At 67.3% G+C, this 57,671-nt stretch carries 49 protein-coding genes and 1 pseudogene (2 of these 50 only partly in view); 23 read left to right on the top strand and 27 right to left on the bottom strand.

Annotated elements, in window-relative coordinates; translation table 11 throughout:
* The 8 genes from A5727_RS20755 to A5727_RS20720 form a co-directional block, all read left to right on the top strand.
* Window positions 1-288, top strand: partial view of a 2-oxo acid dehydrogenase subunit E2 gene (locus A5727_RS20755; RefSeq protein ID WP_082949930.1) — the final stretch only. It extends 504 nt beyond the left edge of the window; 288 of the gene's 792 nt are visible here — the last part of the coding sequence; its start codon lies off the left edge, out of view; the stop codon is at window positions 286-288.
* Window positions 285-1,214, top strand: coding sequence for a lipoyl synthase (gene lipA / locus A5727_RS20750; protein ID WP_068254187.1), 930 nt, complete (start codon window positions 285-287; stop codon window positions 1,212-1,214). Before A5727_RS20755 ends, lipA begins: the two co-directional genes overlap by 4 nt.
* A gap of 165 nt (window positions 1,215-1,379) precedes the next feature.
* Window positions 1,380-2,117 carry a gamma-glutamyl-gamma-aminobutyrate hydrolase family protein gene (locus A5727_RS20745; protein ID WP_068254414.1) on the top strand — a complete coding sequence of 246 codons (738 nt, stop codon included), beginning with the start codon at window positions 1,380-1,382 and terminating at the stop codon, window positions 2,115-2,117.
* Window positions 2,114-3,472, top strand: a complete 1,359-nt coding sequence (locus tag A5727_RS20740) for an aldehyde dehydrogenase family protein (RefSeq protein WP_068254185.1) — start codon at window positions 2,114-2,116, stop codon at window positions 3,470-3,472. The genes A5727_RS20745 and A5727_RS20740 overlap by 4 nt, the downstream gene beginning before the upstream one ends.
* 612 nt (window positions 3,473-4,084) lie before the next feature.
* Window positions 4,085-5,563, top strand: coding sequence for an APC family permease (locus tag A5727_RS20735; RefSeq protein ID WP_082949929.1), 1,479 nt, complete (start codon window positions 4,085-4,087; stop codon window positions 5,561-5,563).
* 491 nt (window positions 5,564-6,054) lie between these two features.
* Window positions 6,055-6,747, top strand: coding sequence for a FadR/GntR family transcriptional regulator (locus A5727_RS20730; RefSeq protein WP_197507714.1), 693 nt, complete (start codon window positions 6,055-6,057; stop codon window positions 6,745-6,747).
* The gene (locus A5727_RS20725) at window positions 6,748-7,575 is read left to right on the top strand and encodes a PucR family transcriptional regulator (RefSeq protein ID WP_157521481.1); all 828 of its coding nucleotides are present in this window, start codon (window positions 6,748-6,750) and stop codon (window positions 7,573-7,575) included.
* Between the two features lie 89 nt (window positions 7,576-7,664).
* Window positions 7,665-8,981: a LuxR C-terminal-related transcriptional regulator gene (locus A5727_RS20720; protein ID WP_157521480.1), complete on the top strand. Its 1,317-nt coding sequence runs from the start codon at window positions 7,665-7,667 to the stop codon at window positions 8,979-8,981.
* Window positions 8,982-8,993: 12 nt separating this feature from the next.
* Here the strand turns inward: A5727_RS20720 and A5727_RS28535 are convergent, their stop codons facing one another.
* The gene (locus tag A5727_RS28535; RefSeq protein WP_068254175.1) at window positions 8,994-9,203 is read right to left on the bottom strand and encodes a hypothetical protein; all 210 of its coding nucleotides are present in this window, start codon (window positions 9,201-9,203) and stop codon (window positions 8,994-8,996) included.
* A gap of 175 nt (window positions 9,204-9,378) precedes the next feature.
* On the opposite strand from A5727_RS28535, the gene thiD reads away from it, so the two are divergent.
* Entirely contained in the window at window positions 9,379-10,185 is an 807-nt protein-coding gene (thiD, locus tag A5727_RS20710; protein ID WP_068254172.1) for a bifunctional hydroxymethylpyrimidine kinase/phosphomethylpyrimidine kinase, read from the top strand.
* 37 nt (window positions 10,186-10,222) lie between these two features.
* Here thiD and A5727_RS20705 read toward each other — a convergent pair whose 3' ends face one another.
* Window positions 10,223-11,323: a ferritin-like domain-containing protein gene (locus A5727_RS20705; protein ID WP_068254168.1), complete on the bottom strand. Its 1,101-nt coding sequence runs from the start codon at window positions 11,321-11,323 to the stop codon at window positions 10,223-10,225.
* A 301-nt stretch (window positions 11,324-11,624) separates the two neighbouring features.
* Here A5727_RS20705 and A5727_RS20700 point away from each other — a divergent pair, with 301 nt between their 5' ends.
* Both A5727_RS20700 and A5727_RS20695 read left to right on the top strand, forming a co-directional pair.
* Window positions 11,625-12,722, top strand: coding sequence for a coiled-coil domain-containing protein (locus A5727_RS20700; RefSeq protein ID WP_068254165.1), 1,098 nt, complete (start codon window positions 11,625-11,627; stop codon window positions 12,720-12,722).
* A 270-nt stretch (window positions 12,723-12,992) separates the two neighbouring features.
* Window positions 12,993-14,216 (top strand): oxygenase MpaB family protein, encoded by a 1,224-nt coding sequence (locus A5727_RS20695; protein WP_068254162.1) that lies wholly within the window; start codon window positions 12,993-12,995, stop codon window positions 14,214-14,216.
* 21 nt (window positions 14,217-14,237) lie between these two features.
* Here the strand turns inward: A5727_RS20695 and A5727_RS20690 are convergent, their stop codons facing one another.
* Window positions 14,238-15,092 (bottom strand): SDR family NAD(P)-dependent oxidoreductase, encoded by an 855-nt coding sequence (locus A5727_RS20690; RefSeq protein ID WP_068254159.1) that lies wholly within the window; start codon window positions 15,090-15,092, stop codon window positions 14,238-14,240.
* 124 nt (window positions 15,093-15,216) lie between these two features.
* Between A5727_RS20690 and A5727_RS20685 the strand changes: the two genes are divergently transcribed.
* Entirely contained in the window at window positions 15,217-15,837 is a 621-nt protein-coding gene (locus A5727_RS20685) for a TetR/AcrR family transcriptional regulator (RefSeq protein WP_068254154.1), read from the top strand.
* Here A5727_RS20685 and A5727_RS20680 read toward each other — a convergent pair.
* Window positions 15,834-16,748 (bottom strand): serine hydrolase, encoded by a 915-nt coding sequence (locus tag A5727_RS20680; RefSeq protein WP_068254144.1) that lies wholly within the window; start codon window positions 16,746-16,748, stop codon window positions 15,834-15,836. The two genes, A5727_RS20685 and A5727_RS20680, sit on opposite strands and share 4 nt — an antisense overlap.
* Before the next feature lie 204 nt (window positions 16,749-16,952).
* Window positions 16,953-17,753 carry a DUF1906 domain-containing protein gene (locus tag A5727_RS20675; RefSeq protein ID WP_068254142.1) on the bottom strand — a complete coding sequence of 267 codons (801 nt, stop codon included), beginning with the start codon at window positions 17,751-17,753 and terminating at the stop codon, window positions 16,953-16,955.
* A gap of 135 nt (window positions 17,754-17,888) precedes the next feature.
* Between A5727_RS20675 and A5727_RS20670 the strand changes: the two genes are divergently transcribed.
* Entirely contained in the window at window positions 17,889-19,313 is a 1,425-nt protein-coding gene (locus A5727_RS20670) for an aldehyde dehydrogenase family protein (RefSeq protein ID WP_068254136.1), read from the top strand.
* Between the two features lie 10 nt (window positions 19,314-19,323).
* Here A5727_RS20670 and A5727_RS20665 read toward each other — a convergent pair whose 3' ends face one another.
* The 15 genes from A5727_RS20665 to A5727_RS20595 form a co-directional block, all read right to left on the bottom strand.
* A complete protein-coding gene (locus A5727_RS20665) occupies window positions 19,324-20,415 on the bottom strand; it encodes an MSMEG_0565 family glycosyltransferase (RefSeq protein WP_068254408.1) in 1,092 nt (363 codons plus the stop codon).
* A gap of 2 nt (window positions 20,416-20,417) precedes the next feature.
* Window positions 20,418-21,263 carry a carbon-nitrogen hydrolase family protein gene (locus A5727_RS20660; protein ID WP_068254131.1) on the bottom strand — a complete coding sequence of 282 codons (846 nt, stop codon included), beginning with the start codon at window positions 21,261-21,263 and terminating at the stop codon, window positions 20,418-20,420.
* Between the two features lie 6 nt (window positions 21,264-21,269).
* Complete coding sequence (locus tag A5727_RS20655) at window positions 21,270-22,691, bottom strand: MSMEG_0567/sll0787 family protein (RefSeq protein ID WP_068254129.1); 1,422 nt, start codon at window positions 22,689-22,691, stop codon at window positions 21,270-21,272.
* A complete protein-coding gene (locus tag A5727_RS20650) occupies window positions 22,691-23,746 on the bottom strand; it encodes an MSMEG_0568 family radical SAM protein (protein WP_068254124.1) in 1,056 nt (351 codons plus the stop codon). The genes A5727_RS20655 and A5727_RS20650 overlap by 1 nt, the downstream gene beginning before the upstream one ends.
* A gap of 14 nt (window positions 23,747-23,760) precedes the next feature.
* Complete coding sequence (locus A5727_RS20645; protein WP_068254122.1) at window positions 23,761-25,038, bottom strand: MSMEG_0569 family flavin-dependent oxidoreductase; 1,278 nt, start codon at window positions 25,036-25,038, stop codon at window positions 23,761-23,763.
* On the bottom strand, window positions 25,035-25,331 hold the full coding sequence (locus A5727_RS20640; RefSeq protein ID WP_068254120.1) for an MSMEG_0570 family nitrogen starvation response protein: 297 nt from the start codon (window positions 25,329-25,331) through the stop codon (window positions 25,035-25,037). The genes A5727_RS20645 and A5727_RS20640 overlap by 4 nt, the downstream gene beginning before the upstream one ends.
* Window positions 25,324-26,214 carry a carbon-nitrogen hydrolase family protein gene (locus tag A5727_RS20635; protein ID WP_068254118.1) on the bottom strand — a complete coding sequence of 297 codons (891 nt, stop codon included), beginning with the start codon at window positions 26,212-26,214 and terminating at the stop codon, window positions 25,324-25,326. Before A5727_RS20635 ends, A5727_RS20640 begins: the two co-directional genes overlap by 8 nt.
* Window positions 26,215-26,247: 33 nt before the next feature.
* Window positions 26,248-26,769 (bottom strand): MSMEG_0572/Sll0783 family nitrogen starvation response protein, encoded by a 522-nt coding sequence (locus tag A5727_RS20630; RefSeq protein ID WP_068254117.1) that lies wholly within the window; start codon window positions 26,767-26,769, stop codon window positions 26,248-26,250.
* Window positions 26,770-26,954: 185 nt separating this feature from the next.
* Entirely contained in the window at window positions 26,955-28,322 is a 1,368-nt protein-coding gene (locus tag A5727_RS20625) for an MFS transporter (RefSeq protein WP_068254116.1), read from the bottom strand.
* Between the two features lie 66 nt (window positions 28,323-28,388).
* The gene (locus A5727_RS20620) at window positions 28,389-30,539 is read right to left on the bottom strand and encodes a DNA gyrase subunit A (RefSeq protein WP_068254115.1); all 2,151 of its coding nucleotides are present in this window, start codon (window positions 30,537-30,539) and stop codon (window positions 28,389-28,391) included.
* Window positions 30,540-30,559: 20 nt separating this feature from the next.
* Window positions 30,560-32,593, bottom strand: coding sequence for a toprim domain-containing protein (locus tag A5727_RS20615; RefSeq protein ID WP_068254114.1), 2,034 nt, complete (start codon window positions 32,591-32,593; stop codon window positions 30,560-30,562).
* Window positions 32,594-32,954: 361 nt separating this feature from the next.
* Window positions 32,955-34,445, bottom strand: a complete 1,491-nt coding sequence (locus A5727_RS20610) for a serine hydrolase domain-containing protein (RefSeq protein ID WP_157521478.1) — start codon at window positions 34,443-34,445, stop codon at window positions 32,955-32,957.
* Entirely contained in the window at window positions 34,442-35,788 is a 1,347-nt protein-coding gene (locus tag A5727_RS20605; RefSeq protein WP_068254113.1) for an adenylate/guanylate cyclase domain-containing protein, read from the bottom strand. Before A5727_RS20605 ends, A5727_RS20610 begins: the two co-directional genes overlap by 4 nt.
* Window positions 35,789-35,798: 10 nt before the next feature.
* Window positions 35,799-37,199 carry a cytochrome P450 gene (locus tag A5727_RS20600; RefSeq protein ID WP_068254112.1) on the bottom strand — a complete coding sequence of 467 codons (1,401 nt, stop codon included), beginning with the start codon at window positions 37,197-37,199 and terminating at the stop codon, window positions 35,799-35,801.
* Window positions 37,200-37,270: 71 nt separating this feature from the next.
* Window positions 37,271-38,176: a cation diffusion facilitator family transporter gene (locus A5727_RS20595; protein WP_068254402.1), complete on the bottom strand. Its 906-nt coding sequence runs from the start codon at window positions 38,174-38,176 to the stop codon at window positions 37,271-37,273.
* Between the two features lie 208 nt (window positions 38,177-38,384).
* Between A5727_RS20595 and A5727_RS20590 the strand changes: the two genes are divergently transcribed.
* From A5727_RS20590 to A5727_RS20580, 3 genes are all read left to right on the top strand, one after another.
* Window positions 38,385-38,825 (top strand): hemophore-related protein, encoded by a 441-nt coding sequence (locus A5727_RS20590; RefSeq protein ID WP_068254106.1) that lies wholly within the window; start codon window positions 38,385-38,387, stop codon window positions 38,823-38,825.
* Between the two features lie 128 nt (window positions 38,826-38,953).
* Entirely contained in the window at window positions 38,954-40,558 is a 1,605-nt protein-coding gene (locus tag A5727_RS20585; RefSeq protein WP_068254399.1) for an FMN-binding glutamate synthase family protein, read from the top strand.
* A gap of 380 nt (window positions 40,559-40,938) precedes the next feature.
* Window positions 40,939-42,639 (top strand): hypothetical protein, encoded by a 1,701-nt coding sequence (locus tag A5727_RS20580; RefSeq protein WP_502687698.1) that lies wholly within the window; start codon window positions 40,939-40,941, stop codon window positions 42,637-42,639.
* Window positions 42,640-42,667: 28 nt separating this feature from the next.
* On the opposite strand, the gene A5727_RS20575 is transcribed toward A5727_RS20580, so the two are convergent.
* The gene (locus tag A5727_RS20575) at window positions 42,668-43,414 is read right to left on the bottom strand and encodes an SDR family oxidoreductase (protein ID WP_068254101.1); all 747 of its coding nucleotides are present in this window, start codon (window positions 43,412-43,414) and stop codon (window positions 42,668-42,670) included.
* Window positions 43,415-43,527: 113 nt separating this feature from the next.
* Here A5727_RS20575 and A5727_RS20570 point away from each other — a divergent pair, with 113 nt between their 5' ends.
* From A5727_RS20570 to A5727_RS20560, 3 genes are all read left to right on the top strand, one after another.
* Window positions 43,528-44,088: a TetR/AcrR family transcriptional regulator gene (locus A5727_RS20570; RefSeq protein ID WP_068254097.1), complete on the top strand. Its 561-nt coding sequence runs from the start codon at window positions 43,528-43,530 to the stop codon at window positions 44,086-44,088.
* A 150-nt stretch (window positions 44,089-44,238) separates the two neighbouring features.
* On the top strand, window positions 44,239-44,952 hold the full coding sequence (locus tag A5727_RS20565) for a hypothetical protein (protein WP_157521477.1): 714 nt from the start codon (window positions 44,239-44,241) through the stop codon (window positions 44,950-44,952).
* Complete coding sequence (locus A5727_RS20560) at window positions 44,949-45,929, top strand: hypothetical protein (protein WP_068254090.1); 981 nt, start codon at window positions 44,949-44,951, stop codon at window positions 45,927-45,929. Before A5727_RS20565 ends, A5727_RS20560 begins: the two co-directional genes overlap by 4 nt.
* Window positions 45,930-45,936: 7 nt before the next feature.
* Here A5727_RS20560 and A5727_RS20555 read toward each other — a convergent pair whose 3' ends face one another.
* From A5727_RS20555 to A5727_RS20535, 5 genes and pseudogenes are all read right to left on the bottom strand, one after another.
* A complete protein-coding gene (locus tag A5727_RS20555) occupies window positions 45,937-46,668 on the bottom strand; it encodes a DsbA family protein (protein ID WP_068254088.1) in 732 nt (243 codons plus the stop codon).
* A gap of 226 nt (window positions 46,669-46,894) precedes the next feature.
* The gene (locus tag A5727_RS20550; protein ID WP_068254086.1) at window positions 46,895-47,674 is read right to left on the bottom strand and encodes an IclR family transcriptional regulator; all 780 of its coding nucleotides are present in this window, start codon (window positions 47,672-47,674) and stop codon (window positions 46,895-46,897) included.
* Window positions 47,675-47,683: 9 nt separating this feature from the next.
* Complete coding sequence (locus A5727_RS20545) at window positions 47,684-48,487, bottom strand: IclR family transcriptional regulator (RefSeq protein WP_068254083.1); 804 nt, start codon at window positions 48,485-48,487, stop codon at window positions 47,684-47,686.
* Window positions 48,488-48,623: 136 nt separating this feature from the next.
* Window positions 48,624-48,725 (bottom strand): annotated as a pseudogene (locus tag A5727_RS27615) (pyridoxal 5'-phosphate synthase lyase subunit PdxS); the annotation flags it as partial.
* A gap of 69 nt (window positions 48,726-48,794) precedes the next feature.
* On the bottom strand, window positions 48,795-49,562 hold the full coding sequence (locus A5727_RS20535; RefSeq protein ID WP_068254076.1) for an SDR family NAD(P)-dependent oxidoreductase: 768 nt from the start codon (window positions 49,560-49,562) through the stop codon (window positions 48,795-48,797).
* Window positions 49,563-50,140: 578 nt separating this feature from the next.
* Here A5727_RS20535 and A5727_RS20530 point away from each other — a divergent pair.
* The 4 genes from A5727_RS20530 to A5727_RS20515 all read left to right on the top strand — a co-directional run bounded on the left by A5727_RS20530 (window position 50,141) and on the right by A5727_RS20515 (window position 54,785).
* Window positions 50,141-51,451, top strand: coding sequence for an aspartate aminotransferase family protein (locus A5727_RS20530; protein WP_068254073.1), 1,311 nt, complete (start codon window positions 50,141-50,143; stop codon window positions 51,449-51,451).
* A gap of 61 nt (window positions 51,452-51,512) precedes the next feature.
* Complete coding sequence (locus A5727_RS20525) at window positions 51,513-52,967, top strand: aldehyde dehydrogenase family protein (RefSeq protein WP_068254071.1); 1,455 nt, start codon at window positions 51,513-51,515, stop codon at window positions 52,965-52,967.
* A gap of 52 nt (window positions 52,968-53,019) precedes the next feature.
* A complete protein-coding gene (locus tag A5727_RS20520) occupies window positions 53,020-54,234 on the top strand; it encodes an NAD(P)/FAD-dependent oxidoreductase (protein ID WP_068254068.1) in 1,215 nt (404 codons plus the stop codon).
* A 17-nt stretch (window positions 54,235-54,251) separates the two neighbouring features.
* Window positions 54,252-54,785: a VOC family protein gene (locus A5727_RS20515; RefSeq protein WP_197507713.1), complete on the top strand. Its 534-nt coding sequence runs from the start codon at window positions 54,252-54,254 to the stop codon at window positions 54,783-54,785.
* A gap of 113 nt (window positions 54,786-54,898) precedes the next feature.
* Here A5727_RS20515 and A5727_RS20510 read toward each other — a convergent pair whose 3' ends face one another.
* Window positions 54,899-57,671 carry the 3' portion of an FAD-binding and (Fe-S)-binding domain-containing protein gene (locus A5727_RS20510; RefSeq protein WP_068254067.1) on the bottom strand. The gene runs 128 nt beyond the window's last position, so 2,773 of the gene's 2,901 nt are visible here — the last part of the coding sequence; the start codon falls outside the window, past its right edge; the stop codon is at window positions 54,899-54,901.

Below are 57,671 nucleotides of genomic sequence, written 5' to 3'. Positions count from 1 at the left end.
GGGACATTCACGATCACGAACACTGGAAGTCGCGGCTCGCTTTTCGATACTCCCATCGTCAACAGTCCGCAGTCGGCCATCCTCGGCACCGGCGCAGTCGTCGAGCGTGCCGCGGTGGTCAGGTGTGCTGATGGCAGTCGAGAGATCGCGATCAGGTCGACGGTGTATCTGGCGCTCAGCTATGACCACAGAGTCATCGACGGTGCTGACGCAGCCCGGTACCTGGGATGGGTGAAGGATCGACTTGAACGCGCCGACTTCGAATCGCACCTGGAGTATCTGACATGACCGCCCTTCCCGAGGGGCGTCGGTTACTCCGAATCGAGGCTACAAACGCTGAGACGCCGATCGAGAAGAAGCCGAAGTGGATCAGGACGACAGCGCGGATGGGCCCCGAGTACAACGGGTTGATCGGTCTGGTGAAACGGGAGGGTCTCCACACCGTCTGTCAAGAGGCGGCGTGTCCAAACATCTTTGAGTGCTGGGAAGATCGGGAGGCGACGTTTCTCATCGGGGGCGAACGGTGCACCCGACGATGCGACTTCTGCCAGATCGACACGGGCAAACCAGCTCCCATCGATCTGGATGAGCCGCGCCGGGTGGCCGAGAGCATCAGAACGATGGGACTGCGCTACGCAACCATCACCGGTGTTGCCCGCGATGACCTTCCGGACGGTGGGGCATGGCTGTACGCGGAGACGGTCCGCCAGATTCATGCGCTCAACCCGGGTATCGGTGTGGAGAACCTCATTCCGGACTTCAATGGGACGGCGGACCTGCTTGAGCAGGTCTTCGAATCACGCCCGGAAGTCCTCGCACACAATGTCGAGACAGTGCCCCGAATCTTCAGACGCATCCGCCCGGCGTTTCGCTACGACCGATCGCTCGAGGTGCTGGCGCGGGCGCGAAATCATGGACTCGTCACCAAATCCAATCTGATCCTGGGCATGGGTGAGACTCGTGATGAAGTGTCGAGTGCGATGCGTGATCTTCACGAAGCCGGCTGCGATCTTCTGACCATCACCCAGTACCTTCGCCCCACCGCACGGCATCACCCCGTCGAGCGGTGGGTGAAACCAGAGGAGTTCGGCGAACTCAAGGATGAGGCCTATGCGATCGGCTTCCTGGGCGTGATGTCCGGGCCCCTCGTGCGTTCGTCTTATAGAGCGGGGGCCTTGTACAGACAGGCGATCTCCACCCGAACCACCGCGTGATACGGCCGTGACTCGAGCACGCTGTGCGGGTCGCGGGTGCGCACCGGGGCACCGCAGGACGCCGTTCCATGGTTGGCAGATGAGCTGGCTCGGTACTGATTTCGGCTGCGAGGCGCTGGATTCACCAATCCAGGCACTGTGGCGACAGCGAAGGGAAGCGAGACGATGACACCCATCATCGGAATCTGTGCAGCGTTCGAGCGTGCGCGTTGGGGCTTTTGGGACCAACCGGCGGCGATTGTCTCGTCGACGTATCTGAACAAGATCGAACGGGCTGGGGGCGTGGCAATCGGGCTCATCCCCGGCGCGCTTTCGGCGGAGGCGCCCGAGCTCATCCTCAGCCGAATCGACGGCCTGCTCCTCATCGGGGGAGTCGACCTCGATCCTGCTTCGTACGGCGCACTTCGGACTGACCGCACCGAGACCACCGTCCCGCAACGCGACGCCTTCGAGCTGTCGTTGGCGAAAGCGGCGCTGGAGGCCGATATCCCAGTGCTGGGCATCTGTCGCGGCATGCAGATCCTGAACGTTGCGACCGGAGGCACCCTCCACCAGCACCTGCTCGATGCTGGATTCGACGAGCACAGACCGAGTCCGGGACGCTTGGATGACGCCACGTTCCACGACATCGAGGTACAGAGCGGCACTCATGCGGCGAAGCTGGCCGGTGGCGGACGTCAGACCATCAACTCTCATCACCATCAGGGGGTCGACAAGCTCGGCGAGGGCGCGGTCGTGTCCGCCCGATCCGTTCCTGACGGGCTGCCCGAGGCACTCGAATGGCCCTCGCGGCAGTACGCGCTTGGCGTGCAGTGGCATCCCGAGGCCTCTGAGCTGGAGCACGCGTTCACCGACTTCGTCGACGCGGCGTCACACATCACTAGAAGGAGGCAAACAGCATGACATTCGACCTGATCGAGCCGGCGACCGGGACGGTCTTTCAGACTCTGGAAGGCACGACCGGTGATGAGCTCGAGGCCACGATCGTTCGGGCGGCCGCGGCTCAGCGTCGGTGGGCAGATGAGTCGCCGGCCTACCGCGCCAAGGTGCTTCTTGCGATTGCGTCAGGTCTCGAGGCCAACCTCGAGGACCTGGCGCAACTTGAGAGCCGCAATGTCGGTATGCCGATCGTGGATGCGCGAGGCGCCGTCGCCGGTGCCGCAGCGACCTTCCGCTATTATTCGGCAGGTCCCGAACGTCTTCTCGGACAGACAATTCCGGTGGCCGGCGGCGTCGATATGACCTTCCGCGAGCCTATCGGTGTAGTCGGGCTGATCACTCCGTGGAATTTCCCGTTGTCGATCGCGAGCTGGAAAGTCGCGCCCGCCCTAGCCGCTGGTAACGCTGTTGTCCTGAAACCGTCTGAGCTGACGCCGCTTACGGCGCTCGAACTCGGTCGCATTGCTGCCGAGGCCGGACTGCCCGACGATCTGCTCAATGTGGTGATCGGAACTGGAAACACCATCGGTCGCCAACTCGTCGACCACCCCGACGTGGGAAAGATTGCCTTCACCGGATCGACCGCGGTCGGCAAGGACATCGCCAGACGCGCTGCCGAGAACATCAAACGTGTCACGCTGGAATTGGGCGGTAAGTCCGCGGCCATCGTGTTCGAGGACGCGGACCTCGAGGCCGCCGCGCGCGGGCTTTCCGGGGGGGTGTTCGGCAACTCCGGACAGGACTGTTGTGCGCGGTCTCGGGTCTTCGTCGAGCGAAGCGTCCTGGATCGCTTTCTCGGCGCACTCGAATCGGTTGTGGATGAGATCGTGGTGGGCAACCCACTCGATGAGCAAACTCAAATGGGTCCCTTGGTTTCGGCGGTTCAGTTGGAGCGAGTTGAGGGTTACGTCGATGGGGCCGAGGTGCTCTTTCGCGGTAACGCCCCGTCAGGCCCAGGGTTCTGGTTCCCCCCGACGGTGTTGCATCCGATTGATGACGACGATCGCGCCGCTCGCGAGGAGATCTTCGGTCCCGTCGTCTCTGTATTCGCATTCGACAGCGAAGAAGAGGCGCTCGAGCGTGCGAATCGGACGATCTATGGTCTTGCAGGATCAGTCTGGACCTCCGATGCGAAGCGGTCTCTGCGGGTCGCCCGAGGAATGCAGGCAGGTGCCCTCGCGGTCAACTCCTACAGTTCGGTGAGAATCACTACTCCCTTTGGTGGTTTCAAGCAGTCGGGAATCGGACGCGAGCTGGGCCCCGATGCGCTTGAGGCGTATTCGGAGGTCAAGAACGTCTTCTTCAATACGGGCTGCTGACTGGTCAGGGTTGGACGGATGTGCCCTGCGTGACAACGGGTCTCGATTCGACGAGTCCGCCGCGGTCGAAGCCTTCAGTGGGTTCTACGCGCCAACCTGATCAGCCACAGCGATCTCCACACCCTTGCCCAGGGAAGAAGCATGAACTCCCACAACGGAACCCGATCCAATACCGTGCTTGCCAACGTGTGCGGGCAGGTGTCGGTCGCGGTGCTGTGAGATGGCTTGGAGCCTGCGAACCGCACATGGTCAGGAGACGTCGGCGTCGCCAGACCGACGTCGACGCGGTTGAGCGTTCGCTGTGCGCCCGTGGATTGACCACCGAGGAGAGCAGCGCCCGTTTCACCGACATGTGCAACACCCAGGTCTCCAACCCGCTGGAGCGGGAGTCGACGCCGCGGTCGTGGGGGCATGGCCATGGCGGAGTGGGACATCTGCTGCCGCCGGGGCGGGACATGTTGTGCCGCATGGCCGGAGAGTCGGTGCACGCGCCGCGGTCTGTGACCGAGACCGGCCAACTTCCTGTGATGTGGCCATTGACACAGCGCGGGTTTAAATGGAGTATTGACAAACCATAATCCAATAAAGCTACTCATAGAGGAGGGGCTCAACATGACCCAAACGGGCATGGGTAGGCCACATCTCGGTCGCAATCAGTTGCGCACCGTCGACATCGTGTTTCTCATCATCGCCGCCGCGGCGCCCTTGGGCGCGATCGTGGGTGCACTGCCTTACGCCGTGTCCCTGGGCAACGGCAACGGGGCGCCGGGAACGTACCTCTACGCCGTGCTGGCGCTGTTCTGCTTTGCAGCCGGATACGCCGCGATGAGCCGCAAGGTCACCAACGCAGGTGCCTTCTACGCCTACATTGCGAAAGGGATCGGGCGGCCGTTGGGCGTTGGCTCCGGATACGTCGCGCTGGTTTCCTACACGGCCGTCACGGTCGGTGTGGCGGCCCTGTTGGGCGTGTTGGCCGAAAGCATTATCGAGAACCAGTTCGGCATCGATTGGCCCTGGTACGTGTGGAGTGGACTGGCGCTCGGAATCACCGCGTTCCTCGGATATCGGGAGATTTCGATAAACGCGAGGCTGTTGGGCGCGGTGCTGATTCTCGAGGTGCTGGTGCTGCTGGCGATGAATATCGGCGTCATTGCCAGCAAGGGCTTGTCGATGTTCTCGTTCGAGCCGTTCACGCCTGCGGCGATATTCAGCGGGGCGCCCGGAATCGCGTTCCTGTTCGCGTTCAACTCGTTCATTGGATACGAAGCGTCGGCCATCTTCGGCGAAGAGAGCCGCGATCCGAAGAGGACCGTCGCGCGGGCGACCTACTGGGCGATTGGGTCGGCCGGCAGTTTCTTCGTTCTCACCGCCTGGTGCATCATCACTTACTACAGCGGAGCGGATGTGCAAGCGGTAGCCGCCGAGGACCCCGCTGCGTTCATCTTCGACATCGTGGCCAACACTGTTTCGGCACCTGCAGCAAGCCTGATGCAGGTCCTGCTGGTCATGAGCCTGCTCGCTTCGCTTCTCGGGATCCACAACGCGGCTTCACGTTACTTCTTCGCGCTCGGGCGCGAAGGTCTGCTTCCCCGGGCATTCGCTTCGTCGCACCCCAAGCACGAATCACCATGGGTCGGCAGCCTGACTGTCACGGCGCTGACTGTGGGCGCGGTCGCGGTCGCGGCGGTGTCCGGCAGCGACCCCTACCTCGGACTCGCCGGTTGCATGCTCGCTGTCGGCACCCTCGGCATCGTCGGACTGCAGGCCGCGACATCGGTGTCAGCATTCGTGTACTTCCGCCGCTCCGGTGAACCGACCAAACTGTGGTCAACGGTGATTGGCCCTGTCGTCGGCGCCATCGGCCTCTCCGCCGCTGTTTACCTCGGACTCAACAACTTCCCGCTTCTGACGGGCACCGAGACCGGTTGGCAAAACTATCTGCCCTGGGCGCTCGGTGCAGCGCTGGTCATAGGTATCGGATTCGGCTATTGGCTCAAAAAGGCCCAGCCAGACCTCTATGCGGGGATCGGCGGAGACGAAGTACCCAAGGATGAGGTCCAGGTCGGGCGACAGCCAGCCGAATCGGAGTGAATCCCCTGACGGGACAGTGTTTCCCAAGGCTGGTGCTGCGTCTGGAAGCCGGTGACTGCGGTGATACGGAGATCGCCGGTGCGAAGGGCAGAGGTTGATCAACGCGCGCACCGACGGGCACACACCTCGGCCTGCAATCCAGCGGGATTCACAAGCTCCCCCCACTGACCGCGGACGTTAGGTACGGCGTGGCCCAGGGACATGAAGGCCTCCGAGTGAAGTGCGAACTGTCGAGGAACAGCTCCCCGAACTCGGAGGTCTTTCGTGTCTCACCGTCATGGCCCGTTGTCAGAAATCAGTCGCCCGAGACAAGGCGCATCCTGCCCCCGCGGCGCACTTACCACATCCGACATCTATTGGAGTATTATTCCTCCATAGACCAATTGAATGACGCCGGGTTCCTTCGGGGAGGGGCGGGCCGCATGCCGAGAGCCGCTGACAGAAGTGCAGTAGATACGTTCGATAGTGCTCAGCCGGTTGCTTCACTGTTGTTGAGCCCCATCGCCAGCGCCAACGTGTTTGAGGAAACCTTCAGTCGCCTCGTCAATGTGATCAAGCTCGGCGTGTTGCCGCCTGGATCGCGGTTTCCCTCCGAGCGTGAACTCGCGGAAGGTCTTCAGGTCAGCCGCACCACGCTGCGTGAAGCCCTCAGGACGCTGGAGCACGTAGGTTACGTCGAGACGCGTCGCGGCCGCTCCGGGGGCACTTTCGTCACTGACAAGTTCGCCCGGGGCGAGATCTCGACCGACATCAAGAAGCTCGCCGCCGCGATGGGTGAAGACCTCAATGATGCACTCGACCTCCGTTGGGCGTTGGAGTCATCCGCTGCGGCATTGGCCGCCCGCCGACGAACCGATGACGACATCATCGAACTGCGGGATCGTTGGGAACGCTGCCGGCAAGTGGAGCCGGATCAGTTTCGCGTCGCTGACCTGAACTTCCACCTGTCAATCGCGAAGATGACACACACAGAGTCCATCGCCCGCGTCGTAGGTGATGTCCGAATGCGTTTGGCTGAGATTCTCGCAGCGATCCCCGTTGTTCCAGCCTCGGTTGAGCATTCTCATGAGCAGCACCGCGAGATCATGGAGGCGATCATCGCGCAGGACGAGACCGCGGCACGGACCGCGATGGAACAGCACGTGGCCGCCACTGCCGAAATTCTGCTTGCACTGTCGAAATAGGTGGCTGCAGTGAAGCGTGAGCGCGAACTGTGGGTTCGCGGCGCGGACTCTGTGCGCGCCGAGCTGGTCCTGGCAGTCTTGTCCGGCCGTCCAATTGACCTGCACGCCACCAGCGCTGCTTTGGGCTACAACCTCGACCGGCCCCACGTGGCCATGCTGGTGTGGAGTGACCCGCACAACTCGGATCATCCGCCGTTGCAGGCGTTGAAGAGTGCGGCCGGTCAGTTGGCTCATCAACTCAAAGGAATGGAGCTGTTGGTCGTGCCGGCCGGTGCTTCGATGGTATGGGCCTGGACAAGCGGCCCCACCCTGAACGACCGGCCGGATGTGGCGTTGTCGATCGACGGCTCGTTGTCAGCGTCGGTCGGTGGGCTCAGCCAGGGGGTCGACGGGTTCGCCACATCACACCGGCAAGCCAAAGATGCACGCCGAATGGCCTCGGTCTTCTCCCGTCCGGCGGGAACGGTGATCCACCACCGAGAAGTGGCTCTGGTCGCACTCCTGACCCAAGAGTTGTCGGCCGCCGGCCAGTTCGTCAGGGATGAGCTGGGTGAACTCAGCTCGGACACCGAACGCAGCCGCAGACTGCGCTCCACGTTGGTGGCCTATTTCGAAGAGAACATGAGTTGGAGCAGGACGGCCGAACGGCTCGGTGTCCATCAGAACACCGTGATGTACCGCGTCCAACAGGCAAAAGACCTGTTGGCGCACCCGCTGGCGGAGCGCAGGCTTGAGCTCGAGGTCGCGCTGAGGCTTGCTGAGGTCAGCGCGAAGCTCAGCCCGGGCGGTCTGGCCGGCGCCGGGCGGTCTGATCTGGATATCTGCTAGCCGTCTGGAAGCAGCTTCCAGTTCACTCGGAGAGATTTGGAACCGGCTTCCATAGGCGCGCGGAACCCATCTCTATAGCGTCCGTTGATGTGACTACCGCCACTCTTGAGGCCGCCGGGTTCGCCGGCTCCTGGACTCCGGGAGGTCCGCGCTCCAGTCGGCAGGCGCAGGTTGAACCCGCTCCCACGCCGAACGCGGATGATTGGTCGATCGTGGGAGACCCGCTGCGCGATCCCGTCCTGCGGGCGGAGATCGCCGCGGCACTGCACGAGGTGGCGCGCCTGCCCGGGGTCGATGGCATCGACATCGACCCCGGCGAGCGCGACTTCACCACGATCGAAACCGCTTTGGATGCGGCCCGTGAACAACTCAGCGCGCTGTCCGGGTCGAGTCATATCGCTGTGCTCGCATCGGCGGTGACTCGCCAGATCGCGATGCTGACCGAACGCGCCCAGTTGCGTATCGAACTGGCGCAAGTGCGCGCCGCGCAGCGAAACGACCGCTATGCGGCGACGCGAAATGCGTTATCCCGGTTGCATGGTGTGGATTCGGTTGAGCAGATGCTGGAGCAGGCACCGGCGGAACTGGTCAAGTGTGGCTTTGACCGGGTGATCGTGTCCCGCGTCGAGGAGTCCATCTGGTGGGTCGAGAACGTGCACGTGCGAGCCGATCCAGAATGGGCGGAGGAGATCGCGAAGGCTGGCCGGGAAAACCCGACGCACATCGACCACCCCCTTGTCGAGAGCGAGATCATGCGCCGCCGCGCACCGGTGTTGGTGCGTGATGTGCAGCATGACCCGCGCGTGAACGTCGCCATCGGGCGGGCGTCGCTGTCGCGGTCCTATGTCGCCGCGCCAATCATGCCCGATGGCCGCATCATCGGGATGCTCCATGCCGACTGTTACAGCAGTCGCAGGCATGTTGATGAGGACGATCTCGCCGTACTGTGGATGTTCGCCGAAGGGTTCGGCTACGCCTTTCAGCGGACCGCGCTGAGCGAACGGCTTCGCGGGGCGCGTGACGAGATCCAGCGGATGGCAAGGGATATCGCCTCTGCCGCTGATGATCTGTGTTCGGCTCGTACGACATTGGGCAGCCCGCGTGGAACTTCCGAGGTGCGGCAGTCCCCGGCGGTGGCGGCCTCGTTGGCAGCGAATTCGAGCATCGAGACCGTGTTGTCGCGTCGTGAGATCGAGGTTGTCTCGCTGATGGCCGAAGGGATGAGCAACGGCGCCATCGCGACCCATCTCGTGATTTCTGAGGGCACTGTGAAGACGCACGTCAAGCACATCCTGCGGAAGTTGAAGGCGTCGAACCGAGCTGAGGCGGTGTTCCGATACATGCGGATGGCCGCGGTGCACGGGTCTGCGCAGATGCCGCGCGTCGCGTCGCCGCAGTTGTCTTAGCATCTCACGCGTTCAATCCGGTGGTGAGGAGCCCGCCGAGTCGCGATAGGCGCTGGCGTCGTCGAGTCCGGTGCTGGCTCGGACGGTGCGCTGTTGGATTCGCACCATCGTGGTAGCGGCCGGGTCGGCAGCGAACGAGGCGTGGACGTCGGGGAATTCACCGTCGGCGACACCGGCCGCGATGATCTGTGCGTACGCCCTGCACGTCGGCCACCTGAGCATCGACGTCGGTGGTCGCGCGGAGGGAAAGATGGACCGCCGCCGTCTGAACGAGCTGCTCCTTGCCGCCGGCGAGGGTGTACGGCGTCGATGTGGAGCGACGCAATAGTACGGCGATGTCGTCGAGCATCAGGTGGGCGAATTCCTCGAGGCCCGAACAGCACCGTAGCCTCATAGCGTGGTAGATCTCGCCTATGTCATCGCCGGATCCGAGGCAACCGGCGGTGCCGGACTGCAAGCGGACCTGCGCACCTTTCAACAGCTCGGCACTTTCGGCGTCGGCACCATCACGTGCATCGTGTCCTTCGACCCGAAGGCGAACTGGACGCACCGATTCGTCCCCGTCGAACCACAGGTGATCGCCGACCAGATCGAGGCGGCCACGTCGGCCTACGACCTCGATGTCGTCAAGATCGGCATGCTGGGCACCCCGGCGACCATCGACGTGGTGGCCGAGGCGCTGGCCGCCCAGAGCTGGCGACACATCGTCGTCGACCCCGTCCTGATCTGCAAGGGGCAGGAGCCGGGAGCTGCGCTCGACACCGACACCGCGCTGCGCCGACAGATCCTGCCGTTGGCCACGGTGGTCACCCCCAACCTGTTCGAAGCCCGCACGCTCGCCGGGATGGCCGACATCTCCTCGGTCGAGGATCTCATCGAGGCCGCTCGGCGGATCGCTGACCTGGGACCGCGGTATGTCGTGGTGAAGGGCGGTGTCGAGTTCCCCGGGGACGACGCGGTTGATGTCCTGTTCGACGGTGACACCGCCAGCGTGCTGCGGGTGCCGAAGGTCGGGAATGCTCGTGTCGCGGGTGCGGGATGCACTCTCGCCGCGGCGATCACCGCCGAACTCGCGAAGGGCGCCGACGTCCCGTCCGCGGTGCAGCGGGCCAAGGAGTTCACCACGGCCGGAATCGTCGGACGGATCCACGGAAAGGCACCGTTCGACGCGGTGTGGCAGGGTCAGGCTGGCGCACCGAGCTGACTGGGTTGATCACCCGCCAACGGGCTGGGCGAGGTGGTCAGTTCGCGCCGGCCGCGATCACCTCATCCACCTCGGCGACCCGGCTGGCCATCTCGGCGTGCGACTTGTCCAGTGCCTCGGCCTGATCCTCATCGGCCTTCATGAGTGTCTCGATGTCGAAGCCCGCCATGTCGAGAACGCCCATGTCCCTGAAGGCCTTCTGGACCTTGTCGCCCCACAACCCGATGTCCTTGACGATCGGCACGATGCGGCTGAACAGATGCGATCGGAACTGCACCATCATCGGTGCCGTGTCCACCCACTCGGCGCAGGCTTTCACGTCGAGGCCGAGGGTCTCGAAGACCTCCTCGCCGCGGAACCGATCGCGCATCAGGTAGCAGGCCTCCACGACGAACTCTTCGCGCTCGTTGCGCTCGGTCTCGGTCAGCGCGGAGTAGTAGTCCTTCAACGAGATTCGACCGAAGGCGACGTGCCGGGCCTCATCCTGCATGACATAGGCCAGCAACTGCTTGGCCAGTGAGTCGGGCTGCGCCAGGTCGCGCTGCACGCCGAAGGCGGCCAGCGCGAGGCCCTCGATGAGAACCTGCATGCCGAGATAGGGCATGTCCCAGCGCGAGTCGCGCAGGGTGTCCTCCAGCAGTGCGGTCAGATTCCCGTTGATCGGGTAGACCAGGCCCACCTTCTCGTGCAGGAACCGTGAGAAGGCCTCGACGTGGCGGGCCTCGTCCATGGCCTGCGTTGCCGCGTAGAACTTCGCGTCCAGGTCGGGAACGACCTCGACGATCTTGGCGGCGCACACCATCGCACCCTGTTCGCCGTGCAGGAACTGCGAGAACTGCCACGCCTGCGAGTGCTGGCGCATCTCCGCTCGACGAGCCTCATCGGCGGCCTCCCACATCGGACTGCCGAACAGTGGATGGAACTCGTCGGGCAGCCCGATCGGGTTCATCGGGTCGACGTCGCGACTCCAGTCGATGCGTGACTGGGCGTCCCACTGCTTGTCCTTACCCTTCTGATACAGGGACAGCAGCCGGTCGCGCCCGTCGTCGTACTCCCAGTTGAACCGCGCGTCCCCGGCGCTGGGGATCGCCCACGAACTCGGCGTGGGAACGTTCGTGTACTTGTCCTTGGTGGTCATAAGCTGTCGCTCCCTGCCGGGTCCGCCCAGACGGGCTATGACACAGGTCACAATGCTCCAACGTGGGTGCAACTCCGTCAACCCTGCTGGGGTGCAGGCCTCGCGGACCCGGCCTCAACGGTGCTGCGGTCCCGGTGCAGGGCGATCCCGGGGCCGTCGCCGGCTTCATGTTCCCGCGCCCGACCTGACCGGGGCAGACCTGGGCCGGGTGGACATCACCGTGACCAGTTCGTAACCTGTCCCGGGGGCTAGAGGCGGGCCGGGGGTCAGGTCCGTGCATTGAGGGACAGTGACTGATCGAGTGACCGGGATTCGCCATACCCTTCGTCGAGCGGCGTGCGGTGCTGCCGCCGCGTGCCTGGTGCTGGGCCTGTCGATGGGCGATGTGAAGGCTGACCCCGCTGACGACGCGCTGACCAAGCTCAAGGAGTTGTCCCAGCAGGCGGTGCAGACCCGCGAGGCCGTCACCAATGCCCAGCACGACGCTGACGCCAAACTGGCCGAACAGACCGCGGCCGAGGACCGGCACCGGGCCGACCTGGAGGCGCTGGCGGCCGCGAACGTCCAGCTTGAGCCGCTCCAGGCGGCCTACGACCGGATCGCGGCGATGACCTACATGAGTGGTCGCACCGGACAGATGGCGGCGGTGCTCACCGCGACCTCCCCGCAGCAGCTGATCGATGGGCTGTCGGTGCAGCGGACAGTGGCCATTGAGGCCGCCAATCAGATGAAGGCCTTCCACGCGGCGCGTGACCTCGCGGTCGCGGCTGCTGCGGCCTCCGAGAAGTCGGCGGCCGATGCCCGGACCACGGCGGAGCAGGCCGCCGCGACGCGCGCGGACCTGCAGGCCAAGTGGAAGGAACTGCTCAAACAGATCGCCGCTGCTGAGGCCCAGTACGCGGCGCTGACCCCGCAGCAGCAGGCCGTCGTCGACAGCACGCCGCCACCCCCAATCGCACCCGCACCCGACGACCCGGCGATCGCCGCGATGCCCGGCGATGTCGCGCCACCGCCCGCCGCCCCGGAGCCGCTGCTCGCCGACATCCCCGAGGCGTTGCCGGTCGGCGTCGCCTCCGAGGTCGGGCTGCAGCGCAACACCATCCTCGCGGCCAGGGCCGTCAGCGCACAGTTCCCCCAGATCGCCGAGATCGGCGGTGTCCGGCCGGACTCGAAGCCGTGGCATCCCAGCGGTCTGGCGATCGACATCATGATCCCCAACCCCACCAGCCCCGAGGGCATCGCACTCGGTGACGCGATCCTCGCGTACGTGCTGAGCAATGCCGGCCGGTTCAAGCTGCAGGACGCCATCTGGCGCGGCACCTACTACACGCCGGCCGGTCCTCAGGCCACCGGCTACGGCCACTACGACCACGTCCACGTCACGACGACGCGCGGCTAGGCGTCGCCCCGCCCGTCATTCTGCAACCGTGACGAAGAAGCGGGACACATCACCTACGCGGCCATCCCGACGAGATCGCCGCCGCTTCATGACCGGGGCGGAGCTGGTCGTCGACGGTGGGCAGGTGCAGATCTGACACCGGAGCCACGGCACAGCACCGCATGCCAGCCGGAATCGCTGCGACAGCCCGACGCTCTTTGACAGGACGTGGACACCGCCCTAGCCTTCTGACTACAGTCGTTGTCAAGAAGACGGAGGAGGGCACCTGCCATGAGCGGGCCGATCCCGACGCGCCACCCGGACCGTCCGCGTCCGATTCCGGCCGGAGTGCGTGCCATCGCGACCGCCCTGGCCATCCGGAACCCGACCCCGCAGCAGTGGCGGGTGCTCGGCGAGCGGCTCACCGTCGGTGACGAGCCGATGGACCGCCTGGTCGAGTGGATGAGCGGCACCGGACTCGAAGAGACGCGGCCACTGTTCGAACGCGCGCTCCACGACGGCATCGCCAGCGTCGAGGAGGCCCCGGAACCGCTGCGCGGTTTCTTCGAAGCGTATGAGGCGCTGCCGGACTGGGTGGACATGGACGCCGTGCGGAAGGGGCAGCGCGCCCTGCGGCGCGGTGGCGCCGACGGCATGTACGTCGCCCGGGATGTGTCGCTGCTGGGCGGCTATCAGTTCTCGGGGTTCAACAAGACCCTGATTCGTACCGGTGCTCTGGAGAAGGGCTCCAACAAGCGGTTCGCCGAAACCATGCAGTGGGCCATGGACGTCATCGCCGAAGGCGGTCTCGAACCCCTCGGCGTCGGGTACCGGTCCACCATCAGGGTGCGGTTGATCCACTCGTTCGTGCGTCGGCACGTGTCGGCCATGCCGGACTGGCAGGCCGATGAATGGGGGTTGCCGGTCAATCAGACCGACATGGCCGCCACCCTCGTGGGCGCCCTCGTCGCGCCGGCGGTGGGAGCGCTTGGCATGGGAGTGGTGCTGTCACCGTCGGAGTACCAGGCGGTCGCCCACCTGACCCGTTATGTCGGCTGGCTGATCGGCGTCGAAGATCAGTGGCTGCCAAGGGATTTCCGCGACAGCGTCCGGGTGCTGGCACACACGCTCTCGGCGCTGGCCGCGCCGGATGAATCCACTCGACAACTGGCCGTGCCCATGATCGAGGACCCACTGGGCTGGCACTACGACGCGCTGCCGGGCCTGCGCCGCAGACTCGCACGCGCCCAGCACCTGTCGATCACCAGCGCCTTCCTGGGTCGGCGCACGGTCCGGTCGCTGGGCCTGCCGTCCTATTCACTGCCCTGGTATCCACTGCTGAGGCTGCCGGTGAACCTCTCGCGCAGCGTTGCCGCGCTCGCGTCACCGAGCGGCATGGAGCGTGCCGACCACCGGGGCCGCCGCGAGCACCAGAAGCTGTTGCGCACCATGATCGGCGACGACGCCTCGGCCACCATCGGTGAGTCCGCGGCGCATGTCAGCCGGGTCGCCTGAACACCTACAGCACCAGCTGGGTCAGCGCACCAGGGTCGCACCGCCGTCGAGGCGGATCTGCTGTCCGGTCATGAACCGGGACTCATCGGCGAGCAGATACAGTGCGGCATAAGCGGATTCCCATACGCTGCCGCGTCCCATCCTGAGCTTGACCACCTCGTTGTGTCGAGCCTTCGCCTCCTCGGCGTCCACCCCGAACAGTGACTGCGAGTCTCGATTGGCCAGGACCGAGTCGATGGGGCCCAGCATCAGCGTGTTGACGCGGATGCCCGCCGGCGCGTACTGCACGGCGGCGATCTCCGTGATCTGGTTCAGCCCGCACTTCCCCAGCGCGTACGGCATGATGCCGACGTTCAGGCCGATCTCGTTCTTCACACTCGCGATGGACGAGATGTTGACGATGCTTCCTGTGGTGTCGCCAGTGTTCTGCTCCATGCACTGTGCGGCAAAGAGATTGCAGTGATAGCAGCCGAGCATGTTGACGTTGAGGCCGTAGTTGAAGTTCTCCACGGTCATCGAGTTCGTTTCGAAGTCGAACGGCGGGTTCGTCGCGACGCTGTAGACCATGCCGTCCACGCGCCCACTGGTGGCCATCGCCGTGTCGAAGATGCGCTGGCAGTCGTCCTTGTGGGCGACGTCCGCCTCGATGGCGTACGCACGGCCGCCCTCGCCGACGATCATCTCGACCGTCTCCTTGACCGCTGCCGGGTTCAGGTCCACCGCAACCACTTCGGCGCCGTGGCGGGCAGCCACGATCGAGATGGCCCGTCCGTTGCCCATGCCGGGACCGGGACTCTGTCCGGCCCCCACCACGACGACGACCTTGCCGGACAGATCGAACGCTGTGCGGTCCTTCTCGTGGAAGTCAAACGACATGGAGGTCCTCTTTCGCCGGTGGATCCGCGGGGGTGCGTTCGCGAACTCAACTGACCAAACGTAAAGTTCGTACCTGACCAAACGTACAGCCTTTTCCTGTACGTTTGGTCAGTGAAGGTGTGTGATGTCAGTGACTCAGGAGGGTGAGCGCGTGAACGGCCACTCGGCACCGCCCAGCGGGCCCACCCGACAGCGCCTGATCGACGTCGCGATCGAGCTGTTCCGGCGGCACAGTGTCGCGGGCACGTCGCTGCAGATGATCTCCGACGAGCTCGGACTGACCAAGTCGGCCATATACCACCACTTCCGCACTCGCGACGAGCTCCTTACCGCAGTGATGGAGCCGCTGATCGACGAGGTCGCCGCACTGGTCGACGCCGCCGAGCAGCATCGCGGTGCCCGCGCCCGCGCCGATCACATGCTCGTCGGGTATGCGACGTTGGCCGCGGCGCGTCGCGACCTGCTGCCGCTGCTCACCGGTGACCCCGGCGTGCACGCCCTGCTGCGCATCCGAAGCGATTGGGGTGACCTCGTCGAACGTCAGATGGCCCTGTTCGCCGATGTCGAGCCCGGCTTGGGTGGGCAGGTGAAGGCGGCCCTGGTGATGTCGGGGATCGCGTCGGCGGCCGGCGTCGACATCCGTGACGCGGATGAGGCGGCCCTGCGTGACGAACTGATCGCGGCCGGCCGTCGCACCCTCGGCCTCCGAGCGCCCCACAGCCGAGACGCGCGAACCGGTGTCTAGATCCTGCCGCCGGGGAACATGGCCTTGACGGCCTCCGTGATGTTGGCGCGGGCGGCGCCGTCACTGGTGGGGTCCAGGGCGCCGATCGCCATGACGTAGCGGCGGTCGGGCCCGATGACGCCGGTGGACACATGCAGCTGCTTGCCGGGGTTCCAGCAGCAGAACCAGCCCTGCTTGACGGCGACCTTCTCGCCCGGAAGGCCATCGGGGATGCCGAACCGCTGGGGGTAGCCGTCGTTGCCCGTGGGAGTGAAGGCCGCGAGGTTGTTGAGGATGACGTCGGCCTGTTGGCGGGGCAGTCCGCCGGAGCCGTTCAACAGCATCTCGTAGTAGCGGACCAGATCGGCAGCGGTGCTCTGGGTGACGTCCCAGTGCCCGTTGTAGGGCGCGGTCGTACCGCCCAGCCCGTAGCGGGCCTTGATGCGCGCGATGATGGCGTTCCCGCCGTTGCGGTCCCAAAACATCTGTGCCGCACTGTCATCCGACGATCGCAGCATGGCGTCGAGCGACCCGCGGTCGGCGGGGGACAGCTTGGTTTTGCCCTCTGCCTCCTGCAGCAGCAGGTCGTCGGCGATGAACAGCTTCACCACCGACGCAATCGGGAAGGGACTGTTGTTGCCGTTGGAGACGCGCTGACCGGTGGCGCGGTCCAGGACCACGACCGCGATGTTGGAGCCGGAGGCCGCAGCGTCGGCAGTGGCCGCCTGGAGGCGGTCGTCGAGTCCGGCGAACGATGCCGGTGGGGCAGCGGGCAGTTCGGGACGCGGAGCCTGCGGGACGACGATCGTCGCCTCTGGGACGTGTTCACCGGCCGGCGCGCCTCCGGCCTGGCCGGTACAACCGCCCGCGAGCAGTGCCGCACAGGCGATGGCCACTGCGGTCATCGTTGCTTTCGGCTGGTGCCGACGCATAGTTCTCCTCTGAGTGGATCCTTCACCAGGGCCACGCTGCACCGAATCAGTGGTGACAGCCTAATTCCCCGCCTGATCCCACGCCGGAGTGACCTGAGCGCGTGGCCGCCCACGCCCTCTGGGGAATGCCCAGTCAACGGCCGATCGAACCGCCGCTCTGGACCCCTTTCCCGTCCGCACCCGGCGGACCCGACGTCGGGAGAGTTACGGATGCAGGTTCCACTGGCCGACATCCTGGGCCAGGACGTCGTTGACGTCGACGCGGATGCCGCCGACCAGAGGTCCAGGATTCGACGCGGTGTCGATGATGCGCTGGTAGAGCACCGCGCCGGGGTGAATCTTGCCGTTCGACCAGGACCGGGTCTGCCATGCCCACCGCTTTCCGGGCGTGCTGGACTGACCGATGACACCGTCGGCGATGGCCCACTCGCACACCTTGACGCCGCCATAGACTCCGGTGCGCATCACGCCGATCACCGAGTTGATTCCGCGGAACCACGGCAGGGCCCGGTTGTTCCACGTCTCCCGGTCGATGTCGTCGTCGACGGAGAAGTAGATCGGTGCGCTCTGCCCGCCGCCGGCGGCGGTGTGCAGGTGCCAGGCGGTCTTGGCGTCGGCGACGCCGCCGGGGCCCCCACGCAGGAAGTCCGATGGTGCGGTGCCGCCCGGCTTTCCGTACTGGAAGTTGCTCACGATCACCAGCCCCGCCCTCACCAGCGACTCCGCATACGGCCGGGTGATCGGCTTGGCGCCGAAGTTTGAGCCGGGGCGCGACGTGGACACGTAGTTGATCACGCCGGCGTACCCGGCGGCCCGAATGTGTTCGGCGGGAATCTGGGCCGCGGCGAAGTCGATGAGCTGGGAGCCGGCGGCCGCTGCGGGGGGAGCAGTCGGGAGGGCCGCTGCCGCACCCAGGCCGGCCAGCACCGATGCGGCACCTGCGTAGCGCAGCGCGTCGCGACGGGAGACTCGGTCCCAGCGCTGTCGGTCCGGCGACTTCTGCACGGCCGGATGTTAACAATGAGGCTGCTGTGAACAGTGTTGCCGCGCCGAGGGCGTCTTTTGCGCCCTATGCGGGTGCCGACTGCCGATGCGCCCATACCGGCCCAAAGCCGTCGGCGCTGGGGAAGAGTGGAAGCCGTGCGTGAATATCTGAAGTTCTACATCAACGGACAGTGGGTGGATCCGGTCGAGCCGAAAAGCCTCGACGTCGACAACCCGACCACGGAGCAGGTTTCCGGCCGGATCGCCCTCGGCGGTGCGGCCGACGTCGACGCCGCGGTCGAGGCGGCCCGCAAGGCCTTCCCCACCTGGTCATTGACCACCCGCGATGAACGCCTGGCGCTGCTGGGAGCGATCCTGGCCGAATATCAGAAGCGGTCCGGCGACCTCGCCGACGCGGTCAACGAGGAGATGGGCGCGCCGCCGTCGCTGGCCGCCGGCCCTCAGGTCCAGATGGGACTGGGGCACCTGGCCACCGCGCTCGAGGCGCTGAAGAAGTTCCAGTTCGAGGAGCAGCACGGCAGCACGCTGGTGGTGAAGGAACCGATCGGGGTGTGCGGTCTGATCACCCCGTGGAACTGGCCGATCAACCAGATCGCCTGCAAGGTCTTCCCCGCGCTGGCCACCGGCAACACCATGGTCCTCAAGCCCTCCGAGGTGGCGCCCTATTCGGCGCAGATCTTCACCGAGATCATCGACGCCGCCGGTGTCCCGGCCGGGGTGTACAACCTGGTCTACGGCGACGGGCCGGGCGTCGGTACCGCGCTGGCGAGCCATCCCGACATCGACATGGTGTCCTTCACCGGCTCCACCCGCGCGGGCATCGAAGTGGCCCGCAACGCCGCCCCGACGGTCAAGCGAGTCACCCAGGAACTCGGCGGTAAGAGCCCCAACATCGTGCTCGACGACGCCGACTTCGCCAAGAGTGTGGCCGCCGGGGTGTCGGTGATGATGGTGAACAGCGGCCAGAGCTGCAATGCCCCGTCGCGGATGCTGGTGCCGAACTCCCGGATGGACGAGGCCGCCGCCATCGCCCGTGAGACCGCCGCGGCGGTCAAGGTCGGTGACCCATCGGACAAGTCGGCGATCGGGCCGGTGGCCTCGAAGGCGCAGTTCGACAAGATCCAGGGACTGCTGCGCAAGGGTGTCGACGAGGGCGCCGACGTCGTCGTCGGCGGAGTCGGCCGTCCCGACGGACTCGACGTGGGCTACTACGTCAAACCCACCGTGTTCGCCAACGTCACCAACGACATGACGATCGCGCGCGAGGAGATCTTCGGTCCCGTGCTGTGCATCCTCGGCTACGACGATCTCGACCAGGCCGTCGAGATCGCCAACGACACCGAATACGGGCTCGCCGGGTATGTGTCGGGCGCCGATCTGGAGGCCGCCCGCGCGGTGGTCCGCCGGATCCGGGCGGGCTCGGTGGCGATCAACCACAACTTCGACATCAGTGCGCCGTTCGGCGGGTACAAGCGCAGCGGCAACGGCCGCGAGTGGGGACACTTCGCCTTCGACGAATTCCTCGAGACCAAGGCCGCGCTGGGGTACTCGCCGCAGTAGCCGGCCGTGCTCAGCGCCGAGGGTGGCGCAGGTAGAACTCGAGATGCGCTCGAGCGGCGCCGTCCCAGGTCCTGGAGGCGGCCAGCGCGCGTCCCTCCGCCGGATCCCGGGGATGTGTGAGCGCTGTGGCCAGCGCCTCGGCGAAGCCGGTCGCGTCGGTCGCGAAACCGACTGTGGCACCGAACACTTCGCGCAGCACCGGTAAGTCTCGTGCGACGACGGGCCGGCCCGCCGCGAGTGCCTCCATCGCGGCGAGGCCGAATCCCTCCTTGGTCGAGGGGAAAGCGAACGCCGCGCAGCCGGCGACCAGGGCAGGCAGGTCGGAATCCTCGATGGCACCGAGGATCACCGGGCTGACACCGAGTTCGAGGCACCGCCGCTCGAAGGCCGTGCGGTAGTCGCGGTAGTCGAACAACGTTTCACCGCCGGCGATCACCAGGGTCAGCCGGGGATCTCGGTGACGCAGGAGCGCCATCGCGTCGACCAGATCGATCGTGCCTTTGCGCGGCTCGATGCCGCCGACGGTCAGCACGTATCGGCCCAGTTGCGACTGCCAGCGGAGCCGTGCGGCGACGGCCTCCGGTGAATCACCGGCCGCGTCGGTGAACCGCTGAGCCTGAACACCGTTGGGGATGACGGTGGGTGACAGCGCCCACCCCGCACGCACCTCGGCGGCCACCGCCTCGGAGACGCAGATCCGCGCGTAGGGCTCGATGATCGCCCGTTCGTGGCACTGCGCAAGCACCGGCGTGGTGAACTCGTCGAGGTGGTGGATCGTGCGGATGCAGCTGCCGACGGCGTTGGCGCTGATGCAGTCCTGTGCGTGCACGATGTCGTAGTCCTCCGGCGTGAACGCCTGCCGGAGCAGTTCGATGGAGCGGACGATGCGGTCGGTGACGGTGTCCCCGGCGACGTCGGTGAACTCGACCAGCCGAACCGAGACAGCGGGCGAAACCGGCCGGAAGAACCCGCGGTCCCCGGCGCGGGCCAACGACCACACGGTCACCTCGGCACCCTGGGCGGCCAGCGCCTCGGCGAGGTTGAGGGTGTGGACCACACCGCCGCGGGGCTTCGTGGAGTAGGTGAGAAGCGCAACGCGCAGGCTCATCGGCACGCACCGCGGTTCTGGTAGGTGTCGGGACGCAGTTCGGCCAAGTGATTCAACACCTTTCGGGCGCGCGCAATCTCGGCATCGACATCGATCTCGACCCTGGCCAGTCCACCTTTGGCGCGGGTGGTGGCCAGGATGTCGCCGCCGGGGCCGACGATCTTAGCCTGGCCCAGGAAGCGCAGGTTGCCCGTCACTCCGGTTTGGTTCGACGACACCAACACCACCTGGTTCTCGGCGGCCCGTGCGCAGTCGTAGAGGTCGAACAGCCGCGACTGCCGGTCGGCCGGCAGTCGTGAGGCACGGTCGGTGATGCTGGCCGGCCACGCCGACAGCGCGGCGATGATGCTGGCGTCGGCCGCGGCCAGGGTGCGGGCCGCTTCGGGGAAGGTCTTGTCGTAGTCGATGAGCATGCCGAGCCTGCCCACCGGAGTGTCGAAGGTGGAGAACCGGTCACCGGCGAGGTAGGTCAGGGCTTCACCGGCGGGTTGATGCACCTTGCGGTAGCTGCCCAGCACTCCGTCACCGGTGACGCAGGCAGCGGTGTTGTAGCGGCCGCCGCCGGGTGCGGCCTCGGCGTATCCCAGGCACACCGTCACCGGACCGGCCGCAGCCACGATCGCGGCGATCTCCGGTCCATCGGGGTCCAGCGCCGGTGGTGGGTCGTCGGGATCGGGCGCCTGGAAGTCCCCGATGTAGCCGCCCAGGCAGGCGTCGGGAAGGACCAGGAGGTCGACGCCCTCATGGCGGGCGGTGTCGATGATGCCGACGGCCTTGTCCACGCAGCGCGACAGGTCGCGGCCGAAGTGTGCCGCCACCGCCGCCAGGACCACGGGTGCCACGGCGGCTCAGCTCGATCCGAGACCGGTGACCGCCGGTGCGAGCGCCGTCGTGACCACGCCATCGGGCCAGCGCAGCCGGACACCCAGATCGCTTGTGAGAAAACCGCATTCGGCGCTGACCACACCGTGTGGGGCCGCCGTGGGCGCCTGCGGACCGGCGGTCAACATCGCGTAGCCGGGAAAACAGGTCAGCCAGTCACCGACTGCGGCGTCGGCTGGGCGGGGAACGGCGGACACCTCCAGTTCGGCGCCGGTGCCGCAGGCTTCGACCATCATTCCCAGTGTCCCGACGATGCCGGCCATGCTGACATCCTTGGCCGCCCGAGGTGTAGCGCGTGCCACCAGGGTGGTCATCGCCGCCAAGTCCGCGCTGCTGCGTGTGCTCGTCGAATCCCATTGCCGCCCAGAGTAACCGGGCCGCCACCGGCCGGTGGTGTCGACGGTCAACCGCACCCTGTCGCCGACGGCGCCGCCGCCGGCACGAACCGGTGCCAGCGTGCGGCCCAGCGCGGTCACCGACAGCGCGGCGGGGACACCGAGTTGGGTGTGTCCGCCCAGGACGGGCACCTGCCAGGCCGCCGAGGCCGCCGCGAGACCCGAGATCACCCGGTCGAGCATGCCACGGGTGGGAGCCCCGACGGCGTCGAGCAGTCCCATCGGCGCAGCGCCCATCGCGGTCAGATCGTTGACGTTGACCAGTACCGAACACCAGCCCGCCCATTCGGGATCCCGTTCGACCATCGACGGGATGATGGCATCACAGGCGGCGATCAGGTCGGTCCCGCCGACCGGGACGCCGTCGTCCCCGACGAAACCCACCGGCCCCAGTCCGCCGGGTATCTGCCGCAGCGGCGCCAGGGCCGAGCCCAGAAATGACTTGGTGGCAGCCGCGGCACGCTGCACCGGGTCCAGCGGCCAGCGCATCCAGGCATGGTCGACACCCGCGATCCGGTGTGATCCCACCCGCTGCCAGCCGAGCGTGTCGAACATGCGGGCATAACGCTGCTGCACCGTCGCCTCGAAGCGCAGCACCCCTGACGCCTCCGCGAAGGCGCAGGCCGCGCGGACCAGCGCCGGGCCGACGCCACCGGCGCGGACCGCTGGGTCGGTCACCAGCCGACTGCCCGTCCACCAGCCGAGGTCAGGCGCTGTGGCCGGAGCCAGGCGCACGCCGCCGATCACGCGGCCCTCCCGGTCGGTGGCCACCAACACCACGGTGCGGGGATCGTCGTCGACGTCGTCGCGGTCGGTGCCGGTGAACAGACCCTGCTCGGTCACGAACGAGTCATGGCGCAGTTGCCGGAAGCCGGCGATCTGCCCGGCGCTTTCCGCCCGGGTCACCAGGTACGACGCCGACGGGCGCGGTGTCCCGCAGAGGATGGACGAACTGACGGGGGCGCTGTGAGCGCTGGCCGTGAACGGGATCATCAGGCACCCAGATTCTGCAGCACACCGCACGCGCCGCAGGCCGCGCAACCCGCCCGCTGGTCGGCACCGGTCATCCCGGCAGCGCGCAGCAACAGCGCGACCTCGCGGCTGACCTTCTCGACGACGGCGGCATCGGGCGCCGCTGCGCCGTCGACGTCGACCGCCAACGACCCCGGCTGGGGGCGGAACGGGACGACGAACGGGTACACGCCCATCTCGATGAGTTCGGCGGCGCCCCTGATCATCTCCTCGGGGTCTTCGCCGAGTCCGACGAGCAGGTACGTCGAGACCTGGTTGCGGCCGAACACCCGGACCGCCTCACGCCAAGCGTCCCGATAGCGTTCCACCGATACGGTGGCCTTTCCGGGCATCCAGCGCCGCCGGACGTCCTCGTCGAGGGATTCGATGTGTATGCCGATCGCGTCGGCGCCGGCCTCCCGCAGTTCGGTCAGCACCGCGGGGTCTGCGGGTGGTTCGCACTGCACCTGGATCGGCAGTGTCGGCACCGCCGCCTTGACGGCGCGCACACACCGGGCGAGGTGGCGGGCGCCGCGGTCACTGCCCGTCGAGGTGCCGGTGGTCATGACCATCTGAGTCACGCCGTCGAGGCGAACGGCCGCGGCGGCGACTTCGGCGAGCTCGGCGGGACGTTTGACGGCGGTGGTGGCGCCCGAGCGCAGCGACTCCTCGATGGTGCAGAACCGGCAGCGTTGGTCGGCGTCGTATCGGATGCAGGTCTGGACGACGGTGGTGGCCAGCACATTGCGCCCGTGCAGGCGGGCGAGCTTCTCGTAGGGCACACCTTCGGCGGTCACCAGGTCATAGAAGTGCGGCCGAGCGACGACTTCGACGTCGAGCCCGGTGTCCTCGCCGTCGAGAATCACCCGGGTGCCGTCGAAGACGAAGGGGCTGTCGGGGTTTCGTGGGATCGCGGCGTTGAGTCCGTCGATGACCAGGTGCCCGTCGGCGCTCGGTCCTGCGCCAGCGGTCCGGCTGACCGGCGGCCGGCCGCGGATCCCCAGCAGCGCCAGATCGACTCGGGTGGATGCGGACATGTCTCGGTCTCCCCTCACTGCCCGACGGCGAGCCGCAGCACTGACTCGTGATGACCGCTGATGATGGTGGCGGCGATGTGGGCGGCGTCGCGGTCGATGCCCAGGAATCGGCCTGAACCCCAGGTGTGCATCCAGGGCAGGCCGACGAAGCTCAGGCCGGGAACCGCAGTGACGCCGCGGGTCTGCATGGGACGACCACCGCCGTCGAACGCACTGGCCTCGATCCACCGATAGTCGGGGCGGTAGCCGATCGCCCACACGATGCTGGTGACGTTCTCGGCCGCCAAGTCCACGGTGGTGGGCTCCGCTGCGGGTTCCCACACCGGCGTGTATCGGGTCGCCGGTGGCGCACTGATCTGCTCGCGCTCGATGTGGGCGTCGATGTCCGAGCAGATCGAGTTGTACACCGAATCGGCCGCATCCAGTGCCGCGCGCAGGTTCGGGTCGAAGTGCAGCGTGGAATCCCTGCCACCGGCCAGCGTTCCATAGAGCTTCATCCCGTCGAGCGCGAACTGCCGCAGATCCACGTCCCGGCCACCGTCACGTCCGGTCACATAGTGATTGGTCTTCTCAATCGCCGCCTTTCCGCCCGGATACTGTTGGGCCGGACGGTCATACACGCCCATCTCGGCGAGCCAGGTCATGCAGTCCCGGCCGCGGTAGAAACGCGCCACGCGTGGTGCGCTGCCGACCGCGAGGTGCACTTGGCGACCGGCCAGGTGCAGATCCTCGGCGATCTGGGTTCCGGACTGCCCTGTCCCGACCACGAGCACGGCGCCGTCTGGCAGCTGGCTGGGGTTGCGGTACTGGTCGGAGTGGATCTGAACGACGGCGGGGTCCAGCGAGCCGGCGAACGGGGGAATCACCGGCAGCGGGTAGCCTCCGGTCGCGATCACCGCACTCTCGCAGATGAGGGTCTCGCGGCCCGATGATGTCTGCAACGTGAGTTCGAACCCACCCTCGGGACGGTTCTGCAGCCTGGTCACCCGGGTGTGGGTGCGCACCGGCGGGGTGAAGGTGTCCAGCCAGCCGGCCAACCACGCGACGACCTCATCGCGCGTCATGAATCCGTCGGGGTCCGAACCTGCGTAGGGGTAACCGGGCAGCTGACAATGCCAGTTCGGCGTCACCAGGGTGAAGTTGTCCCACCGGCTGTCGGCCCATGCGTGCACCGGGGTGTGGGACTCCAGGACGACGTGTTCGACGCCGGCGCGGCCGAGATACCAGCTGACGGACAGACCGGCCTGCCCGCCGCCGATGATCGCGACCGGTACGTGATGTGCGGATGTCATGGTCGCTCCAGATCGGGTTGCATGGCGGTGATCTCGACCTCCGCATCGCCCGGAAAGCGGCTGGCGGTGTGGCGGATCCCGTCGGCGGTGGCTGCGGCGGAGGTGCAGGCGAAGCCGTACTTGGCCCGCACCCGCTCACTGGCCTGCTGCAGTGCCTCACCGGAGCGGCTGAGGAACTCGGCGACGGTGTAGCGGCCACCGGTGGTCAGGTGGTCGTGCATCACCAGGCTCGGGGAGTAGCAGGACTGGACACTGCCGTCGGGCCAGCGGACGTCGAACGTCATCTCAGGCATGGGCCAGATCCGCCCACGGGGTGGCGTCGGCCTCGATCAGAGGTCCGTAGACATCTGGCCGCCGGTCGCGCAGGTGGAACATGCCGGCTCGCATGGTGCGGAAGGTCTCATCGATGTCGACGTCGGCCACCGCCATACCGCTGCCCAGAAGGGTTGTGGCCAGGATGTTGCCGCCCGGATCGACCACCTTGGCGTTGCCGACGTAGCGCAACGATCCGAAGGTGCCGGACTGGTTTGCCGCCACCCAGAAGACCTGATTGTCCAGAGCGCGGGCGATGTCGAACTGGTTGAACCGGTAAGTCCATCGGTCGTCCTGCAGATTCTCCGCTGTGGCGGTGCGGGCCGCGGGCCAGGCCGACAAACTGGCGATGATCTGAGCACCACCGAGCGCCATGATTCGGGCGGCTTCCGGAAATGCCTTGTCGTAGCAGATCTGCAGTCCGATGCGGCCGGCCGGGGTGTCGTGGACGTCGTAGCACGATCCCGCGGAATACGACATGCCCTCACCCAGCGGCTGATGCACCTTGCGGTACACGCCGTAGACATGGCCGCCGTCGAGGAGTGCGGCGGCGTTGTAGCGTGTTTCGCCGTCGTCGGCGAGCTCGCAGAACCCGATCGCCACGACGAGGTTTCCGGCCAGCTGCTGGACTCGCGCGATCTCGGGTCCATCGATGCGGATGGCGGGCGGCAGTGAGCGGGTCGTGGTCCGCACGGTGTCACCATGATTGCCCAGCGATGACAGGTAGCCGCCGATCGCGGCCTCGGGCAGTGCGAGGAAGTCCACGCCGCGATCCCGGGCTTCGTCGGTCAGCGCGGCGATGACCGCATAGTTCTGGTCCAGCTCCCTGGTGAAGTTCGCGGACGCGGCGGCGAGGGTCGTCATGGTGACATCCTTTGTCTCACAACGTGATCCCACTCACACCATGTAGGTGGAGTTGATGATCGCACCCTTGCGGGCGTAGTAGATCAACGCGTCCTGGACATCGAGCGGGTGGCATGGAATGACGCCTTCGATGAGGTCCTCCTCGCGACCGCCGTGCAGAGCGAGACCGAAGCGGCAGGCGAAGACGGTGCCACCCTCACCGATGAAGGTGGCCAGGGCGTCGTTGATGTTCTGTTCGCCGGGGAAGCCGGAGTCGCCGGTCTTGGGAAATCCGCGGGTGGCCAGGCAGTTGATGGCGCCGGGGCCGTAGAAGTAGATGGCCGATTCGAACCCCTTGCGCAGCGCCCGGGTGGCCTGCAACACCGCGACGAAGCTCACCGAGGACTCGTGTGCGATCCCGTGGACCAGGGTGAAGTAGCTTTCGCCCTCCTCGGCCTGGTAGTCGGGAAACACCTTGGTGCCGCCGTAGATGTTCGAGCCCTTGGGCAGCGAGGGGTGCGGGATCTCGGCGAGCGAGGTGGCGATGTTCTCGGCAATGGTCGCGTCAAATGGCATGGCGGGCTCCGGGTTTCAGGGTTACTCGGCTGACTTACTGAACTGATCCCAGTACAGGCCCGGTCTATTTCGTATTGGTTATGGCTGGAATACGACTCCGTTGCTGAGTGTGTACGCGATGTTGCGGATCGGATCAACGGGCGGTGCCCTCCTGGGCGCTGTGCCTCAGGTTGGCTTGGAGGAGGTCATGACGCTCTGTGGCGGGCCCGGCGCAGCACTCCCGACCCGGACACCAACAACGCCAGGGCGACGACGCCGAAGATGAGGTTCACACCGTCGCCGGCCGGCATCCCCGCCCGCTGGAGCATCTCCAGCACCGTGCCAGAGACGGCGACACCGCAGCCCGCCAGGGTCACGAGCGCGGTCAAGGTCACCCCCGCGGCCTCGCCGGCCCGAGCCGGGTCGACCACGGCCTGAGTGGCGACCGTCGTGTAGGCGTACACGAATCCCATGGTCAGACCGCAGGCGGTCAGGGCCGCGACGTACAGCGGCCAGGAGGCGAGAACAGACAGTGCGACAAGGGAGAACGCCGCCACCACACATCCTGCGCCCATGACGGCGATCGGTGAGAACCGTGAGGGCAGTCGGCCGGAGAGGGTGCCTCCCGCGGCCGCGCCCACCGACGGCCCGAGGAACACCAGGCCCGCGGTCAGTGGATCGAGGCCACGGACTTCCTGAAGGTTCAGTGTGGACAGAAAGACCGTGACCGCATAGGCGATGTTGGCGACGGTTCCGGCGATCACGAGCACCGCGAAGCCGGGCGTGCCGAACAGTCGCACATCGACCAGGGGATGTCGCGACCGTCGCTCGACGATCACGAACGCGACCAGCAGGCCGACCGAGGCGAGACCGGCGGCGAGGGTCGTCGCCGAAAGCCATCCCCATGTGGGTGCGCGATCGAAGGCCAGCGTGAACAGGCCGATACCCGTGGTGAGCAACGCCAAGCCGCCCACGTCGATGCGGCGCGTCGCCGTCTCATCGAAGGTCTCCGGTATCACACGCGCGCCGATCAACAGTGAGAGCACCGCGAAAGGCACCAACAGCCAGAACACTGCGCGCCACCCCACCGTCTCGGTCAGCACGCCACCCACCAACGGTCCCGCCGCATTTCCCAGCCCGGCGATGCCGTACGCCAAACCTATTGCGCGGCCAGAACTCTCAGCGGGGTACGCGTTGCTCAAGACGCTGACGGAGACTGGGAAGATCATCGCAGCGCCGACACCCTGAAGTGCGCGGGAGGCCACCACCGCGGCCGCCGTCGGAGCCAGTGCGCACAGCACCGAAGCCACCGCGAACAGCGCGATACCGCAGAGCAGCACGCGGCGTCGACCGAATATGTCGGCGACGCGCCCCGCGGGCACCATGAAGGCGCCCAACGTCAGCATGTAGATGCTCACCACCCACTGCATGTCGGTGATGCTGCTGTCGAGGTCTGTGGCCATCCGCGGCAGCGCCAGATTCACTGCGAAATAGTCGATCTGCACGCAGAACAGTGCGACGGCGGTCGCCGTCAATGTCCAGCGTGCGCTGCCATGTCCGGTCACCCCGACCATGATCCGTCACGATACGGGAACCGAGGCCCGAATCCGCCGTGATCAGCGAGCAGGTCGACCCTTCACCTATTCCGCGGGTGCGGGTGTCACGTCGGCACCGGATCCCTTGATGGACGCCTTCGCTCGGTTCTCGGCCTTCACGGCCTTCCTACCCCGCACGTAACCGGTCGGGGAGATCGCCGCCGCCAGCAGCACATCCTCACCCTTGACGAACGGGTGGAATCCGACGCCCGCGCCGCCGCGACCCTTGACCGGGATGTCGGCGACTTCGGTGACCTTCCAACTCTTTTCAGACACCGACAGGATCGCCTCACCGTTGCCGCACGAAATCGGCAGCGCGGCGATCACCGTGTCCTCCGGGTCCCCGGCCGCCAGCTTGACCCCGGCCACACCGTTGCCCGCCGCGCCCTGAGGGTTCACCGCGGCGGGGTCGATGCGCAGGATCTTGCCGCGCCGGGTCACCAGTGCCAGGTGATACCCCGCCGGCAGAACCCCGGACCGCAGCAGTCCGGTGATGTCCGGTGCCACCGGAATGTCGCGGGTCTTGAACGGCAGCCCGTTGCCGGTGGTGAACTTGATCCGTCCGTCGGTCCACACTGCCCAGCCGAGACCCGAGGTCAGCAGTTCACCGTGACTGTCGGAGAACACACCTCGATCGTCAAGGCGCCAGGCCGCGTTGACCTTACGCTCGCGCGGGCCGTCCTCGTCAGCGCCCGAGGACACCGGGGTGGCGTCGAAGTCCAGCACCGTGCGGCGGTCGTACTCGGGTCCCTTGAACAGCTTCGCGGTCTCGACCAGTTCCTGGTCGATGACCCTGCGGCGCGCGTCGGGATTGGCCACGAGTTCGGACAACTCCGCGAACTCGGCGTCCAGCTTCTCCGCTTCGGCCTGCAACTCGATGACATCGAGCTTGGTGAGGCGCCGAAGCTGCAACCCCAGGACGTAATCGGCCTGTTCGGCGTCGATCGAGAATCGCTTCTGCAGGCCCTGACGGGCCTCGTCGACGGTCTCGGATCCGCGGATCACCGCGACCGCGGCGTCGATGTCCAGATGGATCTTCATCAGGCCCGCCACCAGGTGGCGACGCGCGGTGACCTTCTCCAGTCGGTACTCGCTGCGATGCAGCACCACCGAATCGCGCAGATGCAGGAACGCGGCGATCAGTTCGCGGACCGACCACCAACGCGGGACCCGGTTCTCGTCGAGCGCGACCAGACTCGCGGCGAACGTCGACTCCAGCGGGGTCAGTGCCAGCAGTTGGTCGCGGATCTGCTCGGCGTTGTGGCCGCGCTTGGCGGTGACGACGATGCGCAGTCCGTTGCGCCGGTCCGTCAGGTCCGACATGTCGGCCACACCGGGCAGTTCACCGGACTCGACCAGCGCCCGAATGCGTTCCTGCACAGTGTTGCTCGCGACGCCGGGCGGAAGTTCGGTGATGATGCAGTTCTTGCCCTCCACCGACACCGTGCCGCGCACGGTGAAGTGGCCCCTGCCGGTGGTGATGTACTCGCGCAGTCCCGCCGTGCCGATCACGGAGGCGCCCGATCCCCAGTCGGGGCCCGGAATGAGTTTGCACAACCGGTCGTCGGTCATGTTGGGGGTCTTCAGCAGGGCCCGACAGGCGGCCATGACCTCGCGGGGATTGTGTGCGGGCACCTTGGTGGCCCACCCCTCGGCGATGCCGACGGCGCCGTTGCACAGAAGAACCGGCCACTGGGCCGGCAGCCACGTCGGTTCGACCCACTCGCCGTCGAACGTCGGAACCATCGGCACCGCGTGACTGTCCAGTTCGGCGGTGAGCGCCGCACCGGGCGCCGACAACCGCATCTCGGTGTAGCGGTCGGCTGCGGGGATATCGCCCTGGATACGGGGGAAGGCGCCCTGTCCGTCAATGACTTTCACGCGCTGGAAGTCGGCCGCCATCAGCGCCGCGGCGCCGTACATCGACGCCCCGCCGTGCGGGTGCAGGTTGCCGGTGACCGCCGAACACACCTTGGACGACTTCTGTGGCTTGTTTCCGGGCAGCAGCTTCGAGTCGTGCATCTGGTAGAGCAGGCGCCGCTGGCCGGGTTTGAGTCCGTCGTACGCCGACGGGATGGCGCGGTCGCTGACGCTGTAGAGCGCGAAGGTCAGCTGGTAATGGTTCCAGTAGTCGTCGGCGCTCTGGTCGAGCACCATGTCCGGGTTCTGCTCCGGAACGTCCAGGGTGGCGGTCACAGTCTTCTACCTACGATCTCTTACGTCAGATCCAGTGCCGAGGTGTCGATGCGCGAGGCCACGTCGGCCATCCACGTGCGTCGGCCCTCCGGCGGCCCACCGAACAACGTGTGATGCAGCTTCTTCTCGCCGTCGTCGGGGTGGACCCGAATCACGGTGCGCCGATGCGGATCCAGCACGGTGTTCCAGAAGTCGTCGGCGTCCATCTCGCCGAGACCCTTGTTGCGCTGCACCTCGACCCGCTTCTTGGAACTCGCCTTCAACTGGGCCACGGCGGCGTCGCGCTCGGACTCGTCCTGGCAGTAGATCCGCTCGTCACCGTTCTTGACGACGAACAGCGGCGGCAGCGTCACGTACACCATGCCGGCCTCGACGAGCGGGCGGTAGAAGTCCAGGAACATCGAGATCAGGCTTGAGTTGATGTTGCCGCCGTCGGGGTCGGCGTCGGAGGCGAACAGGATCCGGTCATAGCGGCACAGTTCCGGATCACAGCTGTCACGCACCCCGCAGCCCAGGATGCGCTCGATCGAATCGAACTCGTCCTTGGCGCGGGCCTTGCTCAGGGCGTACCCGTAGACGTTGGGCGGCTTTCCCTTCAGCGGGAAGGCCGCCTGGAAGGTGGCGTCGCGCGCGGCCTTGATGGTGCCCAGCGCCGAATCACCCTCGCACAGGAACAGTTCGGCGCCCGAGCCGCGTCCCGACTCTCGGCTGGGAAGGAGCTTCGGCGGCAGCGACAGGTTGGTGCCCAGGCCCTTGGCCTTCGACGCCGCGCGGGACCGGGCCTTGGCGCCCTCGGCGCTGCGGCGGGCCCGCGCGGATTCCAGCGCCAGCTTCGTCCACAGTGTCACGGTGTCGGTGTTGGCGGGGTTGGCCGCCCAGATGGTGACACTGCGGGCGACGTCCGGGGCCATCGCCATGTTCAGCGATCTCGAGGACACCGCGGTCTTGGCCTGCGAGTCCCATGCCACGTCGGGGGCCCGGGTGTCCACAGCCAGCGCGGTGACCGACACGAAATCCTGTGGCTCCGGACCTTCTTCGCCCTTGGCCAGGCCGAGGTCGCGAATGCGGGAAGCGCGGTCGGCCAACGCTTCCGACAGGCCTTTGAGGGCCGCCGTCAGGTGCGATCCACCGCCTGGGGTGCGGACGGTGTTGCAGAACGCGGCCACCGTCGCCGGCTCAGCGGGCCCCGCGGTCAGCGACCAGCGGAACGGCGTCGGGCCACGACCGGTCGTGTACTCCCCGCGCCCCTCCACGACGGCGCGGATCTCCGGGACGGGGGTGCCGGCCGCCGTGCACATCAGCTCCAGCAGGGTGTCGGTGCCCCACGGCCCGCTGAACGGCTCGAGCAGCGCGGGCGGGACCTCGTCGCCGGGCCAGCCCTCGTCGACGACGACCAGGTGCACACCCGGAGACATCCGGGCTGCGGCATGCGCGCGCAGCAGCACCTCGCCGACGTCCAGGTGCGAGTCCGGAGCCACGGCCGGGTCGAACAGGATGCGCACCTCAGTGCCGTGCAGGTTCGGCTTTCGGTTGCCGACGCCGCGCAGTTTCTGCGCGTCGTTGCGGGTGAAGGGGGAGTCCGGGTCGAATTCCCCGCCCTCGAACTCGCCGGGGTAGCCGCGCCCGAAACTCTGCAGGTAGGTCTTCCCGGCCCGCCGCACCGTGACGTCGGTGCGGGCCGAGATGAACACGGCGGCCGCGGCCCCGATGCCGTTGAGGCCGGCACCGGTGCTGGCGGCGTCGGCGTGCGCGGAGAACTTGCCGCCCGCACGTGCGGTGCCCAGCGTCTTGACGATGCCGTTCTTGCCGGTGGTGGGATCGGTGTCGACGGGCAGGCCGCGGCCGTCGTCGGCGACACTGACCGATCCGTCGGCGTGCAGCGTGATGGTGACCGTCGACCCGCCGTGGCTGGGCACGGCCACCTCTTCGATCGCGTTGTCGATGATTTCGCGCAGCGCGGTGTTGAGGACATCCAGACCAAGGTTCACCGCCGGCCGCAGGCGGGTGTGTTGGACATCGTCGAGCTCAGTGATGTCGGCGGCGGTGTAACTCACTACTCGATCTCTCCGTCGGGGCCAGGGTCCGGAGAGGAATGGTAGTTGGCCGCGGCGACACAACCGCGCACCCCGGGCGTGACCTGCCGGGGGTGGCGCAGCTCTCAGACGGTCATTTCCGCTGGTGACGTTGGCCGACCAGGGCTGGATCCAGGCGCGCGAAGACCAGATGACCAGGTGGGAGACCGCGCCACGCGTGGCGAATGTCGCGTCGCGCAGCTCCCACGGCAGGCCTGCGGCCCAACATCCAACGGGTGCTCGAACAGCACTCCGAGGCCGTGACCGCCCTGTTGGAGGACTGTCGTGCCCGCGGATACGCGACCAGCCGTGAAGTGGATCACGCCTGCCGCCAGCGCATGCGCTAACTCCCGTACAGGCCCAGGGCCCGGGCGGTCACCGTGGCGACGGCGCCGCTCAATCCGGTGATGGGCGGGCCGCCGCGCTGATGGATCACGTTCGCCAGCACCAGCACGTAGGTGTCCGATCCAGGATCGATCCACAGCGTCACCCCGGTGAAGCCCGTGTGCCCGAAACTTCCCACCGGGAACACGATTCCGCGAGGGCGGGAGTGGGGCGTGTCGATGTCCCAGCCCAGCCCGCGCAGGTCCTGCCCAGCGATCGCCGGGTAGTTGGGCGCCAGGAGGGCATCACTGGCACCGGGTGAGTCACCGATGGCCTCCCTGACCGCACGGTTCGCCGCATCCAGTTGGCCGGGGTGGTGTCCGGGTTGTTGGGGAGTCGTCATCAGCACCAGGCTCTCCCGGGACAGCGGGAATGCACTCCGGCGCCCGGCGAGCCGGTCGAGCAGTGCCTGGGCGAACCTGCCGAGATCATCGGCCGTGGAGAACACCCCGGCACTTCCGGTCACGCCCCCCATCCGACGCGCTGTCGGGTCGTGCACGGTGCCGCGGAGAGGGTGACCGTAGTCGGGGTTGAGGCCGGGGGTGTCCTCGTCCAGCGCCGTCGGCGCGACACGCGCCAACAGTGCCGTGCTCCAGGTGCCCGCCGGGCACCGCCCCTCCCAGGGCGGGTACCCGCCCAGCGCGACGGCCGTTCCCCGAACCTCGTGTGGGCCGCACACTTTCGCGACAGGAAGATAGCGGGTGTCAACCATGCCGAGTGGGGCGAACACGTGGTCGCGCATGTAGTCGTCCAACGGCTCGCCGGTGATGTTCTCGACGATCGCGCCCAGCAGGATGAAGTTGATGTCGGAGTAGTGGAAGACCTCACCCGGGTCGAACACCACCCAAGCGCCCAGGGCCCGGCGGAGACCCTCCGCCTTGGCGGGCCCGTCGAGCCCCCACGGGCCGTCAAGGCTCAGATCGCCTGCGATACCCGAGAAGTGGGTGAGCAGCATGCGCAGCGTCACCTGTGCGCGCCGGGGGTCGTTCGCCGGATTGAAATCGGGAAGATGCGTCTGCACCTGGTCATCGAGGTGAACCAGACCTCGTTCGGTCAGCTGCAGGAAAGCCGTTGCGGTGGTGAGACTCTTGCTCAACGACGCCAGGTCGAAGAGGGTGTCCTCGGTCATCGGTTCGGCGGGGGCGGGGACACCGTTCAATCCGGGCTCGCCGGCGAGCTTGCGTGACCCGAACGCCTGCCGGAAGATGATCCGCCCCGCGTGCCCGATCTGCACGACGGCCCCGGGCAGGCGGTGCGCGGCGATCGCGTCCTCCATCAGGCCGGCCACCGCGGTGAGATCAGCTGCCGGGATGACCGCCGGGGGGACTGCGGTCGCGGTCGGGACCTGTCGCTCACTGCGGGGCGCGTCAGCCACCGGGTGTCCGCACGACAGTGCCGTCGCGACAGCGAGGACGACGGTCCCGGCGACGCGCGCACCCGACACCGTCACCCCTGCCCCGCGACGACCGCGTGCACCGGCCAGCGGTGCGGGACGCCCCTGAGGTCATGGCTGCCCCGGCTCTCGAACAGGATCCTCGACCCGAGGACCAGAGGCGGGATCCCACCTGAGACGAGCACCTCCCCGGGCCCGGCCAGCGCCATGATCCGGGCTGCGATGTGCACGGCGATCCCGTGCACGTCACTGTCGGCCACCTCCACTTCACCGGTGTGCAGACCGGCACGAATCTTCAACCCGAGGTCGTCGACGGCGTCGCGGATCGCGCACGCGCAGTCGATGGCGCGCGCCGGCCCGTCGAAGGTGGCCATGGCACCGTCGCCGGTGAACTTGACGACGACGCCACGCGCGGCGTGCACGTGCTGCTCCACGATCTGGTCATGGGCCGCGAGGATGGCCGACCAGGCCTCGTCACCCAACTCAGCGGCGCGTTCCGTGGACCCGACGACGTCGGTGAACAGCACGGTCGAGAGCACTCGGCTGGTCGGGCCACTGCGCCGGGTGCCGGTGACGAACGACTCGATCTCGTCGAGCACCCTGTCGGCGTCGCCGGCGAACAACGCGTTGTCCTCGCCGTCGAGTTGGACCAGGCGCGCGTTCGGGATCCGCGCCGCGACCTCGCGTGCGTGCGCGCCGATGACGTGACGGTCCCCTCGACGGTGCAGCACCAGCGTCGGGGCCTGGATGCTCTCGAGTGCGGGGCCGACGTCGGTGCGCAGGAAGACGTCCAGGATCTTCTCGAAATACCCGGGCCCGCCGGACAGGCGCTCGTTGCGGGCCCACCACCGCCGTTTGGCGGGGTCGCCGGCCCAGCTCGGTGCGAGGTGGTCGACGACCGCACCCCGGCCGACGGTGTCTCGGTAGCCCCGGAGATACCTGTCGAGGACCGGCTCGGGCATCCCGAACGCCCGGCCCGGGCCGCGAACATAGCGGGCGAACGGGCTCCACAGCACCAGTGCCCGCACTCGGTGCGGATGCGTGGCACTGAGAAGCATTGCGGGCAGCGCGGATTCCGACATCGCCACGATCGCCACACAATCGCTGCCGACGTCGTTCAGCACAGCGGTCAGCCCATCGGTCCACGACTGCATCGCGGCGCGCCTGTTGATCGGCACCGCATCGGAGCTGCCGACCCCCAGCAGGTCCGACAGAATCAGCCGACCGAAGGACGCGAGCCTTCGCAGCAGACCGGCGACGGTGGGGTCGTCCCAGAGCAGATCGATGGGGAAGGTCGCGGTGGGCACGAACAACAGGTCCGGCCCGCTGTCGCCGACGACCTGATACGCAAGGTGGACGTCGCCGTCTCGCGCGTATCTGGTCTCGGGAACGTTGACCATCCGGGCAGGCCTAGCCCTCGGCCGGGGACGGTCCGGTTCTGGTCGCCGGGCATCCCGGTGCGGACGCGGCCTCGCCGACCGACGGCAGGACGCGTCGCACCAGGATCCGTGCGCCGCGGTGCGGGACGAACACCACCTGCTTGAGGCTGGGGCGTTCGCCGGGTGCCGCGGTGGTGGCCAACTCGACGCGGCGCAGGACCTCGCGCAGCACCACCCTCATCTCGACCATCGCGAAGGTCGCGCCCAGGCACCGTCGGTTGCCGCCGCCGAACGGGAACCAGGTGGTGGGGCTCAGCGTCGCGCCCAGCATGCGGTCGGGGTCGAAGTGGTCCGGATTCGGATACAACCGCTCGTCGGCATGCACTCGGACCATCCCCGGAACGACCATGGCGCCGGCCGGCAGCCGGTACCCGGCGAGCTCCACGGGTTCGGTCAGGACGCGGCCGACGTCGAACACCACGGTGCGCGTCCGGAGCGTCTCCCGGCACACCGCGTCGAGGTATTCGTCACCGGTCGGGTCGCCGGCCGCGCTCGCCTGCGCGGCGGCCACAGCCCTGGCCAGGACCTCGGGGTGTCGGGTCAGCCGCTCCAGCGCCCACGACAGTCCGTTGGCGGTGGTCTCATGACCGGCGACCAGCAGGGTCATCAACTGGTCGCGCAGTTCATGGTCCGTCATGGTGCGCTGCCCGTCGTCGGAGGCGCGCACCAACATGGCCAAAGCGTCTGTGCGGTCCGCCAATCTGGGGTCGGCGCGCCGATCGGCGATCTCGGCGTAGAGCAGTTGGTCGGCCTCGGCCAGGGCGCCCCGCAGTCGCCGCCACGGCCACCGCTGCTGCAGCCTGGGGTTGGCCACCGCCAGGGTCTCCCACGGGCTCACCCGCAGCAGGCGCGGCATCACCGTGCGAAGTGCGGCCAACCGGGTCGGATCACTCGCACCGATGACGGTCCGCAGGATGATCTCGAGGGTGATCGCCGCCATCCTCGGCGCCACCGGAAACGGCACCCCCGTGGGCCAGGTGGCGATGTCCGCGGCGGCCACCTCGGCCATCACCGAAGCCTGCTTGGCCACCGCGTCCCGCTGGAACGGGGGCAGCATCAACCGGCGCCGATCGCGGTGCACCTCGTCATCGATCACCAGCACCGAGGTGTCCCCGAGTATGCCCTTCAGCATCGAATTCGCCTCGCCCGCATGGTAAACGCGGGGGTCGCCGGAGAACACCACCTTGATGTCGGCCGGATCCGTCAAGTAGACCACGGTGCCGAACGACGAGATCCTCTGGCTGAACACCGGTCCATAGCGGCGCTGGCAGTACGCGGTGAACCACAGGCCGTGACGAAGCCAGAGCCAGGCCTGGATCGCGGCCGGCAGTCGTGGACCCGGCGGCAGCGTGGCCGTGGCGGGCGCGGTCATCGCACCAGCCTACGAGCGCGACGCAGTTCCCAGTCGATTCTGGGGCAAAAAGCCGCCGGGACGCTGCGCCGCTACCCGGCAGGAGCGCCGGCGGGCTCCACGTGGATGAACGTCTCGGTGTGCGGGAGCGCCGCGTCGATGTCCGTCTCGAGCCTGTCCGCGAGATCGTGTGCCGCCTGCACGGTCCACTCCCCGGGAACGGTGAGCACGACGAACACCAGGCGCTGACGGCCGGATTCGACCGTGCGCAGCGGTGCGAACTCGACCGGGTACTCGCTGCGGTACCGGTCGAGCACCGCGTCCACCGCGGCGTGATCCTTCTCGGGCAGGGCGGCGCTGAGCAGGCTGCTCATCGAACCGCGTAGCAGACGGTATCCGGTCAGCAGAATGTTGACCCCGACCACCAGCGCCACGATCGGGTCGAGTGGATGCCAATTCGTCAGTGCGACAAGGGCGATCCCGACGATGACCCCCGCAGAGGTCCACACGTCGGTCAGCAGGTGCTTGCCGTCGGCGACGAGGGTGATCGAGCGGTGCCGCCGGCCCACCCGCAGCAGTGTGACCCCGACCGCGAGGTTGATCCCCGCCGCGACGGTGGACAGGGCCAGGCCCAGCCCGGGTTGGACGAGGGGAGCCGGACTCATGAGGCGCTCGACCGCGCTCCAGATGATGGCGGTGGCGGCCACGAAGATCATGGCGCCCTCGACCAGCGCCGAGAGGTACTCCGCCTTGCCATGACCGAAGTGGTGGTCGGCATCGCGCGGGCGGGCGGCCACCCGCAGCGCCCACAGCGCCACCACGGCTGCGACGACGTTGACCCCGGATTCCAACGCGTCGGACAGGAATCCGACCGACCCGGTGACCACGGCGGCGCCGGCCTTCAGCGCCATGGTCAGGATCGCCGCGGCCAGGCTCAACAGCATGAACCGCGACAGCAGACGATGTTCCTGCTGCTTGGACAACGGAATCGCTGTCATCCCAGTCCCGTCCGATCTGTCGTGGGGCACCTCCGCGTCACCCCGCCCGCAGCGCAGTTCATCGAACCACAGCACCGTCGCAGGCATCGCGAGCTCCTACCCGACCGACGATGCTTCTGCGCGACGCGGCAAGGCCAAAGCTGATGTTTCGAACGCCGCACCGGGGGAAACCCAGACGGGTTGAGAAAGTGCCGGCGGAGGAGGAGCAATGACAGGACCACGCCTCGGAAGTGGCCGAATTCCACGTGTGCTGGCCGCCGCCGGTGCGGCCGGAGTGATGGCCCTGGCCACCGCGGGTGTGGCGGGCGCCGAGCCGCCGGATCCGTGCTCCCCGGCGGCGATGATGCGCGCGCACGCCGCCGCGATGACCCAGATGGCCGACTATCTGGATTCCCACCCGGATGTCGCACAGGTGTTCTCCGACGCCAGGCGCGAGGCGACGCCGCAGGCGCGCCGCGACATGATCAAGACGTACACCGACAGCCATCCCGAGGTTGCGGACGCGATGCGAAGCATCCACCAGCCGGTGCAGGATCTGGGCACCCGGTGCGGTATGCCCATGCAGCCGGGCATGCACGGTGACATGGGTCCCGGCATGATGGGCCCGGACCAGGACATGGGTCCCGGCATGATGATGCCCGGCCAATGAGTGGCACCGCGTGTTGACTGGCCACGCCGAGCGGCGCTTGTGTCGCAAGCACTTTCACTGATCCGCCGTGACGGTCCGGCCACCCTCGATCGGGCATGGCGCCGGACCGGGTGTGGCAGTGTGGCCACATGAAGAAGCGGACGCTCGCAGCCCTCGTTGCCCCCGCCGCCGCGCTGGCGGGTGTCGCGGTGCAGGACCTGCTGCAGAAGGAGCACGCCCTGCGCCGCAACTTCCCGGTCGTCGCGCGGGCACGGTACCTGCTGGAGTCGATCGGCCCGGAGTTGCGCCAGTACATCATCACCAGCAATGACGCAGAGCGGCCGTTCAGCCGTGACCAGCGCCGCTGGGTGTACACCTCGTCGAAGAAGGAGAACAACTACTTCGCGTTCGGCACCGACAACGACACCGAGAACGCCGCGTACCCGATCATCAAGCAGGCGACCTTCTCCGATGTGGTGCCGGCGTCGCCGATCCACGGGCATGACATCGAAGTGCCGGGCGCGAAGGTGCTCGGGGGGCCCCGGGGTCGTCGGCTGGCTTTTCGTCCCGCATCGGTGGTCAACGTGTCGGCGATGTCGTTCGGCTCGCTCAGCCCGCAGGCGATCGAGGCGATGAACAAGGGCGCCAAGATCGCGGAGTTCTGGCACAACACCGGCGAGGGTGGCCTCTCCGACCATCACCGGCAGGGTGGTGACCTGGTGTTCCAGATCGGCACCGGCTACTTCGGCTGCCGGGACGAGCACGGCGACTTCGACCTGGACCGGTTGGTCGACGTCGTCGGCTCCGGCCCGGTGCGCGCCATCGAGATCAAGCTCAGCCAGGGCGCGAAACCAGGTCTCGGCGGACATCTGCCGGGCGCCAAGGTGAATGCGGAGATCGCCCGCATCCGGGGAGTCGAGCAGGGCAAGGACGTCGCGAGCCCCTCCCGGCACACGGCGTTCCGCAATGTCGACGAGATGCTCGACGTCGTGGAGCGGATCGCGCACGCCACCGGACTGCCGGTCGGCATCAAGTCCGCGGTGGGGGAGCTGGGATTCTGGGAGTCGCTCGCGGACCGGATGGGCGACGGACAGCGGGGCGTGGACTTCATCACGATCGACGGTGGTGAGGGCGGCACGGGCGCTGCGCCGCTGGTCTTCGCCGACCACGTGTCCTTTCCGTTCCGGACCGGATTCGCCGCGGTGTACGGACTGTTCGCGCAGCGAGGCCTGACCGACCGTGTCACGTGGATCGGATCGGGCAAGCTGGGGCTGCCCGCCAACGCGATCGTCGCTTTCGCCCTGGGAGTCGACCTCGTCAACGTGGCCCGGGAGGCGATGCTGGCCATCGGCTGCATTCAGGCGCAGAAGTGTCACACCGATCGCTGCCCCACCGGGGTCGCCACGCAGAACCCCTGGCTGGCGCGTGGGCTCGATCCGGAACAGAAGGCACATCGGCTGGCCAACTACGTCCTGACCTTGCGACGAGATCTGTTGAAGGTCTCGGAGGCGGCCGGCGTGCGGCACCCGGCCATGTTGAGCCCGCAGCACGTGGAGATCCTCGACGGCGACCGCGGCCACCGGCCACTGGCGGAGGTGTACGGCTATCAGGAGGGGTGGGGAACCCCGGGCCCGGAGATCATCGCCGAGATCGACGAGTACATGCGCCGCTACGACGACCTGCCCGGCACTGACGAGGTCGTCGAGCATCAGCCGCTCAAGGTCGCCACGGACCCGAACGAGGCCGTCGAGTAGCCGCACCTGCGCGGGGTCCGCCGCCCGCCCTCGTCTGGTGAGTGCCGCGCTGGGGTGCGCGCAAAATCTCCCCAAAGACGCGAATCGACCGCCCGAAATCGCCGATATGTGACATTGTGTGTTGTCACATCGCCGGTGGGGTGCAGATTCAAGGGAGAGTCATCCGCGTGAAGCGTGTTGGTGGAGCGGGAATCCGCCCCAGGGACAGATGGTTTCGGTACGGCGTCGCGGCGGTGGCGCTCGCCGGCGGGATCGCATTCACGCCCGCGCCGGGCACCGCGTGGGCCGATGAGGCCGCCCCCGGGGTGGCATCGGAGTCGACCGGCAGTGCCGGCCCCTCCGGGATCGGTTCGGCCGGTCCCGCCGACCGCGATGATCGGGTGTCGGGGCCCAGGGATCTTCGCAGACCGTTCGGCGTCCGCAAGGCCGAGCGGGCCGATGAACGCACGCCCGATCTCGCTGGTCGCGTCGCGGATGCCCTGACCAGGGCCAAGGACCGTTGGACGCGGCCGGATCGTGACGTCGGGACTGGCGACACCACAGTGGGCGCGCCCACGCAGACCACACAAGCGCCGTCGGCGGTGACCGACGGCCAGGTGCTGGATTCACCGCAGGCCGGCAGCCCCGTCTCGCCTGACCCGATCAGTCCCGAAGTCGTTGTCGTGGAGCCGGGTCCGATCGAGCAGGCGTCCGCGCTCGAGGCGGTGAGCGTGCGCGACACGCTCACCCTCAGACGTCCTCTGCCGGCGTTCGGCCGATCACTGCGCCACGAACTCGGTGCGGCCGTCGCGCCGCCCGCCCCGCGGGCGGAACTCCCGGGCGCCGCGGCGTCGACCGCACTTCAGGCGCAGGCCGAGCCCGCGGCCAGCACCCCTGTCGGCTCGCTGGCACCGCTGGCCGCGATCACCTCGACCACCGTCGACACCACGACACCCAGCCCGCCGCAACCTCTCTCACCGGTCGCCAAGCTGCTGGAGCTTCCCGGCCGGATCGTCAACGCGGTGCTGGAGGCTCTCGACTTCACCTCCTCGGCGAACAGCCCGACGCTTCCGATCGGCCTCGGTCCGATCAACGACCTGATCTTCGGCGCCTTCCGTGAGATCGAGCGACTGCTGGGCCTGTGGGAGGACCCGCCGCCGCAACCCGAGGTTCCGACGCTGGTCTACGACGGCCCGACGGACCGGTTGACCCCGACGGTGGAACAGTTCCTCAACGCCTCGACGGCCGCGTACGTGCTCGGGTCCACCCCCGGTGACCTGAAGCCGTTCGTGGTCAACGGCCACCAGATGCAGAGAACCAACCTCCTCACCGGCATGGTCGGTAAGGCCTGGGTGACCCCCGAGGGGCAGGTGATCATCGCCTACCAGGGCACGACCGGCGGGACGCACCTGCTGTTCAACCCGCTGATCGTGATTCCCCAGTTGGTCGCGGATCTGCAGGTGGTCTTCACGGGCAGCACCCCGTGGGCCTTCTACGACGCCCACGACTTCGCCGAGGAGGTGCTGGCCGAGGCCGCGCTGCAGGGCTACAGCGAGGACGATGTCTTCGTCACGGGTCACTCGCTCGGCGGTTGGGAGGCCCAGTACGTCGCGCAGCAGACCGGCCTGGCCGGCATCGGGTTCGAGGCTCCCGGCATCAACACCACCGTCGACGGCAACGGCACCGACTCGATGTTCGTCAACATCGGAACCTATGGAAGCTCCGCTCCGTACATGGCGACCGATCTGCCTGGCCTGCAACCCTTCATGCCGCCCTTCGTGCCCGCCGGTGGCAGCAAGCCGCACTACGGGCCGATCGTCATGGTCGGAGATCCCGCCGCCATGACCCCGCTGTACAACGCGTCCGCGTTGTGGGGCAAGAGCCTGACCGGCAGCGTGATCTTCCTGGTCGACTACCTGATGAACTTCTTCCAGTACCACCTGCCCGGCGTGCAGGCCTACCACCTCGACGTCACCCCGGACCCCGGTGTGGTGCCGTTCCTGGGCACCAAGCGTGGACCCGTCCACGCCGGCTACGGCAAGTTGACGATCCCCGAACTGCTGGCGACGGCGTCAGACGACGGCATCCTGTTCGCGCCGTGACGGCGAGTGCGCCAAAGGTTGCGGATCGTCACACCGTGAAGCCGCCGTCGACGTTGAGATTCGCGCCGGTGATGTAGCCGGACTCGGGGCCGGCCAGGAAGCTCACGAAGGACGCGACGTCGCTGGTGTGCCCGTAGCGGCCCTGTGTGGTGACCTGCTTGAGGCTCTCCGCGAAGTCACCCTCCTTGGGGTTCGCGTCGGTGTCGATCGGCCCGGGTTGCACGTTGTTGACGGTGATGCCGCGGTCACCGAGATCGCGGGCCAGCCCGCGGGTGAATGAGGCCACCGCACCCTTGGTCATGCCGTACACCGACAGTCCGGGTCCGGGAATCCGGTCGGCGTTGATGCTGCCGATGTTGATGATCCGTCCACCTTCACCGAGGTGCTTGATCGCGGTTCGGGTCGTCCAGTACGTGCTGCCGATGTTGATCGCCACCAGGCGGTCGAACTCCTCGCCGGGGAACTCGTCGATCGGCGCGATGTGGGCGACGGCCGCGTTGTTCACCACGATGTCCAGGCCGCCGAGCGCGGTCACGGCCTGCTCGACCGCGTTCGCGGCCTGAGTCGCATCCGCGGCATCGGCCTGCAGGGCCACGACGGTGGCTCCGTTGGCGGTGAGCTCGGCGACGAGTTTGTCAGCGTGGCCGGCGGAGGCTGAGTAGGTGAAGGCCACCGCGGCGCCGTCCTTGGTCAGTCGCCGGACGATCTCCGCACCGATCCCGCGCGACCCTCCGGTCACCAGCGCTCGTCGTCCGGTCAGGGGTGTTGTGCTCATGTCAGGCGCCTCTCGTAATTACGAACCGTATTGTTACTAAGTACGTTGAGGTCAAGTCCTGTCGCGGGGTGTGCATTCCCAGTATGACCGGCATCACAGAAGGGTGGTCCGCAATGGCGGTCGGCAGACCACGGGAGTATGACCCCGAGGACGTCGAGACCGCGGCGATGAAGCTGTTCTGGGAGCACGGCTTCGACGGAGTCTCCATTTCCGACGTCGCCGCCGCGACCGGGGTGAATCGGCGCAGCATCTATGCCGAGTTCGGGTCGAAGGAGAACCTGTTCGACCGTGCCCTGCGGCGCTACCTCACGGGCCCGAGCGCCTACCTCGCCGAGGCGCTGGCCCGGCGGACGGCCCGCGAGGTCGCCGAGGCGATGGTGCACGGTGCGGCCGATACGGTCAGTGGCGAGATTCGCGGGTGCCTGACGGTCGGTGAGGCCCCGGGCCTGGCCGCCGTACGCGATACGACGGTGCAGCAACTCGCGGAACGGTTCGACACCGCGGTGGCGGATGGAGAGTTGTCCGGTGTCGACCCACTGCTGCTGGCCCGCTGGATCGCCGCCGTGTGTCAGGGGATCGCGGTGCAGGCGCGCAGCGGCGCCAGCAGGGAGGATCTGCATGCTGTCGCGGAGCTTGCCATGGCGGGGTGGCCGAGACCGCCATCTGCGCCGTGATCTGGCGCGGCGGGTGTGAATAACATGTGTGTAATTCACTGTAGGGCCAGCTCAGGGGCTTGCGAGCCTGTGGATCAAGGAGTGCCGCGGAACCAGGTCGGGTAGCGCACTACGCACGCTCGCGCAGCCCCGCGTGGTCACCATCGGTTCATGTCATCCCGAAGGACCATGCGCACAACTGCTGCGGCGGTCTGCCTTCTGCTCCTGGCGAGCTGCGCCAAGCAGGTCGAGCAGACGGCGTCCGAGTCGGCGGTTCAGCCGACCACCGCCGCTGCCGAAGGTCCGACCACGCAACCACGATCTGGCGGCGGGCCGACGGAGCAGGGGGCACGAGGCGGACCGATCGGACAGGCGCAGGGCGGAGGCAAGGGCGGCCCGATCAACGCGGGGTCCAACGAGGGCGAGGCGTTGGCCTCACCCATCACGATCCCGGCGATCCAACAGGATGGGCAGCCCGTCGACGACGATGAAACATACCCGGGCGGGGTCATCGGTTTCGTGGAGGACTCCATTCGCAGTCAGTGCCCGGACGGCACGCTGTGCGGGTTCACGGTGACCGCCGACCGCCAGGAGCCGGAGACACCGCCGGCCGCCTCGGCTGAGCGGACCATCTGTGCGTTCGTGCCGAGCCCGGACCACAAGGAAGCCGTCACCTACACCAAGCCGGTGACCATCGTGCTGGACTGCGTCTGGCATTACACGGAACCCGTTGTCACCGACCCGGATCCGGACTCTGATTCCGAGACGCCGGTGCCGTCTTCCGACACCCCAGAACCGGACACGTCGACGTCCGAAACCGGCACCGCGGCACCTGACACGTCGACGTCCGAGACCGGCACCACTGAGCCCGAGGGTGCCGGATGACCGCCACGACAACGGACGCCAACGGCCCGACGGCAGCGACGCCCGCCCCGCCGAGTGACCCAGAACCGCCGAGGCCGTCGTCGGACCTGCCGCGGTTGGCTCGCTTTGTGGGTGCGGCGGTGGCGCCGACGACGGCGGTCACCGCCCTGCTGTTCTACTTCGGCTGGTCACACGCGTACTACTTCTTCGACTACTTCGGCGTGCATTCGACGACGCTGGGGCTGACCACGACGGACTATCTGATGCGCAGCCAGGACGGGTTGTTCGTACCACTGGTGGTCCTGGCGATCGCGGGACTGCTCGTCTTTCGCGTGCACCACCTCATCAGCCGCCGCATCGCTGCGGACCCGTCGAATCCGCGCTGGCGACAGGCGAGTTGGGTGATCACCGTCATCGGCGCGGCCGGGGCCACCGCGGGCGCGCTGAGCGTCGTCGTCCACACTCCGCTGAACGACCGCGTGGCTGCGGCACCCCTCGTGCTCGCGGTGGGGGTACTGCTGCTCGCGTACGCCGCCTACATGCGTCGCAGCCTCCTGGCGCCCACAGGAGGCGAAAGCCTGACTGGGCTCACGTTGGCCGAGTGGGCGACGATCTTCGTACTGGTCGGGCTGAGCCTGTTCTGGGCCGCCAACGACTACTCCGCAGCGGTGGGCCGGTCGCGCGCCGCCCAGTTCGTGGCGGAACTCCCCACCTACCCGAACACCATCCTGTACAGCGAGAAGAGCCTCAACATCGCGGCCCCGGGTGTGACTCAAACTCATTGTCCTGCATCGGATGCGGCGTACGGGTTTCGGTATGACGGGCTCAAGCTGCTCCTGCAGTCGGGGAACCAGCTGGTCTTCATCCCAGCGCAGTGGACTCGCCAGGATGGGGTTGCCGTCGTGGTGCCGAGGTCCAACTCCATCCGGCTGCAGTTTGTTGGGGCCGCGGGTTTGGGTGGCGCCGGCAGCGCTGCCGAGTACGCGTGCAGTGCCTGAGCGTTGTTCAGCGGTTGGCGAGCTCGGTGACCCGGTCGGCCAGGGCCTCGGGCGTGGTGAGCTCGTAATCCTCGCCGTTGATGTGAACCGTCGGAGTGGCCGACACACCGGTGGCCTTCGACAGCCCCTGCGCCATCGGCACATACCGATGGCTGGTGATGCAGTCGTCGGCGTCACCGGTCGAGTCGGCCGCCCGAGCGGTGGCGGCCAACTGCTCGTCGGTGGGGAAGCTGCCGGAGAACTCGTCGGGCTGGTCGGCGAACAGCGCGGCGTGGAAACGGCGGAACGCCTCGACGGAATCGTCTGCGACACAGTAGGCCGCACCAGCCGCCCGCGACGAATAGTGCTGGCTGAAGGGGGCGTCCAGGATGGCGATCAGGTAATAGTCGGCGGCGATCGTCCCGGAGTCGATCAGGGCCGCGATGGTCGGGCCGAACTCCTTCTCGAACCGGCCACAGGCCGGGCAGAGGAAGTCTTCGTACAACGCGACCACGACCTTGGGCTCGCCGTCCTTGGTGATCAACGTGTCCGATGACACCCGGACCGACTCCACCTGCCCGGCCGTGGTCGAACCGGCGACGGCGGATCCCGCCGTGAGTTGTTCTCGGCCCACGATCAGGTAAACCGCCACCACCACGACCGAAACGACGACCACGCAGGCGGTGAGGCTGATCTGGACGACCCGCTTACGAGTGCGATCGCGGAAGGTCGGGCCGGTCCCCCCATACGGATCGTGCATCTCGCCAGCCTAGGACGAACCTGTTCTCAGCGTGGCTCAGAGCAGTGGTGCTGCCAGGCGGCTGATCCCACACTCAAGCCCAGACCGTTCGGCTGGGAGGCATAAGGGGAGGCCACGCATAGAACCGTCGAGGAGGCCGCTGTCGGCTCAACGGCGGAGGCCTTGAGTTGGCCGGCGAGGGAGTCTCGAGAACGCCGCCACGGAAACGTGTTTGACGGCAATCCTGTCACTCCAGCCGGATGCTTTCAGCGACTTCCACGATGGTGCGTGCGAGTCTCGTTGGGTCCTCACCGGACACGACGTCGCGGGCACCTCCAACAGAGAGGGCAGCGACGGTCACCCCCTGGCGATTTCGGAGCGGCGCGGCGATCGTCGCGACACCGGGAACCACGTCCTCCTCACTGAGTGAGTACCCGTCCTGGCGGGCGGTGCGAAGCTGAGCGCGCAGGTGGTCAACGTCCTGCAGTTGGTAGGGCGGCTCCGCAGTCGTGGCGCAGCGCGCGATGTAGTCCTCGATGTCCGCGTCGTCGGCGCTCGCCAGGAGAAGGCGTGGTCCTGCTCCCACGTGAAGCGGCAACGTCCCACCCGCGTCGAGGACCATCAGTGCCGTTCGTGCGCCCGGGATTCGGGCCAGACACAGTGCCTCGTCCCCCCGCCGCACCGTCAGGAACACCGACTCCCCGGTGATGCGGGCGAGTTCCTCCATGGCGGACCGCGCCTGATTGACGAGAGGATTTCTGGCGCTGGCGATCTGACCCAACTCGAAGAGTCGTAGTCCAAGTTGATAACGATTTCCCGCAGCCGTCGGTCGGGCGAATCCCACTGCCTCCAGCGTCGAGAGCAACCGGTACACGCTTGGCCGCGGCATGCCGACACCCTCGGCGATCTGCGCGACGGTCAGGGACGGAGTCGACAACAGCAGTTCGAGCACTTCGTCAGCCTTGGCGATGAGTTCGACCGACTGGTCAGGCGAGGCGCGTTTGGAGGACCCTGCGCGTGAAGTCACGATCGGACTCTAACCGAGGCTTGATGTGGAAGCGCCGGCGTCGGGTTGGGTCGATTCATTCGAATGTTCCACTGCAGCGTTCCGGTCGGGATTCCATCCCAGATCCCGGGAGGTGGCCAGGGCTGCCGCCTTGATCAGCGCGATGGACTTGTCGCGGTTGCCATTGCCCAGAAGGGCGGCTGCGAGGCCGGAGTACGACATCGCTCCCACCACTTCACCCGCATGGTTCCTGATCGGGGCGGCGATGGACGCGACCCCGATCACCAGGTCCTGGTCGCTGACCGCGACTCCGGTGGTTCTGATCTCCGCCAGCATTTCCCGGACCCGGCGGGGCGATGTGGGTGAGTGCTTGGTGGGCGCCTCGATGGTGGCCTCGTCCAGGTATCGGTCGATCTCCTCATCCGACGACAACGCGAGCATCAATCGAGGGGCCGCGCCCGCGTACAGCGGAAGGAGATCACCGACATCGGTGATCTCCCAGCGCACGTAGCGTCCGTCGAACCGTTCGACACAGATGGCGTGGTCGCCGCGCTTGACGAAGAGCAGCACCGTCGCGTCGGTCTCATCCCGCAACTCCCACATGCGTGGAAGCGCAGCTTCGCGGAGGTTGAATCGCGCCGCGACGCCGGCTCCGAGCTGGAGGAGTCGTGTACCGAGCACGAACTCCCCGCGGTGCGCGCGGTCGACGTATCCGTGCTGGCGCATCGTGCGCAACAAACGGTAAACGCTGCTGCGGGGTTCCCGGATGATCTCGGAAATCTGGGTCGCACTGAGGGACTCATGCTCGGCCAGTGCGGTCAGTGTGTCGCTCATCTTCACCAACACCTTGATCGTCGGTGCGGCAGACCCGCCCGATGCGACCTTTGGTGGCGACTCGCCGTTGGTTGTAGGCACAGTAAGACGATAACGCGGTGGGTTCGACGCCAACCGGCAACTGACCGGGTTGCGAGCCGCGTTCGGCGAGGCGGTACGTCGCCGCGATGTCCTCGACGTTGACGCCGTCCATTGCCTCACCGAGTCCGCGCGAGACCGTGGCGAGCATGTCGGGGTCGCTCATCCGCGAGACCCCGCCCTGCTGGCAGACGTTGATTTACTTTGACAACAAAGGGTTTCGCCGATGTCAGTCCGTGATCGGGGCCAGATCCTGCATCTTGATCCAGTGCCCGCCGTCGGCGACGATCTCTGCGCCGGTGATGAAACTCGCCTCCTGGGACAGCAGGAACGCGATCACCTGGGCTAGTTCGCGCGGACTCGCGGCGCGGCCCATGTAGTTGGTCGACATCCGGCCGTCGGTGACCCCGGCCTCCTCGAAGTGGGGGGCGGCCATCGGTGTGTGCACCCAGCCGGGAAGTACGGCGTTGACCCGAACTCCCTTGGCTGCGAGGTCGGCCGCGGCGTACTTGGTGAAGCCCACCAGTCCTGCCTTGGACACGCCGTACGGTGCCATCTGCTGCTCAGCCTGGATGGCGTTGATCGACGAAACGTTCACCACCGCGCCCTGGGTCTTGCTGAGTTCGGCGGCGGCTGCCGTGGTGGTCCAGATCGGTCCGAGCAGGTTGATGTTCAACATGGTGTGCCACTGCTCGGGTGTGAGGTCGGCCAGAGGAGTTGGCGCACCGAGGATGCCGTGCGCGTTCACCAGTGCATCCAGACGACCGAGCGTGCCGACGACCTCATCGACCACCGCGTACGCCGCGTCCCGATCGGAGACATCGGCCTGCACGGCAAGTTTGGCACCGGTTTCGTTGACTGCAGTTTCGAGACGGCCCGCATCCCGGCCGCAGATGGCGACCGCGTAACCCCGTTCGCTGAGGAGTTGGGCAGTGGCGAGTCCGATACCACTGTTGCCGCCGGTGACCAGGGCAACGCGGGATTCATTGGCCGTCATAGTTGGTGCCTTTCTGGAACGAACGAGGTTCGATGCTCGGTCAGCGGTTCTCCGGCCCCGCTGTAGGGACAAGGCTTCCGTCGTCCCATTGGGGTGACGATTCAGACTGCCAGACACTAACGCGCGTTAGTTGTTCAGGCAACAGATTCGGCGCAAATCCTGAGGGCGCGAGGAAATTTCGTCGGTGTCGGTCTCGGTGTGTCCACGGCTGCGAGCACCTCGACGCCGCGGCTTGAACCTCTGCGAGCCAGTGCGGCGTGTTTTCGCAGACGTTTAGGTCTCGCGCGTTTAAGTGTCGCGCTGGCGACGGGACCCCGGGGGTTGAGTGTCGCGGGCTGTTGCGCGATCACGAGTCACTGGCTACCCTAGCCTAACGATCGTTAGGATGACGCCGCAGCTCCTCGCGGGAGGGCGCCGGTCGCCCGGATCCGACCGGGGGACTCGGTGCGGGATCGCGTGTCGAACCCAGTGTCGGAATCGGCCTGAACCCGCTGGCTCCGGGGTTCTGTGGGGCGGCCCCGGGCCACGGGGGAGATCCTATCAATAGGTAGACGATGAGTTCGAAGGATGGTAATTTCATGCCGGTGAAGCCGGACTCAGCTCCTTCCGCCCCGTCCAATCGCGAGGTGCTCGACCGGGCGGTGCAGGTGGTGGCGCGAGGCGCGGCCTCGGCTGCTCGCCTGCGAACCGCCGCAGACGCTCTCGCTGTGGTGTCGACGGCGGGGGCATGTGTGACGGACGTCGCCGGCCGGGAGTATGTCGACTTCGTCCTCGGCTTGGGGCCAGTGCTTCTGGAGCACAGGCCACCCGCGGTTCTGGCAGCGGTCGAAAAGGCGCTGAACGAGTCCATCATTCTGGGTGCTGTCAGTCCGAATGAAGCGGAACTGGCCGAGCGCATCGCGGCAACGGTTCCGTCCGTCGACGTGATCGCGTTCTCCGCCACCGGCACCGAGGCCATCCACCTCGCCGTCCGGGTGGCGCGGGCCAAGACGGGCCGTCGGCGGATCGTGAAATTCGAGGGTCACTACCACGGCTGGGCCGAGCCGTTGTGTGTGAACACCCCATGGATGCCTGCGGTATCCGAATCACCCTGCGCGCCAACCCATTATGTCGATGGAATGGTGGCCAGTGATCAGGTGACGATCGCACGCTGGCATGACTTGGAGTCGCTGGAGCAGGCCCTGGCCGACGGCCCGCCCGTCGCTGCGGTGTTCATGGAACCGATTCCGTGCAACTTCGGAACCTTCATCCCCACCAGGGAATACCTCGACGGCGTCCGCGATCTGTGCGATCGGTACGGTGCACTATTGGTGTTCGACGAGGTCCTCACCGGATTCAGGGTGGCATTGGGTGGCGCCCAGGACAGGCTCGGGGCCAGACCCGACCTGACCGTGATGTCCAAGGCGATGGCCTCCGGTTTCCCGATCGCGCTTCTCGGCGGCACGCGGTCGGCGATGGAGCCCGTCACGTCCGGACCAATCCGACCCGGGGGGACGTTCAACGGCTCGCCGCTGTCGTTGGCCGCCGGCATCGCCACCCTCGACGAGCTGCACGCCCGCAAGGACGAGATCTACCCGCATCTGGACCGACTCAGCGACCGATTCGCCGAGGGGATTCGCGCGGTGGCAGCCAAGCACTCAGCCCCACTGACAGTGAACAACTGCGGGGCCGTGCTGCAGGTGTTCTGGGGCATCGACGTCCCGACAACCTACGCCGAAGCCGTCAAGGACGACCGTAAAGCGGTGGCCCAGTTGACGGCTCTGCTGCTCGACCGCGGCATCCATATCGCCGAACGCGGCTTGATCCTGTTGTGCGCGGCACACACCGAGGAGCACATCGACCGCACGATCGCTGCGATCGACGACTCGCTTCCCGCACTCCTGGCATAGCCGGACAGCGGCGCGCGGTCGCACCCCCGAATTGACACACCCAATGGAAAGGCAAGAGTGAATGGCTGGATTTGAGGGCGTGATCCCTTCCCTGGATCCGATCATCGGCGGCAAGAGGGTCGCCTTCGACGGTCCCAAGATCGACGTGTTCGACCCGTCGACGGGCGAAGTGATCGCACAGATCACCGACGTGGGCACCGAAGGAGTCGACCAGGCGGTGGCCTCGAGCCTGGAGGGCTTCAAGGTCTGGCGTCGCAAGACCTACCGCGAGCGGGCCGACGCACTCTCGGCGTTCGCGGAGGCGCTGGTTGCGCGCCGCGAAGAGCTTGGCGCACTTGAGGCGCTCGAGGTGGGCAAGCCCGTCTCCGCCGGCGTCGCCGAGGTCTTCGGATCCGCTGACCGGATCAAGTTCTTCGCCTACGGAGCACGGCACATGTCCGTGCCGAACTCGGGCAACTTCCGGGACGGACTGACGAGCTTCGCGCGGCGCAGTCCGCTGGGAGTGGTCGGTTGCATCGTGCCGTGGAACTATCCGCTGGCGCTGTTGGTGTGGAAGATCGGCCCGGCGCTTGCGGCTGGAAACGCCGTGGTGGTCAAGCCCGCCGAAGAGACCCCGATCGTCACCTCCCTGGTGGCCGAGATCGCGCAGGAGTTCCTGCCGCCGGGCGTCTTCAACCTGGTGATGGGCAATGGCCCGACCGTCGGAAACGCGCTGGTGACCCATCCCAAGGTGCCGATGATCTCGATGACCGGTGAGACCTCGACCGGAAAGATCATCTACGCCAACGCCGCTCCCGAGATGAAGAAGCTGCACCTCGAACTCGGTGGTCCGTCGGCGGTCATCGTGTTCGACGACGCCGATCTCGAACTCTTCGAAGCCACGCTGCCGCAGGGCACGTTCCGCAACTCCGGGCAGGACTGCCATGCCCTTTCGCGCATCTTCGCCCACGAGAGCATCAAGGACCGTGTCGTCGAGGCGTGTGTTCGGGTCGCGGAGAAGCAGACGTTGGGCGGGGCCTTCGACGAGGAGACCGTGATCGGCCCGCTGGTGTCCAAGCAGCAGCAGGAGCGGGTGGCCCGGCTGGTGGACGAAGCGGCGGCGCTTCCGCATGTCACGGTGGTCAGGGGTGGGAAGATCCCCGACCGCCCGGGTTACTTCTACCCGGCCACGGTGCTCGACGGTGTGCGCCACGATGACCCGATCAAGCGGACCGAGATCTTCGGTCCCGTCATCACGGTCACGTCGTTCCAGACCGAGGATGAGGTCCTGGGGTGGGTCAATGAGCAGGAGCACGGCCTGTCGGGCGGCGTGTGGACCCGGAGCCTCGATCGGGGCCTGCGGGTGGCCGAGGAACTCGAGGCCGGGACTGTGTGGGTCAATGACCACAGCAAGACGGTGACGGAGATGCCCTTCGGCGGCTGGAAGCACTCCGGTGTCGGCCGCGAGCTGTCGACCGAGGCGATCCTCGAGCACACCGAGACCAAGCACATCGCGCTCGACACCACCCGGCGATGAGCACAGAACACCCGGTGGCCAGGAGCTCGGGCCAGCGCACCGTGGTGATGCGGTGACGACGGCGGGGGCCGCGCGTGTCGTGGTGATCGGAGCCGGTGCGGCCGGCCTGAGCACCGCGCTCTGCGCGGCACAGCTCGGTGCCAGGTCGGTCACCGTCATCGACAAGTCCTATGCCGGTGAAGGTTCGAGTGGACTGTCCGCAGGGGTGTTCAACCGTCAGACGTTCGACGGGATAGACCTCGAGATGCGCCGCTACAGCCTGAACGTCTTCGACGAGCTGGAGTCGGCCGGTCTGCTCAGGCTCTACCGCACCGGTTACATCCGGGTGGCCCGGACGCCGGAGCAGTTCGAGCGAATCCGGTCGACGGTCGCCCGCATCACCGACGGGACCAGCGTCTCGGTGAGCGCTGCGCAGATCGCGCAGATGGTGCCCGGCATCCGCACCGACGACATCACCGGCGGAATGTACGGTCCCCTCGACGGGCACCTCGACGGTCCGGGCCTGTGTGCGGCGTACCTCGCGGCCGGAAGGGAACGTGGTGTCGTCTACCGGCCACGGTGCGAAGTGCTGGAAGCCGACACCAGTGGCGCGGCGATCACGTTGAAGACCACGCAGGGTGACATCGAAGCCGATGTCGTGGTGAATGCTGCGGGATCGTGGCTGGGCCGGGTGTCGGGGCTGCTCGGCACCACCGCGACGACACACAACCAACGGCATCAGATTGCTCAGGTCCAGGTGCCTTCGTTGGCCGGTCGAGAAGTCCCGATGATCCAGATGTACTTCCCGGGATCGGGGGACGCGGGTGTCTACATCCGGCCGGAGGGTGAGCGGGGCAACTTCATCGCCGGCGCGCACACCTACGAACTTCTCGAGGAGTCGGCGGACGCTGACCGGTATCGCCGAGGAGTGGACGACGCGTTCCTCGAGTCACTGGCCGAGGGGTTGATGGACAGGTTCCCGGGATGGGAGGACGCCAGTCTCAACGGCGGCTGGAGTGGCCTGTACCCCAACAGCCTGGACGGCGACTTCCTGGTCGGTCCACAGCTGAGCGACCCGCGGGTCGTCGTCGTGGGTGGCCTCGGCGGTATGGGTTTGACGGTCTCAGCGGCCGTGGGCCGACTCGGCGCCGAGTGGGCGGTCCACGGGGAGGCACGCACCTTCGCCTTCGCGGACAGGCTGCTGCCCGATCGGCCCAGTGCCATTGCTGTTGATGCATCGACGGATTCGGGCGACGCCGCCGGCTCGCCCGCGACAGAGAGTGGATGAGGATGCTGCCTGAACCGATGATGCCTACCGACTGCGCTGCCGAGGTGCCCCTGATCAACGATGCCGGCGGCCGTCCCTGCCAGATCGGCATCGTTGTTCCGGACCTGATGGCCGGCATCCGGGACTGGGGCGCAATCGGATTCTCGCAGGCCGGCTGGCGAATGTGGGAATACGACGGTCAAACACTCGGTGAGCGGCTCTATCGGGGTGGACCCGGCCAGTGGTCGATGACCATCGCTCTGTGCGGCGAGAACCCCCAGGTGGAGCTCATCGAGCCGGGCGCGGGTCCCAGCATCTACAACGAGTGGCTTGAGGACCGCGGCCAGGGACTGCACCACATCGGCTGGTACGTCAGTGATCTCCGCGGCTCGATCGAAAGGATGGAGCAGGCCGGGTTCCCGCTCGTCCAAGCCGGTTTCGGCAACGGTGCGGACGGTTCGGGCGGTTTCGCGTACTTCGACACCCTCGACCGCTTCGGCTACTACCTGGAGGCCATCATGGTTCCGGCGGTACGGCGAGAACCCGACAGTGTGTGGCCGACGGCCCGCTAGGGCCGCGAAACCTCAAGGGCAGTAGGAACTTCGGCAGCCAGACTGCGGCAGCCAGACGATAAGGCGCCTGTTCCGATTGAACATCGGAACAGGCGCCCTTTCGGTGTCGGAGCTCAGGTGAGCGGGCGGTGTCGCCCCTGTGACCGCTGGTCCGCGGGGGTGGGCTGTTCGGTCAGCAGCTGGTCCAGCAGCTGCGCGAGGTGCAGGGGCCTGCGGTCCGGGCGCAGTTGGCCGATCTGCGTCGCACAGCTGAACCCGTCGGCGAGCACGACATCGTCCTGGGCGGTCCGGTCCAGTGCGGGCAGCAGTGCCTGCCCGGCCACGGCCACCGACGTCGAATAATGGTCCGCCTCGAAACCGAAGTTGCCGGCCAGACCGCAGCAGCCGGTGGCCTCCCGCAGATTCGTCATCCCGTGGCGGCGCAGCGAGTCGGACTGCTTGTGGGAACGGAAGGTCGCGTACTCGTGGCAGTGTGTCTGCAGCGTGCCGCTCTCGGGCAGCTCCGGATACCGCCATTCGGGATCTGCCAGCTGGTGCAGCGCCTGATCGAACGTCAGCACCCGGCCGGCCACCGCCCGCGCGTCGTCATGCTGCACCAGCCCGGGCAGATCGTGTGCCAGCGCAGAGGCACAGCTGGGCTCCAGCACGATGATCGGAAGACCGCTCACCGCAGGCTGATTGAGGCGCCTGACGGTGCGGCGCAGGACGCGACGCGCGACCCCGAGCTGACCGGTGGTGATCCAGGTCAGACCGCAACACGCCTGCGGTGCGAGTTCGACCCGCACGCCGGCGGCGGCCAGCACCCGCTGCGCGGAGCCGACGAGTTCAGGCCGGAAACCCCGGGTGAAGGAGTCCACGAAGAGCAGGGCTTCTCCGCCCGAGCGCGGGACCGTCGCCAGTTCGCGCGAAATGGTCCGAGAGGATGCGAATCTGGGCATCGGGCGCTGGCTCGTGATCCCGGCGACGCGGGGCAGGGTGCGCACCACCGCCGGAGAGGACAGCATCGCGTTGACCACCGGAGCCACCCATCGCGTGGCGCGCAGGGCCGTCGGGAGCCAACCCAGCGTGTAGTGCGTCAGCGGGCGCATCCGGCCCTGGTAGTGCTGGTGGAGGAACTCAGACTTGTAGGTGGCCATGTCGGTGCCCGTCGGGCAGTCCGTCGAACAGGCCTTACAGGACAGGCACAGATCGAGTGTGTGCAGAATGTCCCGGCCGTCGGCGGTGTCCGGGATGTCGGCCCGGGCAGCCCAGCTCTGCAGAGCCCTGGCGCGGCCGCGGGTCGAATCCTTCTCCTCGTGGGTGGCGCGATACGACGGGCACATCACCCCACCGGTGTCGGCGATGCAGCGTCCGATGCCGATGCAACGGCCCGCCGCCTTGGCCAGGTCACCGTCGTCGTCGACAAGGGCGAAGGCCGCGGGAAGTGCAGGCGGTGCGCTCGGGATGTGGGCGCTCAGGGCGTCCGGGTCCACCAGGACGCCCGGATTGAGCAGGCCGTCTGGATCCCAGATCCTCTTCAGCTGGGCGAAGGCGGACATCGTCTCGGGGCCGTACATCACAGGCAGCAGCTCGCTGCGAGATCGGCCGTCGCCGTGTTCGCCGGACAACGTGCCGCCGTGACGGGTCACCAGTTCGGCTGCGGCCACGACGAAGGAGCGCATCGCCTCCCGCCCGGCCGTCGTGTCGGTGGTGAAGTTGATCCGAACGTGGATGCAGCCGGCTCCGAAGTGCCCATAGAGCACCCCGTCGAACCCGTGCACCTGCAACAGATCCCGGAAGTCGCGCAGGTAGTCTGCGAGCCGGTCCGGAGCCACCGCGGCGTCCTCCCAGCCGGGCCAGGTTCGTACGCCGCCCGGGCCGATCGCCGACAGGCCGGCGCCGTCCTCGCGTACGCGCCAGATGGCGGCCCGCTCCGGGGCCGAGGTCACCCACCGAACCTCACGGGCACGACCTTCGGTGCGCAGCCGGTCCTTCAAATGAGCGACCTTGTGCGCGACCAGTTCTGGATCGTCCTCGAGGAACTCCACATACAGCCAGGCGCTGCCCTCGGGCATCTGTCCCACCGAGGACTCGCCGCGCCTGGCCCGCATCGTCTCGACGATGGCCTGATCCATCCCCTCGACAGCCGCCGGCTTGAGCTCGAGGATGGTCGGGACATCCTCGGCCGCCTGGGCGATGTCGTCGTATCCGATGACCGTCAGCCCGTTGGCGGACGGCCGTGACACCAGTTGCACCGTGGCGGCGACGACGACCGCGAGGGTGCCCTCGCTGCCCACCAGGCTGCGGGCCACGTCGAATCCCCGCTCGGGGAGCAGTTGATGGAGGTGGTAGCCGGACACCTGGCGGGGCACCCGGTCGAGTTCGGTGCGCAGTGTGGCGAGGTGGTCCCGGATCAGTCCGCGCAGGCCCTGCTCGATCGAGCGGACGCGAGGCTCGTCAGCCGGATCCGCCGCGGTGATGCCGTGGCTGTCGGCGCGGGCCCGGACGCCGTCGGCGAGAACCAGATCCAGTGCGAGGACATGATCGCCGGTGCGCCCGTAGGCCACCGAATGATTGCCGCAGGCGTCATTGCCGATCATGCCGCCGAGTGTGGCGCGGCTGTGTGAGGACGGATCGGGTCCGAACATCAGCCCGTGTTCGCGTACGGCGTCCTGCAGCGTGTCCAGCACTACGCCGGCCTCCACGGTGGCGGTGCGGGCGTCGTCGTCGACGTGGAGCACCCTGTTCATGTGGCGGCCAAAGTTGAGCACCACACCGGTGCCCACCGCGTTGCCCGCCATTGAGGTGCCCGATCCCCGGGTGGTGATCGGAATCCTCAAACGGTGCGCCTCGCGGACGACCGCGACGACATCGTCGACATCGCGGGGATGGGCGACCGCTTCGGGG

Origin of the sequence: Mycobacterium sp. ACS4331, assembly GCF_001667265.1 — a bacterium.
In the GTDB taxonomy this organism is placed as follows: Bacteria; Actinomycetota; Actinomycetes; order Mycobacteriales; family Mycobacteriaceae; genus Mycobacterium.
Note: the sequence above shows the minus strand (reverse complement) of the source record. Positions and strands in the feature narration are given on the sequence as shown.

Coding starts and splice junctions, on each gene's coding strand:
- lipA (WP_068254187.1), top strand. CDS start 285: ATGACCGCCCTTCCCGAGGGGCGTCGGTTACTCCGAATCGAGGCTACA.
- A5727_RS20745 (WP_068254414.1), top strand. CDS start 1,380: ATGACACCCATCATCGGAATCTGTGCAGCGTTCGAGCGTGCGCGTTGG.
- A5727_RS20740 (WP_068254185.1), top strand. CDS start 2,114: ATGACATTCGACCTGATCGAGCCGGCGACCGGGACGGTCTTTCAGACT.
- A5727_RS20735 (WP_082949929.1), top strand. CDS start 4,085: ATGACCCAAACGGGCATGGGTAGGCCACATCTCGGTCGCAATCAGTTG.
- A5727_RS28535 (WP_068254175.1), bottom strand. CDS start 9,203: ATGCTCAGGTGGCCGACGTGCAGGGCGTACGCACAGATCATCGCGGCC.
- A5727_RS20705 (WP_068254168.1), bottom strand. CDS start 11,323: ATGACCACCAAGGACAAGTACACGAACGTTCCCACGCCGAGTTCGTGG.
- A5727_RS20695 (WP_068254162.1), top strand. CDS start 12,993: ATGAGCGGGCCGATCCCGACGCGCCACCCGGACCGTCCGCGTCCGATT.
- A5727_RS20690 (WP_068254159.1), bottom strand. CDS start 15,092: ATGTCGTTTGACTTCCACGAGAAGGACCGCACAGCGTTCGATCTGTCC.
- A5727_RS20685 (WP_068254154.1), top strand. CDS start 15,217: ATGTCAGTGACTCAGGAGGGTGAGCGCGTGAACGGCCACTCGGCACCG.
- A5727_RS20680 (WP_068254144.1), bottom strand. CDS start 16,748: ATGCGTCGGCACCAGCCGAAAGCAACGATGACCGCAGTGGCCATCGCC.
- A5727_RS20655 (WP_068254129.1), bottom strand. CDS start 22,691: ATGATCCCGTTCACGGCCAGCGCTCACAGCGCCCCCGTCAGTTCGTCC.
- A5727_RS20650 (WP_068254124.1), bottom strand. CDS start 23,746: ATGTCCGCATCCACCCGAGTCGATCTGGCGCTGCTGGGGATCCGCGGC.
- A5727_RS20645 (WP_068254122.1), bottom strand. CDS start 25,038: ATGACATCCGCACATCACGTACCGGTCGCGATCATCGGCGGCGGGCAG.
- A5727_RS20640 (WP_068254120.1), bottom strand. CDS start 25,331: ATGCCTGAGATGACGTTCGACGTCCGCTGGCCCGACGGCAGTGTCCAG.
- A5727_RS20635 (WP_068254118.1), bottom strand. CDS start 26,214: ATGACGACCCTCGCCGCCGCGTCCGCGAACTTCACCAGGGAGCTGGAC.
- A5727_RS20630 (WP_068254117.1), bottom strand. CDS start 26,769: ATGCCATTTGACGCGACCATTGCCGAGAACATCGCCACCTCGCTCGCC.
- A5727_RS20625 (WP_068254116.1), bottom strand. CDS start 28,322: ATGGTCGGGGTGACCGGACATGGCAGCGCACGCTGGACATTGACGGCG.
- A5727_RS20605 (WP_068254113.1), bottom strand. CDS start 35,788: ATGGTCAACGTTCCCGAGACCAGATACGCGCGAGACGGCGACGTCCAC.
- A5727_RS20600 (WP_068254112.1), bottom strand. CDS start 37,199: ATGACCGCGCCCGCCACGGCCACGCTGCCGCCGGGTCCACGACTGCCG.
- A5727_RS20595 (WP_068254402.1), bottom strand. CDS start 38,176: ATGACAGCGATTCCGTTGTCCAAGCAGCAGGAACATCGTCTGCTGTCG.
- A5727_RS20590 (WP_068254106.1), top strand. CDS start 38,385: ATGACAGGACCACGCCTCGGAAGTGGCCGAATTCCACGTGTGCTGGCC.
- A5727_RS20585 (WP_068254399.1), top strand. CDS start 38,954: ATGAAGAAGCGGACGCTCGCAGCCCTCGTTGCCCCCGCCGCCGCGCTG.
- A5727_RS20575 (WP_068254101.1), bottom strand. CDS start 43,414: ATGAGCACAACACCCCTGACCGGACGACGAGCGCTGGTGACCGGAGGG.
- A5727_RS20570 (WP_068254097.1), top strand. CDS start 43,528: ATGGCGGTCGGCAGACCACGGGAGTATGACCCCGAGGACGTCGAGACC.
- A5727_RS20565 (WP_157521477.1), top strand. CDS start 44,239: ATGTCATCCCGAAGGACCATGCGCACAACTGCTGCGGCGGTCTGCCTT.
- A5727_RS20560 (WP_068254090.1), top strand. CDS start 44,949: ATGACCGCCACGACAACGGACGCCAACGGCCCGACGGCAGCGACGCCC.
- A5727_RS20555 (WP_068254088.1), bottom strand. CDS start 46,668: ATGCACGATCCGTATGGGGGGACCGGCCCGACCTTCCGCGATCGCACT.
- A5727_RS20545 (WP_068254083.1), bottom strand. CDS start 48,487: ATGAGCGACACACTGACCGCACTGGCCGAGCATGAGTCCCTCAGTGCG.
- A5727_RS20535 (WP_068254076.1), bottom strand. CDS start 49,562: ATGACGGCCAATGAATCCCGCGTTGCCCTGGTCACCGGCGGCAACAGT.
- A5727_RS20530 (WP_068254073.1), top strand. CDS start 50,141: ATGCCGGTGAAGCCGGACTCAGCTCCTTCCGCCCCGTCCAATCGCGAG.
- A5727_RS20525 (WP_068254071.1), top strand. CDS start 51,513: ATGGCTGGATTTGAGGGCGTGATCCCTTCCCTGGATCCGATCATCGGC.
- A5727_RS20515 (WP_197507713.1), top strand. CDS start 54,252: ATGATGCCTACCGACTGCGCTGCCGAGGTGCCCCTGATCAACGATGCC.